The sequence below is a fragment of the Vibrio sp. 10N.239.312.D08 genome, assembly GCF_041466145.1.
GTDB lineage: Bacteria > Pseudomonadota > Gammaproteobacteria > Enterobacterales > Vibrionaceae > Vibrio > Vibrio crassostreae_C.
Map to the genome: position 1 here is coordinate 1 of NZ_JBFSSD010000012.1, position 57,671 is coordinate 57,671.

At 44.5% G+C, this 57,671-nt stretch carries 51 protein-coding genes and 1 pseudogene (1 of these 52 running past the window's edge); 29 read left to right on the forward strand and 23 right to left on the reverse strand.

All coding sequences use genetic code 11. The annotated features are described in order from the left end of the window. The first annotated feature begins 212 nt into the window (after positions 1-212). Positions 213-1,253, forward strand: a complete 1,041-nt coding sequence (locus AB6D58_RS08600; protein ID WP_372157011.1) for a lactonase family protein — start codon at positions 213-215, stop codon at positions 1,251-1,253. Between the two features lie 77 nt (positions 1,254-1,330). Here AB6D58_RS08600 and AB6D58_RS08605 read toward each other — a convergent pair whose 3' ends face one another. Further along, positions 1,331-2,506, reverse strand: a complete 1,176-nt coding sequence (locus AB6D58_RS08605) for a 2-octaprenyl-3-methyl-6-methoxy-1,4-benzoquinol hydroxylase (protein WP_372157013.1) — start codon at positions 2,504-2,506, stop codon at positions 1,331-1,333. A 308-nt stretch (positions 2,507-2,814) separates the two neighbouring features. Between AB6D58_RS08605 and miaB the strand changes: the two genes are divergently transcribed. The 5 genes from miaB (at position 2,815) to lnt (ending at position 8,547) form a co-directional block, all read left to right on the forward strand. Continuing rightward, positions 2,815-4,239 (forward strand): tRNA (N6-isopentenyl adenosine(37)-C2)-methylthiotransferase MiaB, encoded by a 1,425-nt coding sequence (miaB, locus tag AB6D58_RS08610; protein WP_065584439.1) that lies wholly within the window; start codon positions 2,815-2,817, stop codon positions 4,237-4,239. A gap of 163 nt (positions 4,240-4,402) precedes the next feature. Beyond that, positions 4,403-5,524 (forward strand): PhoH family protein, encoded by a 1,122-nt coding sequence (locus AB6D58_RS08615; protein WP_017062327.1) that lies wholly within the window; start codon positions 4,403-4,405, stop codon positions 5,522-5,524. Then, positions 5,525-5,986 (forward strand): rRNA maturation RNase YbeY, encoded by a 462-nt coding sequence (ybeY, locus tag AB6D58_RS08620; RefSeq protein WP_012603383.1) that lies wholly within the window; start codon positions 5,525-5,527, stop codon positions 5,984-5,986. 120 nt (positions 5,987-6,106) lie between these two features. Further along, positions 6,107-6,997: a CNNM family magnesium/cobalt transport protein CorC gene (gene corC, locus AB6D58_RS08625; protein WP_012603382.1), complete on the forward strand. Its 891-nt coding sequence runs from the start codon at positions 6,107-6,109 to the stop codon at positions 6,995-6,997. A gap of 32 nt (positions 6,998-7,029) precedes the next feature. Next, positions 7,030-8,547: an apolipoprotein N-acyltransferase gene (gene lnt, locus AB6D58_RS08630; RefSeq protein ID WP_136982348.1), complete on the forward strand. Its 1,518-nt coding sequence runs from the start codon at positions 7,030-7,032 to the stop codon at positions 8,545-8,547. A gap of 90 nt (positions 8,548-8,637) precedes the next feature. Here the strand turns inward: lnt and AB6D58_RS08635 are convergent, their stop codons facing one another. Further along, positions 8,638-9,108 carry a zinc ribbon-containing protein gene (locus AB6D58_RS08635; protein WP_017062329.1) on the reverse strand — a complete coding sequence of 157 codons (471 nt, stop codon included), beginning with the start codon at positions 9,106-9,108 and terminating at the stop codon, positions 8,638-8,640. Positions 9,109-9,371: 263 nt separating this feature from the next. On the opposite strand from AB6D58_RS08635, the gene leuS reads away from it, so the two are divergent. The 12 genes from leuS to lipA all read left to right on the forward strand — a co-directional run bounded on the left by leuS (position 9,372) and on the right by lipA (position 22,151). Next, positions 9,372-11,948, forward strand: a complete 2,577-nt coding sequence (leuS, locus tag AB6D58_RS08640; protein WP_061040426.1) for a leucine--tRNA ligase — start codon at positions 9,372-9,374, stop codon at positions 11,946-11,948. A 179-nt stretch (positions 11,949-12,127) separates the two neighbouring features. After that, positions 12,128-12,781, forward strand: a complete 654-nt coding sequence (gene lptE / locus AB6D58_RS08645) for an LPS assembly lipoprotein LptE (RefSeq protein ID WP_372136300.1) — start codon at positions 12,128-12,130, stop codon at positions 12,779-12,781. A 12-nt stretch (positions 12,782-12,793) separates the two neighbouring features. Further along, on the forward strand, positions 12,794-13,819 hold the full coding sequence (gene holA, locus AB6D58_RS08650) for a DNA polymerase III subunit delta (protein ID WP_372157016.1): 1,026 nt from the start codon (positions 12,794-12,796) through the stop codon (positions 13,817-13,819). 66 nt (positions 13,820-13,885) lie between these two features. Next, positions 13,886-14,203, forward strand: a complete 318-nt coding sequence (rsfS, locus tag AB6D58_RS08655) for a ribosome silencing factor (RefSeq protein ID WP_372157018.1) — start codon at positions 13,886-13,888, stop codon at positions 14,201-14,203. A 3-nt stretch (positions 14,204-14,206) separates the two neighbouring features. Further along, positions 14,207-14,677, forward strand: a complete 471-nt coding sequence (gene rlmH, locus AB6D58_RS08660) for a 23S rRNA (pseudouridine(1915)-N(3))-methyltransferase RlmH (RefSeq protein ID WP_017068506.1) — start codon at positions 14,207-14,209, stop codon at positions 14,675-14,677. Positions 14,678-14,683: 6 nt separating this feature from the next. After that, complete coding sequence (gene mrdA, locus AB6D58_RS08665; RefSeq protein ID WP_017068507.1) at positions 14,684-16,576, forward strand: penicillin-binding protein 2; 1,893 nt, start codon at positions 14,684-14,686, stop codon at positions 16,574-16,576. After that, on the forward strand, positions 16,576-17,697 hold the full coding sequence (rodA, locus tag AB6D58_RS08670; RefSeq protein WP_372136301.1) for a rod shape-determining protein RodA: 1,122 nt from the start codon (positions 16,576-16,578) through the stop codon (positions 17,695-17,697). The genes mrdA and rodA overlap by 1 nt, the downstream gene beginning before the upstream one ends. A 3-nt stretch (positions 17,698-17,700) precedes the next feature. Next, positions 17,701-18,540: a septal ring lytic transglycosylase RlpA family protein gene (locus AB6D58_RS08675; RefSeq protein WP_136974115.1), complete on the forward strand. Its 840-nt coding sequence runs from the start codon at positions 17,701-17,703 to the stop codon at positions 18,538-18,540. A 93-nt stretch (positions 18,541-18,633) separates the two neighbouring features. Further along, the gene (locus tag AB6D58_RS08680) at positions 18,634-19,815 is read left to right on the forward strand and encodes a serine hydrolase (protein ID WP_017068508.1); all 1,182 of its coding nucleotides are present in this window, start codon (positions 18,634-18,636) and stop codon (positions 19,813-19,815) included. A 232-nt stretch (positions 19,816-20,047) separates the two neighbouring features. Continuing rightward, positions 20,048-20,326: a DUF493 family protein YbeD gene (gene ybeD / locus AB6D58_RS08685; protein ID WP_026084358.1), complete on the forward strand. Its 279-nt coding sequence runs from the start codon at positions 20,048-20,050 to the stop codon at positions 20,324-20,326. A 195-nt stretch (positions 20,327-20,521) separates the two neighbouring features. Then, the gene (gene lipB, locus AB6D58_RS08690) at positions 20,522-21,181 is read left to right on the forward strand and encodes a lipoyl(octanoyl) transferase LipB (RefSeq protein ID WP_004737632.1); all 660 of its coding nucleotides are present in this window, start codon (positions 20,522-20,524) and stop codon (positions 21,179-21,181) included. A 4-nt stretch (positions 21,182-21,185) separates the two neighbouring features. Further along, positions 21,186-22,151 (forward strand): lipoyl synthase, encoded by a 966-nt coding sequence (gene lipA / locus AB6D58_RS08695; protein WP_017064177.1) that lies wholly within the window; start codon positions 21,186-21,188, stop codon positions 22,149-22,151. A gap of 172 nt (positions 22,152-22,323) precedes the next feature. Here the strand turns inward: lipA and AB6D58_RS08700 are convergent, their stop codons facing one another. The 3 genes from AB6D58_RS08700 to AB6D58_RS08710 form a co-directional block, all read right to left on the reverse strand. Continuing rightward, positions 22,324-23,685: a sodium-dependent transporter gene (locus AB6D58_RS08700; RefSeq protein ID WP_372132993.1), complete on the reverse strand. Its 1,362-nt coding sequence runs from the start codon at positions 23,683-23,685 to the stop codon at positions 22,324-22,326. A gap of 289 nt (positions 23,686-23,974) precedes the next feature. Next, entirely contained in the window at positions 23,975-24,751 is a 777-nt protein-coding gene (locus AB6D58_RS08705) for a YggN family protein (protein ID WP_372157020.1), read from the reverse strand. Between the two features lie 88 nt (positions 24,752-24,839). Continuing rightward, on the reverse strand, positions 24,840-25,313 hold the full coding sequence (locus AB6D58_RS08710; RefSeq protein WP_017059917.1) for a GreA/GreB family elongation factor: 474 nt from the start codon (positions 25,311-25,313) through the stop codon (positions 24,840-24,842). Positions 25,314-25,458: 145 nt separating this feature from the next. On the opposite strand from AB6D58_RS08710, the gene AB6D58_RS08715 reads away from it, so the two are divergent. After that, positions 25,459-27,393 (forward strand): ATP-dependent DNA helicase RecQ, encoded by a 1,935-nt coding sequence (locus AB6D58_RS08715; protein WP_372157022.1) that lies wholly within the window; start codon positions 25,459-25,461, stop codon positions 27,391-27,393. Positions 27,394-27,489: 96 nt separating this feature from the next. Here AB6D58_RS08715 and dinB read toward each other — a convergent pair whose 3' ends face one another. Beyond that, positions 27,490-28,566, reverse strand: a complete 1,077-nt coding sequence (gene dinB, locus AB6D58_RS08720) for a DNA polymerase IV (RefSeq protein ID WP_029235195.1) — start codon at positions 28,564-28,566, stop codon at positions 27,490-27,492. A gap of 163 nt (positions 28,567-28,729) precedes the next feature. Here dinB and AB6D58_RS08725 point away from each other — a divergent pair, with 163 nt between their 5' ends. After that, on the forward strand, positions 28,730-29,968 hold the full coding sequence (locus AB6D58_RS08725) for a response regulator (RefSeq protein ID WP_372157024.1): 1,239 nt from the start codon (positions 28,730-28,732) through the stop codon (positions 29,966-29,968). 135 nt (positions 29,969-30,103) lie between these two features. Here the strand turns inward: AB6D58_RS08725 and nqrM are convergent, their stop codons facing one another. The 9 genes from nqrM to bolA form a co-directional block, all read right to left on the reverse strand. After that, positions 30,104-30,358: a (Na+)-NQR maturation NqrM gene (gene nqrM, locus AB6D58_RS08730; protein ID WP_009848378.1), complete on the reverse strand. Its 255-nt coding sequence runs from the start codon at positions 30,356-30,358 to the stop codon at positions 30,104-30,106. Positions 30,359-30,374: 16 nt separating this feature from the next. Beyond that, positions 30,375-31,379, reverse strand: a complete 1,005-nt coding sequence (locus AB6D58_RS08735) for an FAD:protein FMN transferase (protein ID WP_017059913.1) — start codon at positions 31,377-31,379, stop codon at positions 30,375-30,377. A gap of 174 nt (positions 31,380-31,553) precedes the next feature. Further along, the gene (nqrF, locus tag AB6D58_RS08740; protein WP_008223085.1) at positions 31,554-32,780 is read right to left on the reverse strand and encodes an NADH:ubiquinone reductase (Na(+)-transporting) subunit F; all 1,227 of its coding nucleotides are present in this window, start codon (positions 32,778-32,780) and stop codon (positions 31,554-31,556) included. A 29-nt stretch (positions 32,781-32,809) separates the two neighbouring features. After that, on the reverse strand, positions 32,810-33,406 hold the full coding sequence (gene nqrE, locus AB6D58_RS08745; RefSeq protein ID WP_009848375.1) for an NADH:ubiquinone reductase (Na(+)-transporting) subunit E: 597 nt from the start codon (positions 33,404-33,406) through the stop codon (positions 32,810-32,812). A gap of 7 nt (positions 33,407-33,413) precedes the next feature. Continuing rightward, positions 33,414-34,046 carry an NADH:ubiquinone reductase (Na(+)-transporting) subunit D gene (locus AB6D58_RS08750; protein WP_008223083.1) on the reverse strand — a complete coding sequence of 211 codons (633 nt, stop codon included), beginning with the start codon at positions 34,044-34,046 and terminating at the stop codon, positions 33,414-33,416. Then, positions 34,046-34,813: a Na(+)-translocating NADH-quinone reductase subunit C gene (locus tag AB6D58_RS08755; RefSeq protein ID WP_372103918.1), complete on the reverse strand. Its 768-nt coding sequence runs from the start codon at positions 34,811-34,813 to the stop codon at positions 34,046-34,048. The genes AB6D58_RS08750 and AB6D58_RS08755 overlap by 1 nt, the downstream gene beginning before the upstream one ends. After that, positions 34,803-36,047 carry an NADH:ubiquinone reductase (Na(+)-transporting) subunit B gene (locus AB6D58_RS08760; RefSeq protein ID WP_076654630.1) on the reverse strand — a complete coding sequence of 415 codons (1,245 nt, stop codon included), beginning with the start codon at positions 36,045-36,047 and terminating at the stop codon, positions 34,803-34,805. The genes AB6D58_RS08755 and AB6D58_RS08760 overlap by 11 nt, the downstream gene beginning before the upstream one ends. Before the next feature lie 5 nt (positions 36,048-36,052). Continuing rightward, entirely contained in the window at positions 36,053-37,393 is a 1,341-nt protein-coding gene (locus AB6D58_RS08765; RefSeq protein ID WP_372157026.1) for a Na(+)-translocating NADH-quinone reductase subunit A, read from the reverse strand. Positions 37,394-37,911: 518 nt separating this feature from the next. Continuing rightward, a complete protein-coding gene (gene bolA / locus AB6D58_RS08770; RefSeq protein WP_017059909.1) occupies positions 37,912-38,220 on the reverse strand; it encodes a transcriptional regulator BolA in 309 nt (102 codons plus the stop codon). 174 nt (positions 38,221-38,394) lie between these two features. Here bolA and AB6D58_RS08775 point away from each other — a divergent pair, with 174 nt between their 5' ends. The 4 genes from AB6D58_RS08775 to AB6D58_RS08790 all read left to right on the forward strand — a co-directional run bounded on the left by AB6D58_RS08775 (position 38,395) and on the right by AB6D58_RS08790 (position 42,142). After that, positions 38,395-39,546: a methyltransferase gene (locus tag AB6D58_RS08775; protein ID WP_372157028.1), complete on the forward strand. Its 1,152-nt coding sequence runs from the start codon at positions 38,395-38,397 to the stop codon at positions 39,544-39,546. Between the two features lie 66 nt (positions 39,547-39,612). Next, positions 39,613-40,182, forward strand: coding sequence for a YajG family lipoprotein (locus tag AB6D58_RS08780; protein WP_017059907.1), 570 nt, complete (start codon positions 39,613-39,615; stop codon positions 40,180-40,182). After that, complete coding sequence (locus AB6D58_RS08785; RefSeq protein ID WP_136978992.1) at positions 40,182-40,730, forward strand: peptidylprolyl isomerase; 549 nt, start codon at positions 40,182-40,184, stop codon at positions 40,728-40,730. The genes AB6D58_RS08780 and AB6D58_RS08785 overlap by 1 nt, the downstream gene beginning before the upstream one ends. 53 nt (positions 40,731-40,783) lie before the next feature. After that, the gene (locus AB6D58_RS08790) at positions 40,784-42,142 is read left to right on the forward strand and encodes an AmpG family muropeptide MFS transporter (RefSeq protein WP_017059905.1); all 1,359 of its coding nucleotides are present in this window, start codon (positions 40,784-40,786) and stop codon (positions 42,140-42,142) included. 66 nt (positions 42,143-42,208) lie between these two features. Here AB6D58_RS08790 and AB6D58_RS08795 read toward each other — a convergent pair. After that, positions 42,209-42,428: pseudogene (locus AB6D58_RS08795) on the reverse strand (2-dehydropantoate 2-reductase); the annotation flags it as partial. 480 nt (positions 42,429-42,908) lie between these two features. On the opposite strand from AB6D58_RS08795, the gene AB6D58_RS08800 reads away from it, so the two are divergent. The 3 genes from AB6D58_RS08800 (at position 42,909) to csdA (ending at position 45,945) form a co-directional block, all read left to right on the forward strand. Continuing rightward, a complete protein-coding gene (locus AB6D58_RS08800) occupies positions 42,909-43,643 on the forward strand; it encodes an outer membrane protein OmpK (protein ID WP_372050946.1) in 735 nt (244 codons plus the stop codon). A 110-nt stretch (positions 43,644-43,753) separates the two neighbouring features. Beyond that, positions 43,754-44,647, forward strand: a complete 894-nt coding sequence (gene panE, locus AB6D58_RS08805; protein ID WP_136978988.1) for a 2-dehydropantoate 2-reductase — start codon at positions 43,754-43,756, stop codon at positions 44,645-44,647. A gap of 86 nt (positions 44,648-44,733) precedes the next feature. After that, positions 44,734-45,945, forward strand: a complete 1,212-nt coding sequence (csdA, locus tag AB6D58_RS08810; protein WP_136978986.1) for a cysteine desulfurase CsdA — start codon at positions 44,734-44,736, stop codon at positions 45,943-45,945. Between the two features lie 69 nt (positions 45,946-46,014). Here the strand turns inward: csdA and csdE are convergent, their stop codons facing one another. From csdE to AB6D58_RS08830, 4 genes are all read right to left on the reverse strand, one after another. Then, positions 46,015-46,443 (reverse strand): cysteine desulfurase sulfur acceptor subunit CsdE, encoded by a 429-nt coding sequence (csdE, locus tag AB6D58_RS08815; protein WP_017059900.1) that lies wholly within the window; start codon positions 46,441-46,443, stop codon positions 46,015-46,017. Between the two features lie 37 nt (positions 46,444-46,480). Beyond that, entirely contained in the window at positions 46,481-47,290 is an 810-nt protein-coding gene (gene tcdA / locus AB6D58_RS08820) for a tRNA cyclic N6-threonylcarbamoyladenosine(37) synthase TcdA (protein ID WP_017059899.1), read from the reverse strand. Between the two features lie 113 nt (positions 47,291-47,403). Beyond that, positions 47,404-48,516 (reverse strand): murein transglycosylase A, encoded by a 1,113-nt coding sequence (mltA, locus tag AB6D58_RS08825; protein ID WP_017064192.1) that lies wholly within the window; start codon positions 48,514-48,516, stop codon positions 47,404-47,406. An 81-nt stretch (positions 48,517-48,597) separates the two neighbouring features. After that, complete coding sequence (locus AB6D58_RS08830) at positions 48,598-49,071, reverse strand: DUF2850 domain-containing protein (protein ID WP_017064193.1); 474 nt, start codon at positions 49,069-49,071, stop codon at positions 48,598-48,600. A gap of 161 nt (positions 49,072-49,232) precedes the next feature. Between AB6D58_RS08830 and argA the strand changes: the two genes are divergently transcribed. Further along, complete coding sequence (gene argA, locus AB6D58_RS08835) at positions 49,233-50,570, forward strand: amino-acid N-acetyltransferase (protein ID WP_017064194.1); 1,338 nt, start codon at positions 49,233-49,235, stop codon at positions 50,568-50,570. A gap of 284 nt (positions 50,571-50,854) precedes the next feature. After that, a complete protein-coding gene (locus AB6D58_RS08840) occupies positions 50,855-51,046 on the forward strand; it encodes a hypothetical protein (RefSeq protein WP_004735192.1) in 192 nt (63 codons plus the stop codon). 81 nt (positions 51,047-51,127) lie between these two features. Here AB6D58_RS08840 and recD read toward each other — a convergent pair whose 3' ends face one another. The 3 genes from recD to recC all read right to left on the reverse strand — a co-directional run. Next, positions 51,128-53,353: an exodeoxyribonuclease V subunit alpha gene (gene recD / locus AB6D58_RS08845; protein WP_372157031.1), complete on the reverse strand. Its 2,226-nt coding sequence runs from the start codon at positions 53,351-53,353 to the stop codon at positions 51,128-51,130. After that, positions 53,353-57,027 (reverse strand): exodeoxyribonuclease V subunit beta, encoded by a 3,675-nt coding sequence (recB, locus tag AB6D58_RS08850; protein ID WP_372157033.1) that lies wholly within the window; start codon positions 57,025-57,027, stop codon positions 53,353-53,355. Before recB ends, recD begins: the two co-directional genes overlap by 1 nt. 428 nt (positions 57,028-57,455) lie before the next feature. Beyond that, positions 57,456-57,671: the 3' portion of an exodeoxyribonuclease V subunit gamma gene (gene recC, locus AB6D58_RS08855; protein WP_372157035.1), read on the reverse strand. The gene runs 3,261 nt beyond the window's last position; 216 of the gene's 3,477 nt are visible here — the last part of the coding sequence; its start codon lies off the right edge, out of view; its stop codon occupies positions 57,456-57,458.

The following is a 57,671-nucleotide window of genomic DNA, read 5'->3' on the forward strand; positions in this document are numbered from 1 at the left end:
ATTTAGGTTCTGGCGCCGAGAGGTGTGAGAGTTCAAGTCTCTCCGACCGCACCATCATTAAATAGAACCCAGCTTTTTAGCTGGGTTTTGTTTTATCTGGAATATGCAAATCTGCTAGCCAAGTCACCAAGTATTCTCTTCTGTAACCTCACTTTTAATACGATTTTATAAGACAATGTCAGCTCCATTTTCTAATTGAGTATGACTAGCCTATGAAAGCCCTCCCCTTAACGATCGGTTGCTACACAGATACGCCAAGTAAAAGCCAAGGTGTTTATCAAACTCAGTTAGATCTAGAAACAGGAAAACTATTACCTCTAGAGCTGATCATCAAATGTACTAACCCCTCTTTTGTTACTGTAACAAAAACTGGGATCTATACTGCATCGGAAGTTGACCAGCAAAAACAGCCCCAGCTCATTCATATACCTAATGTTGATTCACAGCTAACACCCAATGCGAGCCTCGTCTCGGGAGATCACCCTTGTCACGTCGCGATAGATCCACACAATAAGTTTGCTATCACGTCGCAATACTCATCAGGCACATTCGATATTTTTAGCTTAAGTATCAATGGCAGCATCGATAAGCGACTCAAAACAATCAAGATGGTTGGTTCCGGGCCAAACAAAGAGAGACAAACTAGCCCACACGCCCATCAATGTCTGTTCCTACAAAACTCACCACAGTTTGTGACCGTCGATCTCGGCACCGATCGCATCAACTTCTATTGCTTTGATGAAGAGCAAGAAGAGTTCCTTGATGAGCCAATGCAGTCTATTAAGGTGCCCGCCGGCAATGGACCTCGTCATTTAATCTTTAACAAAGCTGAAGACAGAGCCTATGTAGTCTGTGAACTCTCTGAAACGTTACTGTTTTTGAAAAAGGTTTTAGGCATTTGGAATGTAGTGGAAGAGATTGATGCATTGCCTAATATGGAGAAGGGAGAAGCCGCAGCTGCGATTAAGCTATCGCCTGATGAGCAATTCCTTTATGTGTCATGTCGACATCAATCAAGAATCAGCAGCTTCAAAATCGACTCTGAGAATCAAAAGCTGACTTTCATTGATAGCTACGACACTGCAGGTAAATTCCCAAGAGACTTCCATATAACTGACGATGGAAAATGGCTTATCGCAGCCAACCAGCACTCCAACAACATCACCTCATTCAAGCGAGATAATGAGGACGGGTCTTTAGTTTATACAGGGTACTCTTTAGAGATCGATGCACCAGTTTGCGTTACGCAGTAGTTATAGCATTCAACACCATACAAAAAAGGAGAGCATCTGCTCTCCTTTTCTGTATAAATAACCGGAACTAATGAAAATTAAAGACCCAAGGCGTATTTCAATACTTGAGTTTTAATCGGCCCAGAGTTCTCTGCTAGTTTTAGTGCGGCATTACGTACAAACTTAAGCGGACCAATGTCGTTGCTGAATGTCTTGTAGAAGAAATCCATGCCACTCTGCATCATTAGATTGTCGCCTCTTCTTATCACTTCATAGCGTCTTGCTACAGACTGGTTCAATTCACCCTTTTCTTTGGTGACATCCAGCAGTACTGATACATCTTTGAAGCCTAAGTTAACACCCTGCCCAGCCAAAGGGTTGATGGTATGCGCAGAGTCTCCGACTAAAATACAGTTATTCTTCGAGTATGATTGAGCATGACGTCGTGTCAGAGGAAAAGAACCCGAATTCAAGACTTTGATATCACCTAACTCTTTAGGAAAGTGAGTAAGTACTTCGTCACGTAGTTTTTCAGGAGTCATTGCTGATAGTTGCTTAATACGCAGTGGAGAATCATACCAAACTAACGAGCCCAGCCCGACTTCTTGACCGTCAGAGGTTAGAGAACACAAAGGCAAAAATGAACGAGGACCACTTGGTAGAAATTGCTGCCAAGTAATATCTTGCTGAGGTTGTTCTGTTTCTACATTGATAAGCATACAGTGTTGTCGATAATCCCAAGCCGTAATGCCAATTCCAGCTTGTTGACGAACGGCTGAATTCGCACCATCAGCACCAACCACCCACTTCGCAGATAACTCAACCCCAGATTGAAGCTTAACGATATTGGTTTCACCAAACTCAATCACATCGAGCTTTTCTGGACATAACAGTTCGAGATTGTCGTAGGCATCAAATTGAGACCATAAACCTAATTGAATGAGTCTGTTCTCAACGATATAGCCCAAACGAGGAAGGTCTAGTGATGCAGCATCAAATCGAGTACGACACTCTGGGTGCTCCCACGTCTCTAAACGTTTATAAGAACACACTCGCATTGCTGCAATACTTTGCCATGCACCAAGATCTTCAAGCAAATCGACCGATGCTTGAGAAATCGCTGACACACGAATGTCCATAGCTTGCGATTCATCAAAAGCTTGTGGGGCAAAACCTTCGATTACCGCAACACTCAGACCTTGCTTTGCAAAACCGATTGCTGTTGCTGCGCCAACCATGCCGCCACCGACTACTACAATATCGTAACTGTTCATATTTTGTACTTATCAGTTTGATTCTTTGACTGTTTTTGATTGTACTTTTTCATAACTAACTTGTAACCAAAAACCTTATTCGAAAAAAGGGTTATCCCTTATGGAATATGGCGTTAACGATAATAAAAACCACTACATAAGAGATTTGTTCAGACTACTAGTCAGTCGGTTTTGAAACCAGTACAATACGCCGCTTGCCGCTAGAGCCTGTCATAAAATTGAATACCGAATTATGACAAACGGGGCTAGCGGATGAATAATGGGCGATTTGCTCCCTTAAATTAAACTAACGATCGAGCGAACATATAATGAGTAAGAAACTGCTAATTAAAACTTGGGGCTGTCAGATGAATGAATATGATTCATCAAAAATGGCCGACCTGCTTAACGCTGCAAATGGCTATGAGCTAACTGAAGTACCTGAGGAAGCAGACGTACTACTATTGAATACTTGTTCTATCCGCGAAAAAGCGCAAGAAAAAGTATTCCACCAGCTTGGTCGTTGGAAAACGCTTAAAGATAAAAAAGAAGGTGTGGTGATCGGTGTGGGTGGCTGTGTAGCGACTCAAGAAGGTGATCACATTCGTCAACGTGCACCTTACGTAGACGTTATCTTTGGCCCACAAACATTACACCGTTTGCCAGAGATGATTAAATCATCACTGTCTAACGAAAAGCCAGTAATGGACATCTCTTTCCCAGAGATCGAAAAGTTCGATAACCTGCCAGAGCCAAAAGCTGAAGGCGCGACGGCGTTCGTTTCTATCATGGAAGGTTGTTCTAAATACTGTACTTACTGCGTTGTACCATACACACGTGGCGAAGAAGTTAGCCGTCCAATGGATGATGTACTTTTCGAAGTTGCTCAACTTGCAGAGCAAGGCGTACGTGAAGTTAACCTGCTAGGTCAAAACGTAAACGCATACCGCGGTCCAACACACGAAGGCGATATCTGTTCATTCGCAGAACTGCTTCGTCTTGTTGCTTCTATCGACGGTATCGACCGTATTCGTTTCACAACAAGCCACCCGCTTGAGTTTGGTGACGACATCATTGAAGTTTACAAAGACACACCAGAGCTAGTGAGCTTCCTTCACCTACCAGTACAAAGTGGTAGTGACCGTATTCTTACGATGATGAAGCGCCCACATACGGCTATCGAGTACAAATCTATTATCCGTAAACTGCGTAAAGCTCGCCCTGACATTCAAATCAGCTCTGACTTTATTGTTGGTTTCCCTGGTGAGTCTAAGCAAGACTTCCAAGATACAATGAAGCTAATTAAAGACGTTGATTTCGATATGAGCTTCAGCTTTGTTTTCTCTCCACGTCCAGGTACGCCAGCGGCAGATTACCCATGTGATGTACCAGCACAAGAGAAGAAAGATCGTCTGTACGAACTGCAGCAAACGGTAAACACACAAGCTATGCGTTTCTCTCGTCTAATGTTAGGCACAGAGCAACGTATCCTTGTTGAAGGCCCATCAAGAAAGAACCTAATGGAACTTCGCGGCCGTACAGAAAACAGCCGTGTTGTGAACTTCGAAGGTTCTGCAGACCTAATCGGTCAATTCGTAGATGTGAAGATCACTGAGGTTTACACCAACTCACTACGTGGTGAGCTAGTTCGCACAGAAAAAGACATGGGTCTACGCGTTGTTATGACTCCAGCAGAAATGATGGAAAAAACAAAACGTGAAGACGAGCTAGGTGTAGCGACATTTACGCCATAGGCAATACAACTGTTTGAGCACAAAGCGCAAACACAAAGCTTGAAATTACCTAACTAAGTGACCATCTTAGAAATAGGGATATCACCATCAGAAGCCCGGTCTAAATCGGGCTTTTTGCTCTTTGTTTTATTTAAGAGTGAGTGGCACAAAATGAGAGGCTAATTTGAGCAATAAAATCGTTACCTTAGAGATAAATCTAGAACCAGCAGACAACAAGCGCTTGGCAAGTTTATGCGGACCATTTGACGACAACATCAAGCATCTTGAGCGTCGTCTGGGCGTTGAGATTAATTACCGTAGCAACTTTTTCACCATTGTCGGTAAGCCTCACACTACAGCCGCAGCTTTAGACATCATCAAACACCTCTATGTTGAAACGGCTCCAGTTAAAGGCAACATAATCGATATCGAACCAGAGCAAATACATCTGGCGATCACCGAGTCAGGCATTTTGGAGCAACACGTCGAGTCTGAAATTGACTACGGCAAAGAAGTGACCATTAAGACTAAAAAAGGCGTCATCAAACCTCGAACGCCAAACCAAGCACAGTACCTAATGAACATGGTGACTCATGACATCACCTTTGGTATTGGGCCAGCAGGTACAGGTAAAACCTACTTAGCCGTTGCTGCAGCAGTTGATGCACTTGAACGCCAAGAGATTCGTCGCATTCTATTGACGCGCCCTGCTGTTGAAGCCGGTGAGAAGCTTGGTTTCCTACCGGGTGATTTAAGCCAAAAAGTAGACCCATATTTACGTCCACTTTACGATGCGCTGTTTGAGATGCTTGGCTTTGAGCGAGTTGAGAAGCTGATTGAACGTAACGTAATTGAAGTTGCGCCACTGGCTTACATGCGTGGTCGTACATTGAATGATGCGTTTATCATTCTTGATGAGAGCCAAAACACCACGGTAGAACAGATGAAGATGTTCTTAACCCGTATCGGTTTTAACTCACGCGCTGTGATCACAGGTGATATTACGCAAATCGATTTACCTCGTGGTGCAAAATCAGGCTTACGCCATGCGACTGAAGTGCTCAATGAAGTCGACGACATTAGCTTTAACTTCTTCATGTCTGAAGACGTCGTTCGTCACCCTGTAGTTGCTCGTATCGTCAACGCATACGAGAAGTGGGAAGCAAAAGACCAGAAAGAGCGCAAAGAGTTTGAAAAGCGTAAACGTGAAGAGCGTGAAGCCAAACTTCTTGAGGCTCAGCAGGTAGTTACGACACAATTAGCAACACAAAATAGCTCTGTAATTGCAGAACAAGGTGATAAATAGATGTCTATTGAACTAGACCTGCAATTAGCGGTCGAAAATGAGCAAGGTCTTCCAACTGAGCAAGATATTCAGCTTTGGTTGGACAAGACAATTCCTCAGTTTCAAGAGAACGCTGAGTTGACGGTTCGTATCGTTGATACACAAGAAAGCCACCAGCTCAATCATGAATATCGTGGCAAAGATAAGCCAACTAACGTGTTGTCTTTTCCATTCGAGGCTCCTCCAGGGATCGAGTTAGATCTACTGGGCGACCTCATTATCTGCCGCCAAGTTGTCGAAAAAGAAGCAGAAGAGCAAAGTAAGCCTCTGCTAGCACACTGGGCTCATATGGTTGTACATGGCAGTCTGCATCTGCTAGGTTATGATCATATCGAAGATGATGAAGCTGAAGAGATGGAGTCACTCGAGACAGAAATCATGCAATCTATGGGGTTTGAAGACCCTTACATTCTAGAAAAGTAAATTGATTCTAGTAAAGTAGGTTGCAGAGAAACAATAACTCATCGAACCTGTGATTTTCACAGGAATCTGAGTTGTAACGTGTGCTATCACACTTCTGATAGCGTTATTTTTTGAGAAATCATGAACGAAGGTAACCCCCCCACTTCTGAGGGAAGTAAAAAATCTGAAGGTCCGAGTAGAAAGTCCTTCTTTGAACGCCTAGGCCAACTATTTCAAGGTGAAGTAAAAGATCGCCAAGAGCTCGTAGATGTAATCCGCGACTCAGAAATTAATGACCTAATTGACCACGACACACGCGACATGCTCGAGGGTGTTATGGAAATTTCAGAGATGCGAGTACGCGATATCATGCTGCCTCGCTCTCAAATGGTTACAGTTGAACGCACAGATGATCTAGATACATTGATTGCGCTCATTACTGATGCTCAACACTCTCGCTACCCAGTGATCAGTGAAGATAAAGACCATGTTGAAGGCATTCTATTAGCGAAGGACCTACTTAAGTATTTGGGTTCAGAAAGTGCTCCATTTGATATCGAACAAGTGATTCGCCCTGTCGTGGTTGTTCCTGAAAGTAAGCGAGTTGATCGCCTGCTTAAGGAGTTCCAAGAAGAGCGTTACCACATGTCTATCGTTGTCGATGAGTTTGGTGGAGTTTCTGGCCTGGTAACCATTGAAGATATCCTCGAAGAAATCGTTGGTGAAATTGAAGACGAGTTCGACGATGAAGAAGAGCTAGATATTCGTAAGCTGAGTAAGCATACCTTCTCTGTAAAAGCTTTAACCACTATTGAAGAGTTCAACGATACGTTTAACACTGCCTTTAGTGACGACGAAGTGGATACGGTAGGCGGCATGGTTATGACAGCACTCGGCCACCTGCCGGTTCGTGGCGAAATTGTAGAAATCGAAAACTACCATTTCAAAATAACATCAGCAGATAACCGTCGTGTGATTCAGCTACAGGTAACCATTCCTGACGAACAGCCTCTTCCGACTATCGAAGAATAACAACTTCTCTCTAAAGAGATGACAGAAATTAGATGACTAATACCTTTATTCATCGCCTATTACGGCCGCTTGCGGCCGTTTTTGTTGGCGCTATAACCACCCTTTCATTCGCTCCATACTCTATATGGCCTCTTGCTATTCTCAGCCCAGCTTTGTTGCTGTTACTGATCCACAACCGCTCTCCTAAAAGTGCGCTTTGGATTGGCTACGCATGGGGTTTAGGTCAATTCACCACAGGTATCAGCTGGGTATACGTCAGCATTGATGGTTTTGGCGGCATGCCACTGGCAGCCAACCTATTTTTGATGGCATTGCTTGTTGGCTACCTAGCCGTTTATTCAGGGCTATTTACCTGGGGTTTGAATAAATTCTTCCCTGCCAATAACCTAAGCCGCTTTTTCCTTGCAGCTCCTGCATTCTGGCTAGTCTGTGATTGGCTGCGTGGCTGGGTAATGACGGGCTTCCCTTGGCTTTGGTTAGGCTACAGCCAAATCGATTCGCCATTGGGTTCATTTGCACCGATTGGCGGCGTAGAGCTAGTAACTTTAGCGATCATTGTTTCAGCCTCTGCATTCACTTATGCGATTGTTAACCGGGCTTGGAGCATCGCTCTCATTCCCGCCGTCGTATTTAGTGCAGGCTTTGGTATTCGCAACATCGACTGGGTCACGCCGAACCCTGAAAAAACCACGTCAGTCGTCTTGATACAAGGCAACGTCGATCAAGACAGTAAATGGCTACCGAGTCATCGCTGGCCAACCATGATGAAGTACACCGACCTAAGCAGAGAAAACTGGGGAGCGGATATCATCATCTGGCCTGAAGCGGCTATTCCAGCATTCGAAGTTGAGATCCCATCTTTCCTACGTAACTTGGATAGCGCAGCGAAGATGAACAACAGTTCGATCATTACCGGTGTGCTGAATCAGTCTGAAGATAAGAAATACTACAACAGTGTTCTTTCTCTCGGTGTGAATCCATACGGTGAGTACAGCTACGATCCAGACGAACGCTACCATAAACACCACCTGTTACCATTTGGTGAGTTTGTGCCGTTTGAAGATATCTTGCGTCCATTAGCACCTTTCTTTAACTTGCCAATGTCATCATTTAGCCGTGGCGACTTTGTTCAACCAAACATAGTGGCAAATGGTCGTCACTTAGCGCCTGCGTTGTGTTACGAGATCATCTTTAATGATCAAGTTAGGCAGAACGTAACCGACGAGACTGACTTTATTTTAACGCTCTCTAACGATGCGTGGTTTGGTCGTTCGATTGGCCCTCTGCAACATATGGAAATCGCACAGATGCGTGCTCTGGAGCTTGGTAAGCCAGTTATTCGCTCGACCAACAATGGTGTGACGGCAGTTACCGATTACAAAGGCAACATCCTCAAACAAGTACCTCAGTTTGAAACGGCAGTGTTAAAAGCTGAACTCATTTCAACGGATGGTCAAACGCCTTATCACACAGTAGGTACTTGGCCACTGTATATCTGGGCGATGCTCAGCTTGGTGATTGGTTGGGTAATTAGAAAGCCAAAAAGCTAGATTCGACGAAAAGTGATTTGAGGGTTGACTGATCGGGTCAACCCTTTTTCATTGCTGTGGTTTTGCGTTGATACGCTATGGTTCAGAAGCTTACGGTTTAAGGGCTTTACGACTAAACCCTTTAGAACCACATTTAATGCATGGAATGATATTGGTTGGGTGGTTATATTCGGTTTGGTGACCACACTCGTCACATACTAAGGTTCCCAAGCCAATGACTTCACCCGCTTGATACAAGCCTTGGTGTTCTAAGTCTTGGAACAGTTCAACCCATTCCACCTTAGTACGATCAGTAATATCCAACAGCCCTTGCCAAATAGAGTCCGCAATCATCAAATAGAATGGACCGCTTTTACTCTCTTCATAGCTTTCGGAAAACTCTTTTAAGTCCGACTTCACGTAGGCAGAGATCAATGAAAGCTCATCTTTAGTCATATCATTAGCTGCTTTCGCAAACTTGCCCGACGTTTCGATTTTGTTGTTGAGCTCTTCAGGGCTATGCTTCAGCGTTTCAATCACCTCTTCGACGACTTCTTCATAGAGCGCTTTTTTCTTCGGCATAACAACCTCCTTAAGATAACCAACCTTTTAGTGAGCAAACGGATGCGCTGCAATGCACTCCCGCTTACAAACAAATGCAATTCATACTCTTAAGTATAGTTGCCCTGCGAAATTCAGTGAAAATTACACAATCTACTAAGCGGCAACTGCAAGTATGAAGGGTATAACTATTGTTGTCCTCAGCTCCTTTAGGTATTCTATGACGATCTGTAAGATTCTGTTCTAACCGAACTCACAAATTCCAAGATAACCGGATACCATCGATGCAAGAACAATATAACCCGCAAGAGATTGAACAAAAGGTTCAACAACACTGGGATAACAGCGAGACTTTCGTTGTAAGTGAAGACCCAAACAAAGAAAAATTCTACTGTCTTTCTATGTTCCCTTACCCAAGTGGCCGACTGCACATGGGTCACGTGCGTAACTACACCATCGGTGATGTGGTATCTCGTTTCCAACGTCTACAAGGCAAAAACGTAATGCAGCCAATTGGTTGGGATGCATTCGGCCTACCTGCAGAAAACGCCGCTGTTAAAAACAATACAGCACCTGCACCATGGACTTACGAAAACATTGAGTACATGAAGAACCAGCTTAAGCTTCTAGGCTTTGGTTACGACTGGAACCGTGAATTCGCAACGTGTACTCCAGAGTACTACCGTTGGGAACAAGAGTTCTTCACTAAGCTTTACGAAAAAGGCCTGGTTTACAAGAAGACATCTTCAGTGAACTGGTGTCCAAACGACCAAACAGTACTGGCAAATGAGCAAGTAGAAGACGGTTGTTGCTGGCGTTGTGACACTCCAGTAGAGCAAAAGAAAATTCCACAGTGGTTTATTAAAATCACTGAGTACGCTCAAGAGCTACTAGACGATCTAGACAACCTTGAAGGTTGGCCTGAAATGGTTAAGACCATGCAGCGCAACTGGATCGGCCGCTCTGAAGGTGTTGAGCTATCTTTCGCTGTTAACGGCGAAGAAGCACCATTAGAAGTGTACACAACACGTCCAGATACACTAATGGGTGTTTCTTACGTTGGTATCGCTGCAGGTCACCCTCTTGCAGAGAAAGCATCGAAGAACAACCCAGAGCTTGCTGCATTCGTTGAAGAGTGTCGTAACACTAAAGTTGCTGAAGCTGAACTCGCAACGATGGAAAAGAAAGGTATGGATACTGGCCTAACGGCTATCCACCCTCTTAACGGTCGTGTTGTTCCTGTATACGTAGCAAACTTCGTACTTATGGATTACGGCACAGGTGCGGTAATGGCGGTTCCTGCTCACGATCAACGTGACTACGAGTTCGCAACTAAGTACGGCATCGATATCATCCCAGTAATCAAACCTGAAGATGGTTCTGAACTAGACGTGTCTGAAGCGGCTTACACTGAAAAAGGTGTACTGTTTGATTCTGGTGAATTCGATGGTCTTGCGTTCCAAGAAGCATTCGATGCAATTGCTGCGAAGCTTGAAGCTGAAGGCAAAGGTAAGAAGACAGTAAACTTCCGTCTACGTGACTGGGGTGTATCTCGTCAACGTTACTGGGGCGCTCCAATCCCAATGGTAACCACTGAAGACGGTGAAGTTCACCCAGTACCAGCAGACCAACTGCCAGTCATTCTTCCTGAAGATGTAGTAATGGATGGCGTAACGAGCCCAATCAAGGCTGACAAGTCTTGGGCTGAAACAACATTCAACGGCGAACCCGCTCTACGTGAGACTGACACGTTCGATACGTTTATGGAGTCTTCTTGGTACTACGCACGTTACTGTTCACCGCAAGCAGACGACATTCTAGATCCAGAGAAAGCAAACTACTGGCTACCAGTTGACCAATACGTTGGTGGTATCGAGCACGCTTGTATGCACCTGCTTTACTCTCGTTTCTTCCATAAGCTTCTACGTGATGCTGGCTACGTGACGTCTGATGAACCGTTCAAGCAACTACTATGTCAAGGCATGGTTCTGGCTGACGCGTTCTATCACGAAAACGAAAAAGGCACCAAAGAGTGGATTGCACCGACTGACGTAACGGTTGAACGTGACGGTAAAGGTCGCATCGAAAAAGCAGTCGACGATCAAGGTCGTGAAGTTGAACACTCAGGCATGATCAAAATGTCTAAGTCTAAGAACAACGGTATCGACCCACAAGAGATGGTAGACAAGTACGGCGCTGATACAGTACGTCTATTCATGATGTTTGCATCACCTGCAGACATGACGCTTGAGTGGCAAGAGTCTGGCGTTGAAGGTGCTAACCGCTTCCTTAAACGTGTTTGGAAACTGGTTCACACTCACTCTTCTAAGGGTGCTGCTGAATCTGTTGATGCTTCTGCGCTATCTGGCGACCAAAAAGCACTTCGTCGTGATATCCACAAGACTATCGCGAAAGTAACGGACGATATTGGCCGCCGCCAAACGTTCAACACGGCAATCGCTGCAATCATGGAACTGATGAACAAGCTAGCGAAAGCACCTCAAGAATCTGTACAAGATCGTGCAATCCTTGATGAAGCACTAAAAGCGGTAGTACGCATGCTTTACCCAATGACTCCGCACATCTCTTACGAAATGTGGATTGCACTTGGTGAATCAAACGTAGACTCAGCAACATGGCCAACTTTCGATGAGAAAGCGCTAGTTGAAGACGAGAAAACTATCGTTGTTATGATCAACGGTAAGCTACGTGCGAAACTAACCGTTGCTGCTGATGCAACAGAAGAGCAAGTTCGTGAGCTTGGTCTAAACGATGAGAACGCTAAGAAATTCCTAGATGGCTTAACTATCCGTAAAGTTATCTTCGTACCAGGTAAGCTTCTAAACATCGTTGCTAACTAATTTCGTTAGCACAATGCAATTGCTAAAGAATTAACGAACTTAATTCATCAAAAGCAGTCTGTAGACAGGGTAGCTAATTGCCCTGTCTACTTATTTAAGCGCTTTAGACTTGAGCCTAACCACTCAAACGAACTAAAGCCTTTAAATAAGTATTCTACCTTCATGAGAGCCATCAAATAATGCGCCTGATTTCACTATCTTCATTGAAAGTTACTGTTGTTGTTTTAACCGTCAGCCTATTAAGTGCGTGTGGTTTCCACCTACGTGGTGATTACTCCGTACCAGAAGAACTCAACAAGATCTCCGTAACCAGTTACGACCAATACAGTACGTTTACACGTATGATGAAAGGTCAACTGCGTATGAATGATGTAGAAATTGTGCTACCGGCTGAGAATACACCTAACCTGCATATTATTAGTGAGAGCGTAGGTGAGCGAACTCTGTCTCTATACCAAAACACTCGTGCAGCAGAGAAAGAACTGACATTCCGCGCTTCATACCGCGTAACTGTCCCGGATCTAGGCTCAAAGACATTCTCAACCAGCGTAACCCGTAGTTACCTAGATAACCCGCTAACTGCACTTGCGAAGTCGGTTGAGCGAGACATGATCGAAGATGAGATGCGTAAGTTGGCAACAAGCCAAATCCTTCGTCAGATGGCTCGACTAAAAGCGAACATTGCAGCTGATAGCATGGATCTAGATGCACTAGAACACGTTCAAGTGAAAGAGCTTGAAAAGCAATACAACATCAAGAATGTTGAAATTGACGACGTTGAGATCGTACCAGCTTCAGAAGAACAACCAACACTTAGCGATTCGGCTGAGTAATAGGTTTATTTGATGCGTATTTTTGCTGACCGCTTATCAGAGCAACTTATTAAACAGTTGAGTAATGTTTACCTAATTTTTGGTAACGAACCGCTACTGTTGCAAGAGAGCCGAGAAGCGATTCAAAAGGCTGCAAAACAGCAAGGCTTTGAAGAACGTCACCGCTTTGCGATTGATAGCAGTCTCGACTGGAATCAAGTCTACGACTGCACTCAAGCACTGAGCCTATTCTCTAGCCGTCAGGTCATCGAGCTTGAACTGCCAGAGTCAGGCGTCAATGCCGCAATAGCGAAAGAGCTACTCGCAATCTCCGAGCATATCCACAGTGATATCTTGTTAATCTTGGTGGGCACTAAGCTCACCAAAGCTCAAGAAAGCGCTAAGTGGTTTAAGGCTCTTTCGAATCAGGGTCACTGGGTCAGTTGCCTAACGCCAGATGTCAGTCGGTTACCTCAGTTTGTCCAAGCGCGTTGCCGTCAAATCGGTTTAACGCCAGACCCTGAAGCGATTCAAATGCTGGCGCAATGGCATGAGGGTAATCTATTTGCTCTCACCCAAAGCCTAGAAAAACTGGCTCTCCAATACCCAGATGGAAAACTCACGTTAGTACGCTTAGAAGAATCGCTGAGTCGACACAACCATTTTACTCCATTCCATTGGAGTGATGCGTTATTGGCAGGCAAAGGTAACCGAGCACAACGAATCCTGCGTCAGCTAGAAGCTGAAGGTGTCGAACCCGTCATTTTATTACGTAGCATACAACGAGAGCTTGCTCTGCTATTACAAATGCAGCAACAAATGAAACAGATGCCGATTGGTCAGGTCTTCGAAAAACACCGTATCTGGCAATCTAAAAAGCCTCTTTATAACGCCGCGCTAACAAGAGTTTCGATTTCTCAATTACACTCTTTGTTCGCGTTGCTCACTCAAGCTGAATTGATGACAAAAACTCAATATGAGCAGTCGCCTTGGCCACTAATTCATCAGTTAAGCGTAGAGTTTTATATCCCTTCAGCTTCAATACCATTCCACGCATAAAAGCGTGTTATATTCTAGGGTCAACAAGCCCTAAACAAAGCTAAATTCAGATTAAAGGAACACCCAGTGTTACGTGAAGAACTAAAAGATTTTCTTGCAGACAAAGCCGAAGACATGAAAGCAGAATCGATTGTAACTATCGATGTAGAAGGCAAATCAAGCGTTACTGATTACATGATTGTTTGTACTGGCACCTCTAAACGCCATGTTGCCTCTATTGCACAGCATGTTGCTGATGAAGTGCGTAAAGCGGGTATGCAACCTCTAGGTATGGACGGCCAGCAAGAAGGTGAATGGGTTGTTCTAGATATGGGCACAAGCATGCTTCACGTTATGCAAGAAGAGCATCGTGAGCTGTACCAACTAGAAAAACTTTGGGGCTAAGCTTTGAAGATCCAGTTAATCGCAGTTGGCACAAAAATGCCAAAGTGGGTTGAAGAAGGGTTTCAAGAATACAAACGCCGCTTCCCTCACGATATGCCATTAGAGCTCATTGAAATTACTGCAGGAAAGCGCGGTAAAAATGCAGATATTGCACGCATTCTTCAAAAAGAAGGTGAAGCGATGCTGGCTGCAGTTCCAAAAGGCAACCGTATTGTCACGCTCGATATCCCAGGTAGAAAGTGGGATACACCTCAACTTGCTGAGCAATTAGAAAGTTGGAAGCTGGATGGACGTGACGTATCTATCCTAATTGGCGGGCCTGAAGGATTAGCACCTGCATGTAAAGCGGCCGCAGACCAAAGTTGGTCTCTGTCTGCGCTTACTCTCCCTCACCCATTAGTACGCGTTATCATGGCTGAAAGCTTGTATCGAGCTTGGAGCATCACAGCTAACCACCCTTATCATCGAGAATAAGCGTTAATGTTACGTAAACGTAGCCAAATCCGCGATTACAAAGCAGAAGCACGACTATTTACTAGCCGTGCTTTTGTTGCGTTTGCGGGGATCATAGTCATGATGTCGATGTTGGTTGTTAACCTGTACAACATTCAGGTCAATCAATACCAAGACTATAAAACTCGTTCTAACGACAACCGTATCAAGGTCGTTCCGATCGCCCCTAACCGTGGTTTGATTTACGATCGCAACGGTATACTTCTTGCCGAAAACCGTCCTGTTTTCAATCTAGAAATCATACCCGAAAAAATTAAAGATATGGATGACACGCTTGCTCGTCTGCAAGCATTAATTGAGATCCCGCCAGAGCGTATCGAGCGCTTTAATCGTGATCGTCGTAATTCACGACGCTTTAAATCAGTACCTATTCTTAATCAACTGTCTGAAGAACAAGTTGCCGTCTTCTCTGTAAACCAACACAAATTCCCAGGTGTTGAAGTTACGGGAACTTTGAAGCGTTTCTACCCTTACGGTGATGTGCTCACTCACGTAATAGGCTATGTATCGCGCATCAATGACCGTGATATGCAGCGCTTGATGCGAGAAGAAAAAGACGCCAATTACCAAGCTACACGTGATATCGGTAAGTTGGGTATTGAGCGTTATTACGAAGATATGTTGCACGGTACAGCTGGCTACCAAGAAGTCGAAGTTAACAGTCGTGGACGAGTGATTCGTACCCTCAAATTTGTCCCTTCGGTTCCAGGCAAAGATATCGTACTTAACTTAGATATCAAGCTACAGCTATACGTACATAAGTTACTTGATGGCCGCCGTGGTTCAGCTATCGTTCTCGATCCGAAAGACAATGGCGTGTTAGCCATGGTATCGAGCCCAAGCTACGACCCAAACGCATTCGTGCATGGTATCTCGTCTAAAGGCTATAACGCGCTACTTCAAGACAAAAACCGCCCTTTGGTTAACCGTGCCACGCTAGGGATTTACCCACCAGCATCGACGATCAAACCCTTCATTGCTGTTGCTGCTCTGCAAGAAGGTGTTATTACACCAAACACTACGCGCAATGACCCAGGCTATTGGAAGATACCAAACTCAAAAACGAGACCATTCCGTGACTGGTTGCGTTGGGGACACGGTGTCGTGGATATAGAAAAAGCGATTGAAGAGTCGGTGGATACCTTCTTTTACCAAATTGCTTATGATCTCGGCATTGATCGCATATCCAAATGGATGATGATGTTCGGCTTTGGTGATTATACTGGCATCGATATTTATGAAGAAAGCAAAGCCAATATGCCAACTCGTGATTGGAAGATGGCAAGACACCGTGTGCCTTGGTACCAAGGTGACACCATCCCAGTTGGTATTGGCCAAGGCTACTGGACTGCAACACCCATGCAGATTGCAAAAGCCACATCAGTTTTGGTCAATGAAGGTGAAGTAACCGCACCTCACCTACTTCGTTCAACCATTGATAACGGTCGTCCATTCGATGAACAAATCATGTCGGACATTGAAACTTACCCACCGCTAACCGGGGTTAAGAAGAAGTATTGGGATATCGCTCAGGAAGGTATGAGGCTGGCTAACCACGGTAAGAAAGGTACGGCAAGACGTTCATTCCAGAAGATGTCTTACCAAACCGCTGGTAAATCGGGTACCGCACAGGTATTCGGCTTAAAAGAAGATGAAGAGTACAACGCGGATGAAATCGCAGAGCACTTACGCGATCACGCCCTCTTTACGGGTTACGCGCCTTTTGAAGATCCTGAAGCCGTCGTGACTATCGTTCTAGAGAACGCAGGTGGCGGTTCTTCTAACGGCGGCCCAGTAGTAAGAAGGATTTTAGACCATATTATCCTTGCAGAAGATTATCAAAGTGAGCCAATTAAATAATGAAACTTGATCCTTCAACTGGACGAAATAGAGCCCTATTCGAAAGGCTGCATATCGACCTGCCGCTTTTGCTTGGCATTCTGGTTTTAATGGGCTTTGCCCTGCTGATCATGTACAGCGCAAGCGGACAAAGCCTTGCGATGATGGACCGCCAGGCGATGCGCATGGCTCTGTCTTTAGGTGTGATGATCTTCCTAGCGCAAATCTCACCTCGTACTTATGAAACCTTGGCACCACTGCTATTTGTAGGTGGTGTCATCTTGCTATTGGGCGTGTTGTTCTTTGGTGAAGCCTCTAAAGGCGCCCAGCGTTGGTTAAACTTCGGCTTTGTTCGATTCCAACCGTCAGAGCTATTAAAGCTCGCGGTGCCTTTGATGCTGGCACGATTTATCGGTAAGCGCTCACTTCCACCAACATTCCAAACATTAGCGATCTCGCTAGTGATGGTGTTTGTACCGACGATTCTAATCGCAAAGCAGCCTGACCTAGGTACATCTATCCTTATCGCCGCATCTGGTATCTTCGTGATATTCCTGGCTGGTATCAGTTGGAAAATCATTGCTAGCGCCGCAATCGCATTAGGGGCATTTATCCCAATCCTATGGTTCTTCTTGATGCGTGAATATCAAAAAGTGCGTGTTAGAACCCTTTTTGATCCTGAATCAGATCCATTAGGTGCGGGTTACCACATCATTCAAAGTAAGATTGCGATAGGTTCGGGTGGTATATCAGGAAAAGGTTGGCTGCAAGGCACTCAATCTCAATTAGAATTCATTCCAGAGCGCCACACCGACTTCATTTTTGCGGTCATCGCCGAAGAGGGGGGCATGATTGGTATCTTGTTCTTGCTTGCTATCTACCTGTTTATTATTGGACGTGGCTTAGTGCTTGCGAGCCAAGCTCAAACCGCATTCGGTCGAATGATGGGCGGCAGTATTGTACTGAGCTTCTTCGTTTATATTTTTGTAAACATTGGCATGGTAAGTGGCATTCTACCTGTGGTTGGTGTTCCTCTTCCTTTAGTCAGTTATGGTGGTACTTCAATGGTTACCCTTATGGCTGGTTTTGGTATTTTAATGTCGATCCATACACACAGAAAAGCATTCTCAAAGGCGACCTAATCGATGTCTATTACAACGTTTCCAAAAAAAGCATCCTTGGTTGATGAGCTGCCAATCAAAAAAATAGCCTCTATCTTAGGGCTAGCGATTTTAATCAATGGTTGTTCTTCAAAGCAGCCAACAGGGCGCTACGATATTGATTCAGATATTGCACCAGACGCACCTATCTCAGTAGAGCATCTCGAGGATGCTCACCCTCAGTATGAACCTTATAGTTTAGGTGGTAACACGGATTACACTTTACGTGGCGAAGACTACAAGATCGTAAAGAAGACCGAAGGGTTTACTGAGAAAGGCAAAGCCTCTTGGTACGGTAAGAAATTTCATGGTCACTTAACGTCTAACGGCGAGATCTATGACATGTATTCGATGTCTGCGGCGCACAAAACATTGCCAATTCCAAGCTATGTAAAAGTGACGAATACCGACAATAACAAAACGACGATTGTTCGTATCAATGACCGCGGCCCATTCCATGAAGGCCGAATCATTGACCTTAGTTATGCGGCAGCTTACAAGCTCGATGTGTTGAGAACCGGCACGGCAAATGTTGAGATTGAAGTCATTACTGTGGCTATGCCAACCGACGCAAATAAAAAGGCTGCTTTACCGCAATTTATTATTCAAGTCGCAACATCTCCACATGAAGATAGAACAGAGAAGTTAGCGAAAGATCTAGCCGAAAAGCTAGAAGTAGCAACGTTCTTGCAGCCAAATGATGACAACTACCGTCTGATGATTGGGCCATTTCATGACTATGCTCTGACTCAAGAGAAATTAGAACAAGTTAAGTTAATGGGTTACCCGTCAGCTTATATAAAAAAACACACCCTAACTCGCTAATTAATCTAACAGTTACTTCTGGTAATCAGCGCTCTGGTGTGACAGAGTGATTCTGTTAATATATGAATAGTTCACCAAATAATTGCATTCAAAATGATTAAATCTAATAAACTTGTTAAATCGATTTTTGCTACTTCTGTTGCTCTTTCTGCAACGATAGCTACATCGTCATTCGCCGCTCCTATTGTTGTTCCTGATGCACCTCAAATCGCCGCTAAAGGTTTTGTTCTGATGGATTACCATTCAGGCAAAGTACTAGCAGAGAAAGAGATGAATACTCAGCTTTCTCCAGCAAGTTTAACCAAGATGATGACGAGCTACGTGATCGGCCAAGAGCTCGACCGTGGCAACATCAACCTAAACGACGATGTTGTAATCAGTGAAAATGCTTGGGCTAAAAACTTCCCAGATTCATCTAAGATGTTCGTTGAAGTAGGCACTACGGTTAAAGTTGAAGAATTAAACCGCGGTATCATCATTCAATCAGGTAACGACGCATGTGTTGCTATGGCTGAACACATCGCTGGCTCTGAAGATGCATTCGTTGACCTAATGAACGCTTGGGCAAGCTCTATCGGCATGAAAGACACGCACTTTGCTAACGTGCACGGTCTAGACAACCCGAACCTATACTCAACGCCTTACGATATGGCGCTACTTGGTCAGGCGCTGATTCGCGACGTACCAGACGAGTACCGTATCTACTCAGAGAAGAAATTCACATACAACGGCATCACCCAATACAACCGTAACGGTCTGTTATGGGATAAGAGCATGAACGTTGATGGCATCAAAACGGGCCACACAAGCAATGCAGGTTACAGCCTAGTAAGCTCAGCGACAGAAGGCAAAATGCGCCTAGTGGCTGTAGTTATGGGCACCAAGAATGCGAATGCTCGTAAAACAGAAAGCAAAAAACTGCTTAGCTACGGCTTCCGCTTCTTTGAAACAGTGGCACCACACACAGCCGGTGAAACCTTCGTAGAAGAGAAGATCTGGATGGGTAGCAAGGACACAGTTGCACTGGGTGTCGACGAAGATACTTTCGTAACGCTACCTCGTGGTCAAGCTAAGAACCTGAAGGCAAGCTTCGTTCTTGAGAAAGAACTAGAAGCGCCAATCAGCAAAGGCGATGTGGTTGGTAAACTATTCTACCAAGTAGACGGTGAAGACGTTGCTGAATACCCACTACTAGCACTTGAAGATGTAGACCAAGGCAGCCTATTCAGCCGTCTATGGGACTACCTAGTTCTTCTGTTCAAGGGTTTATTCTAAACAAGCCAAAGGTTTGTTCTAGGTAAAACCTAAGCTTGTTGTATAGTTAACCTAATGAGTAAGTTCATGATTTACTCATTAGCGAACCAAAAGCCGCCATGTGCGGCTTTTGTTGATCTTGAGTTCGGCGATATTTACACGTAATATTCCGCATTATTACTCGTGTCTGTTGACCGAACACGCTTTTTATCGACATTTCGCCAATTTGCGAGAGTCTAGCCTTTTGGAGCTAATCATGAACATCAATTCTGATGCAAAACTAAAAGACCTCTTAGAGTTCCCTTGTTCATTCACTTACAAAGTAATGGGCCACGCTAAGCCAGAACTGACTGAGCTAGTACTAGAAGTGATCCAGCGTCATGCTCCTGGTGACTACAGCCCAACGCTAAAACCAAGTGCGAAAGGTAACTACCACTCTGTTTCTATCAATATTACTGCGACTTCAATTGAGCAAGTAGAAACTCTTTATAAAGAACTGGGCGAGATCGAAATCGTTCGTATGGTTCTGTAATCTCCGATTACACATGAAAAACAGCGGCTTATTGCCGCTGTTTTTGTTTAAAGCACCCTATCTAGCTCAAATTCATTCAACTTAATTTTCAATAAATACAAAGAAAGTTGAAAAACCTTGCAGTCCGTCTGTAGTTAGAATCATGTTTCGCGTTTATAATGCGTTCACTTTATTAATCCTTGAGGGAGTGCAGCTTTGCAAAATAAGCTAATCGTAAAAAAATTAGGCCGTCAGGATTACGAACCTGTATGGAAAGCCATGCATAAGTTCACAGACGAACGCACGGAAGAAGACGTAGACCAAGTTTGGTTGGTTGAACACAACCCTGTCTTCACTCAAGGACAAGCAGGCAAAGCTGAGCATGTATTAAATGCTGGTGATATCCCTGTAATACAAAGCGATCGCGGTGGCCAAGTGACTTATCACGGCCCAGGCCAATTAGTGGCTTACTTTCTGATTAACATCCGCCGCAAGAAATTCGGAGTACGTGATTTGGTTACTCATATCGAGAACCTCGTAATCAATACTCTGAAAGCTTACAATATAGATTCAGCTGCCCGACCTGACGCTCCTGGTGTTTATGTCGATGGCAAGAAAATCTGTTCACTCGGATTACGTATTCGACGTGGCTGCTCGTTCCACGGGCTAGCACTCAACGTCGATATGGACCTGTCTCCATTCCTACGTATTAACCCATGTGGTTACCAAGGTATGGAAATGGCGCAGGTAAGCCAACTCGGCGGACCAAGTGAACTAGAAAACGTTGAGCAACAGTTAATACAAGAGCTCGTAGAGCTACTCGGCTATGACCAAGTAGACATTCAAGCCACCAGTAACATTACAGCAGAAGCATAAAATCATGAGCAAACCAATCCAAATGGAAAAAGGCGTTAAATATCGTGACGCTGACAAAATGGCATTAATTCCCGTAAAGAATATGCCTGCTGAACAGAAAGAAGTTCTACGTAAGCCTGAATGGATGAAGATTAAACTTCCTTCAGACAGCCATCGTATTCAAGAAATCAAATCAGCAATGCGTAAAAACAACCTGCACTCAGTTTGTGAAGAAGCGTCTTGCCCTAACCTAGCCGAGTGTTTCAACCACGGTACGGCAACGTTTATGATTCTTGGCGCTATCTGTACTCGTCGCTGCCCGTTCTGTGATGTTGCCCATGGTCGTCCTGTTGCTCCTGAAGCTGAAGAGCCGAAGAAACTGGCTAAAACAATTCAAGACATGAAACTGAAGTACGTTGTAATCACTTCAGTTGACCGTGATGACTTGCGTGACGGCGGTGCTCAGCACTTTGCTGACTGTAACCGTGAGATTCGCGAACTCAACCCAAATATTCGTATCGAAACACTGGTTCCAGACTTCCGCGGTCGCATGGACGTTGCGCTTGACCTAATGAAAGACAACCCGCCAGATGTTTTCAACCACAACCTAGAGACAGCGCCACGTCTATACCGTAAAGCGCGTCCAGGTGCGAACTACAAGTGGTCTCTTGATCTACTGAAGAAATTCAAAGAGCAGCACCCTGATATCCCAACAAAATCAGGTGTGATGATGGGTCTTGGCGAGACAAAAGAAGAGATCGTTCAAGTACTGAAAGACCTTCGCGAACATGGTGTGACTATGCTGACACTAGGTCAATACCTAGCACCAAGCCGTCACCACTTACCAGTAGAACGCTACGTGCCGCCTTCTGAGTTCGATGAGCTGAAAGAAATTGCTCTAGAACTAGGCTTCACTCACGCAGCTTGTGGCCCGTTTGTACGTTCTTCTTACCATGCAGACTTACAAGCACAAGGTATGGAAATTAAGTAGTCACGATTACTTAACTAAAAATACAAAGGCGCTGACTATTATGTTCAGCGCCTTTTTTCTATCTTGCAAATTCAGCTATACCTTCATATCGAAACAACAAAGCCACTCCCTATGAGTGGCTTTGTGCTTAACATTTCAAGTTCTGAGTGTTTAGGTTCAGATGAGCTCTGCGTTAACCAAATGAAGCCCAGATAACCGTCGCCACTAAGATTGGGCACACGAACTTCACATACATTGGCCAAACCTTACCAAACCAACCCAATTGGAAGTCAGGGCAACCTTGCTCAAGCTCTTTCACTTTTGAAGCTCGGCTCCATACCCAACCACCAAATAGGCAAAACATCAGTGCAGCAACCGGTTGAAGGTACTGAGTCGCTATCATCGCAACCATTCCAAACATCGCGGCAAAGTTGTAAACAATCACCACACTGAACAGTGCAATAACACCACCAATCACCCAACTCGTTGGTGTTCGTCTGGTATTGAAACGCTCACTCACTAGCGCTACAGGCCCTTCCAGCATCGAAATCGATGAAGTCAGCGCGGCAATCGTTAGCAACAAAAAGAAGACAATCGCGAAGATCTGACCAAGTACGCCTAAACTGTCAAACATCAAAGGCAGAACCGTGAATACTAGCGTATCAGAGCTTAATAATGAGCCATCTTCAGCGTAGATTTGAACACCTTTTTGCATCGCAACAAACATTGCTGGCATCACAACTAAACCCGCAATAAAAGCAACAGCTGTATCAACTAAAGTAACGTTCATTGCCATTTTTGGTAGGTTCTCTTTCTTGCTTAAGTAAGAGCCATAAACCAACATCGAGCAACCGCCAATAGTGAGTGAGAAGAACCCCTGTCCCATTGCCGCCAGAATCAGTTTTCTATCCCACACTTTCTCAAAGTCTGGAATAAGGTAATGTTTTAGGCCTTCCATCGCGCCAGATTGCGTCATGATGTAAACAAACAATAAGCCAAATAAAACAAACAGCGCAGGCATCAAACGAGTCGACCATTTCTCGATGCCTTGCTTAACACCGCCCTGCACAATCAAGATAGTCAGTACATAGAACGCGACGGTACCAAATACGTTGCGCTCAACACTGAAGCCCTTAAACCAATCAGCAATCGCTTCTAGGCCGATAAGATCCGCGACCGCACCAATTAGGAAACAGATCAACCAGCCACCAACAATACTGTAAAACGCCAACACTGCGCTTGGTACACTCAGTCCAACCCAACCGACAAACTCACCGACTTTCTTACCCAAAGGGTTTGTCGTCAAAGATCGCATGCTATCAACTGGGTTTGCTTGGCCGTGACGGCCTATAGCCATCTCAACCACCAGCATAGGGAAAGCAACCACGAAGATCATGATCAAATAGACCAAAAGGAAAGCACCGCCACCGTTGCTGGCAACTTGAGTCGGGAAACCCCAAATATTACCCAAGCCAACCGCTGCACCAGCCGCTGCTAAAATAAAGCCTAAACGAGAGCTAAAGTGCTCTCTTGAAGAGGAAGATTGTTGGTCCATATCGCCCGCATTAAAAATCAGTGAACTAGTTGAGAAGTACAGTAATAAAAAGCAATGATAGGCACAACCAATAAATGAACAATTCTCTGATTTTTACAATCAATGCGCTATTTAGAACAACAAAATTAACAAAAAACCAGTCTTATCGTTCAATTATAAGCAACAAAGCGAAGCAGTAGGCTTAAGAAGGAAATGGATTGAATTGAGATAAATACTCGCCGTGTGGTTCCATTTATACAAACAAAAAGAGCACCGACCGGTGCTCTTACTATTCATCACTAGACTCGAATTAAATTGTGAAGACTTGGTAATCTTTTAAGTTCGGAATGATTTCATGCAGTTCTTGCTCTTGTTCTGCCATCTCATCAAGTGAATCACAGAACTCATTCGCTTCCTCCTGTACTTGTTGAGAGTGTTCTTTCATTCGCTCTTCAACTTTCAGCTTTAATTCAGCCATACTGTCAGCCAGTTCAGTCAGGTTTAGGCCACCGTCTTGTTTCATTTTTTCTGACATCGCATTAAAAGCGCTAGAGATAAATTCTTGGTTAAAGATTTCTTTCGCCTTCTCGAAATCTTCAGACCAGCCATTGACCATCGAATCAAAGCTTTCTGCAGGCAACACTAATTCGCCATCTTTGTAATAACGCGCTTCCAGTTCTGCAAAGTAGGTTTTCATTGATTCTTTTACATTATCAAATGACTCAGGTGAATCCAGGCTAGCCGCGATATCATCAATCACGTCATTGGCTAACGCTAAGCTATCGTTGGCCATTTGTTTCGCACGAGGTAAGTACTCACTCATGTTTTCGCGATATTTCTCAATCGCCGCTTGTTGGTCGGCATCAAGCTCAACCTTCTCACCATGAATATAGAGGTCGTTGTTATCATCAAAAACGGCCGTATCACCATTCACTTGATGGATTTCGACTTTTTGGTCATCAATTCGTAGTTCATTCTTCAAATCAACTCGACACTGAGCAGCAAACGTAGGCAGGCTCACAACTGCCATCGCCGCAGTTAACGATGCAATTAATACACTGTTTTTCATAAATACATAGCTTTTCATAACATCCTCTCATCAATCTGACAGATTACTATACCCTTGGTATATGCTCCTTTGTCAGAGAAACGTTTTATATCTATTAGTCAGTTAGTTAGTCGATAGAGATAACTTCGTAGCAAAACTGTTTATCTGCGACCTTAAACTCAATCTCATCACCAACTTCTTTACCCATTAGAGCCTGGCCAAACGGCGCGTTCGCGGTCACGATGGCAATCTCATTCTCATTCCACGTGACAGAAAGTCCGCCGACTCTCGGCCCCATAAAAAAGTGTTTATATTGATCATGCTCGTCAATGACCACAACGTAACTGCTCACCGTAACCTTCTCACTATCACGCAACACTAAGTTACGATAACACTGAATATCGTCTTCACACTCTTGTACCCTCACCGCTTGACCATGGGCGAGATACGAAGCTTCTAATGCCAATGTATCGTACTTATGTTCAGGCACTGTCTCTTCATCTGTCGCAGCATCAATAGCGCGTTGAGTAGCAGATTGTGCGATACGTAATCGGGATTCAAGTTGCTCTATGATTATTTGGCGAAGCTCAGACTTATTCATACTATTGGGGTGCTTTTCTATAGGAGCTACAGAATAGAATTAGGTACAATCAGGTGCAAGACAATTGATTCATCAAGCGACGCTATCATGAATGGGCGCCCGCTTTAGCATCAATACGACACTTAATAACTCAGGTAGAACATAAATGATTGAGCAGAAGCTAAAACAAGTATTCGGATTCGACTCACTGCGCAATGGGCAAAAGCAAGTCATTGATAACGTTCTATCTGGTCACTCGACTGCCGCGATATTCCCGACAGGCTCAGGTAAATCGCTGTGCTATCAATTACCAGCATTAGAGTTACCGCACTTAACCTTGGTGATATCGCCACTGTTAGCCTTGATGAAAGACCAACTCGCTTTCCTGCACAGTAAAGGCATTAGCGCAGCGGCAATCGAATCAAGCCAAGACCGACAAACCACACAACAGGTTATGCAGTCAGTGCGTAACGGTGACACCAAGATCCTCATGATCTCCGTCGAGCGCTTGAAGAACGAACGCTTTCGTCAGTTTATCTCCCAAGTGTCGATCTCACTGCTTGTGGTCGATGAAGCGCACTGTATTTCAGAATGGGGACACAACTTCAGACCCGACTACCTGAAGCTTCCTCAATACCAAAAACAGCTCAATATTCCTCAGGTTCTACTACTGACAGCCACTGCGACTACAGCGGTTATCCAAGATATGAAGTCAAAGTTTGAAATTGATGAGGAGCGCGTTGTGGTTACGGGTTTCTATCGTCAAAATCTCGATCTGTCGATTCAACCTTGTGAACAAACCAGTAAGCTAGAAACCTTGTGCAATGTGGTTAACCAAGCTTCTCTCGCTCCGACTATTGTTTATGTCACCCTTCAACAAACGGCAGAGATGGTGGCTCAGCAGCTTCGCAATGCTGGCGTTAATGCAGTGGCTTACCATGCGGGTCTTAAGCCTGAAAATAGAGATGCTATTCAACACCAATTCATGAATGATGACGTGAGCTGTATCGTCGCAACTATCGCGTTTGGTATGGGCGTGGATAAGTCCAACATTCGCCGAGTGATTCACTTTGACTTACCAAAATCGATCGAAAACTACTCACAAGAGATCGGCAGAGCTGGTCGAGATGGGCAAGCGTCTGAATGTATTTTACTGGCTAACAAACACGGTTTAAGCACACTCGAGAACTTCGTTTTTGGTGATACGCCAGACAACATATCGATCCAAGCGGTATTAAAAGAGATCTACGAAAATCAAAACATTGGCGCTTCTGGCTCGAATCAATGGGAGATCATGCTTAATCAACTATCACGTGAATCCAACATTCGTCAGTTACCGCTAAAAACACTACTGGTGTATCTCGAAATTGAAGGTGTGATTGAGCCCAAGTACAGCTACTTCGCAGACTACAAATTTAAGTTCATTCGTCCGAAACAGCAGATCACAGAGCAATTTCAAAGTGAACGTCGTCAATTTGTCGAAGCGATTTTCCAATGCTCTCCTCAAGCAAGAGTGTGGTGCCAAGTCGACTTCGATGCGCTTTGGACACACTTCCAAGCCGATCGTCAGCGTGTGATTGCGGCTATCGACTACTTCAATGAACAAGGTTGGATTGAACTAGAAAGCAAGCAGATCACCGATGTCTACGCGATCCACAATATTTCTGAAGATATGATGCAACTGTCAGAGCGTCTAACTGAGTTGTTTAAAGCAAAAGAAAACAGCGAGATAAACCGCCTTAACCAAATGCTGAATTTCTTTGAGGCGGATACTTGCCTAAGCTCACGCCTTGCGAGTTATTTTGCCGATGATAAAGCACCAACAAACTGCGGTCACTGCTCTGTATGTAGAGGAGAAGTGGCAATCTTACCAACCGTTGATGTTGAACCTGTCGATGATGAGACGGTGATGACATGGATACATGAGTTTATTTCTGCTAGCCAACAATTGATTACCGACGAAGCTATTACTCGCTTCTTATGCGGAATCGCCACCCCACTTTCAACCAAGCTTAAAGCCAGTAAAATGGTTGGTTACGGTAAGCTAGAGCAGCAACCATTCAGTGATACCTTAGCGCGAGTTAAGCAACTTCCTAGATAAGCTAATTTCCTTGATTAGAAAAAACCGACTAGGTTATCAAACCTAGTCGGCATTCAAATACCAACACTTCTAAATCTATACTCCCAACGCCTTACCCTAAAAGAAACTCAACTGGCGCATTTGATCTTTGGGTTGCAGCATCACACTTAAACCAAGCAGGCGTATTTCTCGCCCCTGTTGTCTTTTCAATATTTCACTTAACAGTTCTTTGAAGTGTTCACGATCTAAAGAGGCGTGGATGTGCTCAATAGTAGTTTGTTGAAAGTCGGCAAACTTGAGCTTAATGCCCTGTTTGATGATCGCTTTGCTTGGGCTAGCCTTTTCTAAGCGAGTCTCGAGTTCAGGAAATAGCTTATCTTCGATTACCTGCCAACATTCTGCGTAGCTTGAAATGTTTTGGGTAAAGGTGCGCTCTACACCTACCGATTTTCGCTCGCGCTCGATGATAACTTCTCGATCATCAATGCCATGACTGCGCTTCCAGAGTGATGCACCTTGACGGCCAAACTTGAGTAGCAGGTCTCGATAGTCAGACTCTTTGATATCCTTACAAGTAAAGAAACCCGCTTGGTGCAGCTTTTCTATGCTCACTTTGCCGACACCGGGAATCTTTTCAAGTGGTAGCTCATCGATCACTGATTGCACGTCTTGTGGAGGGATAACAAACTGACCATTGGGCTTATTCAGATCTGAGGCCACTTTCGCCAAGAATTTAATCGGTGCAATTCCTGCAGAAGCTGTCAGGTTCAGTTCGTTCCAAATATCACGGCGAATAGACTCGGCAATAAGTGTTGCTGAACCGTGACACCGCTTAGAATCGGTGACATCAAGGAAAGCTTCATCCAAGGAAAGTGGTTCAATGATTGATGTGTATCGAGAGAAGATTTCACGGATCTTTTTAGATATCTCGACATAGACCGACATTCTTCCCGGCACAACCAATAGATTAGGACAAAGCTGTAGGGCCTTTCCGGTAGGCATTGCAGAGCGAACACCAAACTTGCGGGCTTCATAATTACAGGTGCTCAAAACGCCGCGTTGCTTTTCATGCCCACCAACAGCTAACGGGCGATTTCGGTAAGCAGGGTTATCACGCATTTCTACAGCCGCGTAAAAACAATCCATATCGACATGGATTATTTTTCTGACTTTCTCTTGGTCCGAACTGCACATTTGGAAATAACTCAACCTTACAACTGTATCTATGAACAGTATAATCAATTATTCTCAGATTTAAAATGATCTGGAGTCCAGCTAAAGAGGTTTCTCTTCAATAGCCATGAGCTCTTCTGATACTATTGTTAACGAGTATTTAGTCTATAAGTAGGGATCGCTTGTGAGTGAAAAAATACTAGTAGTGGAAGATAGCCGAGCATTTCGCAACTACCTGTACCAACAGCTGAAAAATAGCGGTTATGAGGTAGCAGTTGCTGAATCGATTGCAGAAGCAAAAAACATCTTGGAACAAGAGACGGATTTCTTGTGTGCCGTATTAGATTACTGCTTACCTGACGGGCAAGACGGTGAGATCATTGATCTCGTCTTAGGCTATCAACAGAAAATCATTGTCCTGACCGGGATGTTCGACAATCAACTGCGAGAGCAAGTCCTAGCCAAAGGCGTTATCGATTACATACTTAAAGACAGTATGTCATCAGTAAGCTACCTACTTCCCCTGGTTCAAAGAATTTCGAATAATCGCCATCACAAAGCATTGGTTGTCGATGATTCAGCGGTCGTTCGCCGTTACATAGTTCAACTTCTAGAACACCAATATATCCAAACTATCCAAGCCGAAGATGGCGAACAAGCATTAAAGCTCCTTCATAACGATCCCGATATTACGTTCGTTGTTACAGACCATGATATGCCGAAGAAAGACGGTATAGCGATGATCCGTGAGATACGACGCGATCACGACAGAAACCAGTTGGCTATTCTAGGGTTATCAGGCAGCGATGATCGCACCATGACAGCTCGATTCCTTAAAGCGGGGGCTAACGACTTCCTTTACAAGCCTTTTAACCAAGAAGAATTTTTTTGCCGTATCCATCAACTGCTTGATATGAAAGAAGCGGCCAACGAGCTATTTCGACATGCCAACGAGGATGCTCTTACTGGCTTATGGAACCGTCGTTACCTGTTCAATCAAACATGTAAAGGTTGTGAGCAGCGCAGTATAGCCATGATGGATATCGACTTCTTCAAGAAAGTGAACGACACCTACGGTCACGATGGTGGTGATGCAGTCCTCGTGGAAGTCGGCAAGATCATCAAAGACCATTTTAAAGATGATGTTGCTGTACGCTTCGGTGGCGAAGAATTTTGTATTCAGTCGTGTGGTTCGTTTGAGAGCTTTGTTGACAACTTAGAGTCCATGAGAGAAGCCATTGAAAGCCATGTTGTTGAGCATGACTCTCAAAGAATCAAGGTCAGTATCAGTATCGGCGTAACCGATTTAGACGCGAAGCTAGATGAGCAGATCAAAGCCGCTGATGAGCTTCTTTATACGGCAAAAGAGCAAGGTAGAAACCAACTAGTGTTTGCGCGTAACAGCATGCAAATCGAACAATAGTCATTCGCCTCTGTTTCCATTTTTGGTATACCAAGATTAATTGCTAGACCTCAAAACTAAAAAAGCTCAAGACGATAATCTTGAGCTTTTCAATTTGAGGGCATAGATAACTCTATCCCCTATGACTGTCACCAATTAAGCGATACGGTCTTTACTCCAAGCCGCTTCTTTTTGTTGACGCTCAGCCAGCTTCTCTTCACGGTAAGCTTCACGTGCTTCACGCTTCTTACGCGCGTCACAAGGTTCAGGGCAGTTACATACTTTATCAATACCAACAGCACCTAAACCGCCACAGCTACCTTTCACAACTTTCTTTTGGATAATGTAGCCAATTGACATCGCTGCGATTACTGCAAGAAAAACACCAAATGTAATCAGAAATGTATTCATAATTATCTCGCTTACCTTATTTACCTAAGTATGGCTTAAATGCTTCAGAAGCAATTTCTTTAAAGCCATCTGCTGTTTTTACCACCATGAACACTGGGATGTTATGTTGGTTTGCGACTTCCATTCCTTTTTCCTCACCTAAGACCATAAGGCCCGTAGATAAGCCGTCTGCAGTCATTGAAGACGGGTTTAAAACAGTCACAGAAACCACTTTATGGTGAAGAGGCTTTCCTGTTTCAGGGTTGATGATGTGTGAGTAACGAACACCATCACGTTCAAAATAGTTACGGTAATCACCAGAGGTTGCGATAGCCATATCACCCGGCTCGATGATCTCTTGGATATTACGCTCATCAACGCTTGGTTTCTCAATCGCGATACGCCAGCCCACGTTCTCACGGTTTAAACCTTTCAGACGAATTTCGCCACCAACTTCAACCATGTAGTTGTGAATACCGATAGAATCAAGGTAGTCAGCGACGACGTCAACACCCCAACCTTTTGCAATCGTGGATAGATCGACATACAGGTTAGGTAGGTCTTTCTTCAACATGTTGCCTTCAACACTAAGATGATGGATACCAATCTTAGCCTTGCGAGCCGCCAGCTCTTCATCTGATGGCACAACTTCAGGACGAGCTTCAGGACCAAAACCCCATAAGTTAACTAACGGACCAACCGTTACATCCAGAGCTCCTTCAGTAAGACCGTTCAAACGAATCGCTTCTTTCACAACCGTCGCTGTTTGCTCAGATACTTCGAACGCATCCGCACCTTTATGCTGGTTGAAACGGCTTAATTCGGAATCTTCACGGTAAGTCGACATCTGGTCGTTTACTTCTTCAAGTAGACGATCGATCTCTGTATGAACTTCATTAGACTCAGGAAATTCATCACCATTGATGTATTTAATATTGTAACTCGTGCCCATCGTTGGGCCACTCAAATGCACTTGCTCTCTTGACTGCTCACAGCCCGCAAGAAAAATCAAAGAAGTTAATGCAACAAGCCAAATTCTCACTTGCTTACTCCTGTCTAATGTTGAGGATTTATATAAGGAAAAATAAGAGTAAAAAATAGGTATTTTGAATGCCTTACTCTTTCTTATATAAGCCAGTATGTTGTCAAAAGCTGTCTTAGAAAAACAAATGGCTGACTCGTAGGAGTCAGCCATAATATCAATCACTTAAGTGGATTAACCACCGAAGTCATCTAGTAGGATGTTTTCATCTTCTACACCAAGATCTTTCAGCATGCCGATAACAGCAGCGTTCATCATCGGTGGACCACACATGTAGTACTCACAATCTTCAGGAGCTTCGTGATCCTTCAGGTAGTTTTCGTACAGTACATTGTGGATGAAACCAGTGTAACCGTCCCAGTTGTCCTCTGGTTGAGGATCAGACAGTGCACAGTGCCACACGAAGTTTTCGTTTGCAGCCGCTAAGCCATCGAAATCTTCAATGTAGAACATCTCACGCTTAGAACGTGCGCCATACCAGTAAGACATCTTACGAGTAGACTTAAGACGCTTAAGTTGGTCGAAGATATGAGAACGCATAGGCGCCATACCTGCACCACCACCGATGAATACCATTTCATTGTCTGTGTCTTTAGCAAAGAACTCACCAAATGGACCAGAAATAGTACACTTGTCGCCTTCTTTAAGAGACCAGATGTATGAAGACATCACACCAGGAGCAACATCAGGGTTGTTTGGCGGCGGAGTCGCGATACGAACGTTCAACTTGATGATACCTTTCTCTTCTGGGTATGAAGCCATTGAGTAAGCACGGATTGAATGTTCTTTAACGATAGACTCGTAACGGAATAGGTTGAACTTATCCCAGTCACCACGGTATTCCTCAGGAATATCGTAATCTGCGTATTTCACGTGATGTGGTTCAGCTTCAATCTGAATGTAACCACCCGCGCGGAACGGTACTTCTTCACCTTCAGGGATTGCTAGCGCAAGTTCTTTGATGAAAGTAGCTTCATTGTTATTCGAGATAACAGTACATTCCCACTTTTTAACACCAAAGATATCTTCGTCTAGTTCAATCTCCATGTCAGTTTTCATAGCAACTTGACATGCAAGACGTTCGCCTTCGCGAGCTTCGCCTTTAGTGATGTGATCAAGTTCAGTTGGAAGGATGTCGCCACCGCCAGACTTAACTTTTACACGACACTGACCACAAGAGCCACCGCCACCACAAGCAGAAGATACGAAAATACCAGCGCCAGCTAGGGCGCCAAGTAGCTTGCTACCAGGTTGAGTAACGATCGCCTTTTCAGGGTCGCCGTTTACTGAAATAGTGATGTCACCTGATGGTACCAGCTTAGACTTAGCGAAAAGAATCACTAGTACTAGAGCCAATACAATAATGGTAAACATCGCTACGCCAAGAATAATGCTTTGCATTTGTTATTCCTTATTACTGGGTGCTTACCCTACAGTTGAACACCAGAGAAAGACATAAAGCCTAACGCCATCAGACCAACAGTAATGAACGTGATTCCAAGGCCACGTAGACCTGGAGGTACGTCAGAGTACTTCATCTTCTCACGGATACCCGCAAGAGCAACGATAGCTAACATCCAACCCACACCAGAACCGAAGCCGTAAACAACAGATTCAGCAAAGTTGTAGTCACGAGTTACCATGAAAGATACACCACCAAAGATTGCACAGTTAACTGTGATCAGTGGAAGGAAGATACCTAGTGCGTTGTACAAAGGTGGGAAGAAACGGTCTAGAACCATCTCTAGGATTTGTACAAGTGCCGCGATAACACCGATGAATGCGATGAAGTTAAGGAAACTTAAATCGACACCTTCAACAAGCGCGTTTTCTTTCAGGATGTGTGTGTAAACAAGGTTGTTTACAGGAACAGCGATTGTAAGTACTACAACTACCGCAACACCAAGACCAAAAGAAGTTTTAACTTTCTTAGATACCGCTAGGAATGTACACATACCTAGGAAGAAAGAAAGCGCCATGTTTTCGATGAAAATCGATTTAACTAGCAGACTAATATAATGTTCCATGACTACCTTACCCCTTCGCTTCTACTTGTTCTGGTTTGAACACACGAATTGCCCAAATCAAGAAACCAATTAGGAAGAATGCAGAAGGTGCTAGAAGCATCAAGCCGTTTGGCTGATACCAACCACCGTTGCTCACTAGAGGTAGTACTTCCATACCAAATAGTTTGCCAGAGCCTAGAAGCTCACGGAAGAAACCAACAGTGATAAGAACGAAACCGTAACCAAGACCGTTACCAAGACCATCGATTAGAGATGGGATTGGCGCAGACTTCATTGCGAATGCTTCAGCACGACCCATTACAATACAGTTAGTAATGATTAGGCCTACGAATACAGATAGCTGCTTAGAGATATCGTATAGGTATGCTTTAAGCACTTGGTCTACCACGATTACTAGTGATGCGATAATTGCCATCTGAACGATGATACGCACACTGTTAGGAATGTGGTTACGGATCAAAGAAACGAAGAAGTTAGACAGAGCAGTAACGAACATTACCGCGATAGTCATAACAAATGCTGTTTCTAGCTTAGTGGTTACCGCAAGAGCAGAACACACACCAAGAACCTGTAGCGCGATTGGGTTGTTGTCCAACACCGGCGCTAAGATGCTCTTTTTAATTTCTTTTGCACTAGACATTAGTTCAGACCTCCGTCACGAACTTTTGCTAGGAACGGACCAAAGCCCATATCACCTAACCAGAAGTCAAATGTATGTTGAACACCAACGCTAGTCAGTGTTGCACCAGAAAGGCCATCTACACCGTGCTCAGAACCTTGAGGAGCGCCACCTTTAACAACCTCAATAGCAGGTTTGTGGTTTTCGTCGAATAATTTCTTACCAACGAATTGAGCGCGCCAAGATGGGTTCTCAACTTCACCACCAAGTCCAGGAGTTTCACCTTGCTCGTAGTAAGTGATACCAGAAACTGTGTTGCCATCAGTTTCTACCGCAACGAATGCGTACATCATTGACCATAGACCGTTACCGTGAACAGGGATGATAACTTTAGAAGTTTCAGCGCCATCTTTCACAAGGTATACAGTACCCGTGTTAGCACGACGAAGGATCTTAGCGATGTCATCTTCAGCTGAAAGCTTGATTGACTGAGCTGGATCTTTTGCCGCTTTACGTTGGTCGTATGCAGCAGCGTCGCCGTCAACGAAATCGCCAGTAGCGAAATCAACTAGACGAGGTTCAATGTTCTCTGCGTACAGTTCAGGGATATTACCCGCAAGTTCAATGCCCGCAACTTCAAGGATCTTGGTTTGCTGATCCAGAACCGCGTTAGCTTGTTGCTTAGGTTTAAGAACAACTGCAGCTGTTGAAACGATGATTGAGCACACTAAGCTCAATGCGATAACAACAAACAGCGTCTTTTTAATGCTATCGTTATTACTTGCCATAGCGCGCTAGTCTCCGCTTAATGTTCTTCTCGATTACAACGTGGTCAAACAGAGGAGCAAATAGGTTTGCGAATAGGATCGCAAGCATCATGCCTTCTGGGTATGCAGGGTTAACTACACGAATCATTACACACATTGCGCCGATTAGGATGCCGTACCACCACTTACCACCATTGGTAAATGACGCTGATACAGGGTCTGTTGCCATGAAGAACATACCAAATGCGAAGCCACCTAGAACTAGGTGCCAGTGCCAAGGCATGCTGAACATTGCGTTAGTGTCAGAACCGATCACATTAAACAATGTTGATACAGCAATCATACCGATCATTACACCCGCAATGATGCGCCATGAAGCAATGCCCATGTAAACAATCATTGCTGCACCAATCATAAGTGCAAGCGTTGAAACTTCACCGATAGAACCTGGAATGTTACCAATGAATGCGTCCATCCAAGTGATTGCTTCACCTGATGTTACGTTCATTAGTGCACTACCGCCGCCTTGAGCCCATTGGCTAAGAGCAGTTGCACCAGAGAAGCCATCTGCAGCAGTCCAAACTACGTCACCTGAAATCTGTGCAGGGTATGCAAAGAACAGGAACGCACGACCAGCAAGAGCAGGGTTCAAGAAGTTACGACCCGTACCACCGAAGATCTCTTTCGCAACAACAACACCAAAGGTAATACCTAGTGCTGCTTGCCATAGAGGAAGCGTTGGCGGAACAATAAGCGCGAACAAGATAGAAGTAACAAAGAAACCTTCGTTAACTTCGTGCTTACGCACCATACAGAACAGTACTTCCCAGAAACCACCAACGATAAAGACCGTCGCGTAGATAGGTAAGAAGTAAGTCGCACCCAAGAGCATCTTACTGCCCCAACCTGCATCGGCCCCTAAGGAGGCTCCAAGCATTTCGGTTAGCCAGTAGTGCCAGTTACCATCAATGATAGAAACTAGTTCTGCACCTGAATACATGTGGTTTAGTGCTGCGATAGCCTGACCACCTGCGTTGTACATACCCCAGAACATTGCTGGGAATACCGCAAGCCAAACCATGATCATGATACGTTTTAAGTCAACGCTATCACGGACATGCGAGCTTTTCTTTGTAACTGTACCTGGTGTGTAGAAAAGTGTTGCTGCAGCTTCGTAAAGCGCAAACCACGTTTCGTGTTTACCACCTGGTTCAAAATGATGCTCGATGTCTTCAATAAACTTTTTAAGGCCCATGAAAATTACCCTTCCTTCACAATTGTATCTAGGCATTCACGAAGTAACTGACCGTACTCGTACTTACCAGGACATACAAAGGTACACAGTGCTAAATCTTCTTCATCTAGCTCTAGCGCACCAAGTGCTTGTGCACTATCAACGTCGCCAGCACATAGATCGCGAAGCAGCAAAGTAGGCTCCATATCTAATGGCATTACTTTCTCGTAGTTACCAATTGGAACCATAGAGCGATCACTACCGTTTGTTGTCGTTGTCATGTTGAACAACTGACCTTTAAACACGTGACCAAGGAATGAACGAGTAACAGAGAACTTGTTCTTACCAGGCATAGCCCAGCCAAATAGCTCTTTATCACGACCTTCACGAAGAACCGAAACCTGTTGATGGTAACGGCCAAGGTAAGCATGTGGACCTGAAGCGTGAACACCAGATAATACTGAACCTGAGATCAGGCGAACTTCACCTGGCATCAACTCGCTGTCCGTCAACTCTTCAAGGCTAGCACCAATTTGAGTACGAACTAGGCGTGGGTTATTAACTACTGGACCAGCCAGAGAAACAACACGCTCAGAGTAAATCTCACCAGTAAGGAACAACTTACCGAATGCGATAACGTCTTGGTAGTTAATGCTCCACGCTACATTTTGTGCATTTACCGGATATAGGTAATGCATATGCGTGCCTGCAAGACCTGCAGGGTGTGGGCCATCAAAAACATGTTCTTCAACGTTAGACTGAGCTGAACGAGGTAAGCTAGTACCTTTTTTACAAACGTACACTTTACCGTTAGTCAGAGTTGAAAGAAGATCTAAACCAGCAACGAAAGCATCAGACTGCTCGTTAATGATTAATTCTGGCTCAGCTGCTAGCGGATTAGTATCCATAGCAGTAACGAAAATAGCCTGAGTTTCAGAATCAATGGCTGGAACCTTGCTGAACGGACGAGTTCGCAAAGCGGTCCATGCGCCAGACTCAACTAACTGAGATTTAACCGTTTCACGGTCAAGACCTGCTAGTTGGCTAGCTTCATAGCTATTGAACGTGATTTGCTCATTGCCTGCTACTTCAATCACTACTGATTGAAGAACACGCTTAGCACCACGGTTCACTTCAATAACTTTACCGCTTGCTGGAGAAGTAAATACAACACCTGGGTTCTTTTTATCTGCAAAAAGAACTTGGCCTTTCTTCACTTCATCACCAACGCGAGCATGCATCGTAGGACGCATACCAACGTACTCTTCGCCAAGCAAGGCGACTTTAGTGATGGACTTACCATCATTAATCACCTGGGATGGAGTTCCTGCGATAGGAAGATCCAAACCCTTATTTATTGTAATCATACGCACTTGCACTACTTTATCGGGAAAAAGATTCTTTTAATTGCGTAAATTCAGGACGTTTTAAACTCGCCCTTAGACACGACATTACAGTGTCCGGTTTTGGTAAATTTGAGATACCAAAATCGCAACATTTTCATAATAAAATCACCACACGAATCATGTGAGATTTATCAGGTGCGATATTCTAGCATTTTTTGACAACTCGATGCCATGACCAATAACTTGAATACAGCCTTTATTTGGTGAGATTTGAAGCATATGGCCTCTCAAATATGTATAAATTTGACGAGCCGCACAGATAAAATGGCTTTTGAATCGTGTTTTAAACAAGAGATTAATACTCTGTCACAAACTAATATTTTACTAGTTATGTTGAAACACTGTTAATAAAAACATTACTCATTGTAGGTATTTGAGCCCGTTCAATTTGACATCAGTTTGGGTGATATAAGAACGAAAATACATAAGTTTGACGACAAAAAAAGCGCCATGGCGCTTTTCTCTGTATATAGGCCTTCTTACTTTCCGCCACCCATACACATTGGACTGTCTGGCACGCTATCTAGCTGCTTCATCCATTCATCTTTTGTATAAGTGTGAATAGACAGTGCGTGGATATTATTGGCTAACTCTTCTGAAAGTGCCTTATTTACCGCTCGATGACGAGCAATAAGACGCAAACCTTCAAACACATCGCTGACAACAATCACTTTGAAATGACTCTCAGAACCAGCCGGAACATTGTGCATATAGCTCTCATTGACCACGTTTAAATGACTTGGTGAAAACTCATTGTGCAATTTTGTTTCGATAACTTCTTGGATCATTGTGATTCCTTAATAACGTATTGGCATTATCCGTGGGCTGAGTATAAACCCTAACAGGTCGAGTGTCTGAGTATTTCATAGCAAATGGCATAGGTTTGGTTGAGTTTTTTCTATCTTGTTCAGCCTGCATTTGAGACAATATCTTTGTTATTTCTTACATAAGTATCTCAAGCAATGAAAACCGAACTTACCCTTCACGATAGAACTTTAACCTTACATCGTTTCCCGAAACGTTCAAATGAAACCCTTCAAGCTTGGGATGCGGGCGACGAATACATTATTAGCCATGTTGAAGAGATGAACCTTGAACCTGGTAAACACATCCTGATCATGAACGACAGCTTCGGTGCCCTATCCGCTTGGTTCTCGAAAGATCATGATGTCACTATGATGAGCGACTCATTTATCTCTCACCGTGGTGCCCTGAAAAACTTGCAGCGCAATCAAAGTAACCGAGTGAACTTCTTGAACACGATGGATGATATCCCACACGGTATCGATCTTGTGATCATGCAGCTGCCAAAAACAAATCGTCACCTAATCTGGCAATTGAGTCAGCTACGCCAAGCATTGCCTGAAGGCTGCCAAGTGATCGGCGTCAACAAGGTAAAAGAGATTCACACCTCTACGCTTAACCTGTTCGAAAAATACCTAGGCGAAACCAAAACATCACTAGCGAAGAAAAAACACCGCTTAGTCTTCTCATCTCCAAACTGCCAGCCAATTCAAACGGTAGAGCCTTTTGTTGAATGGGATGTAGACGGTGAAGATATCCGCCTGAAAAATTTACCAAATGTTTACTCAGGGGAAGCACTCGATCAAGGCGCTCGCTATATGCTAGAGCACATTCCTCAAGATCCTGAGCTACGTCATATCATCGATCTTGGTTGTGGCAACGGTGTATTGAGTGTAAAAGCAGGGCAATTGAACCCACAAGCCCGTATCACCTGTGTGGATGAAAGCTTTATGGCGGTGGGATCGGCGCGCCAAAACGTCAAAGATAACCTTGGTGAAGAAGGCAACTTCCAGTTCATCGCCAACAACTGTTTAGATGGCTTCAAGAAAAACAGCACCTACTTAGTGATGTGTAATCCTCCATTCCATCAGCAACAAGCGATTACGGATCACATTGCGTGGCAAATGTTCTGTGATGCAAAGCATGTTCTAAGCAATGGAGGCAAATTAATTGTTATTGGCAACCGACACCTCGGATACGATGTCAAACTAGCAAGACTATTTGGTGAAGCTAACGTTGAAACGCTTGAACTAAACCAAAAATTTGAGATATTACAAGCAACAAGAGAACCTGCGAATTTTAATAAATAAGCAGAAACGACTTCACAAGAATTTAAGATACCGAGCTTCTGGTGTGAATTTAGAAAGGATAAAGGAATGAAAAAACTGATTTTGGCTGCTTCTATTATGGCTTTGACAGCATGTTCAGCCCCTCAGCAAGAACAGATCAATGTAATGCCAGAAGCTTCACTAAGCTCAAGCAACCTTGTACAAGGCAAAACATACACACTAACCAGTAAAGATGTTCGTGCCGCTCAATATGTTGCATTGGTTGATAGTGGCCGTTCAAACATTCAGCCAATTCACGCTAAGCAAAACATGCGTATCTCTCTAGAAAATGCTGTTGCACAGCAGTTAGAGTCTCAAGGTTTTCGTGCAAGCGTAAACAGTGAAAACTCAATTGTTTTGGAGATTCAAGAAGCGCTTGTTACCGTAGAACACACCATTATGGAAAACAAAATGGACGGTAAAGTAACGCTTGAAGTTACGGCTGAAACGCCTGAAGGCAAACTAGTTAAAACATTCAACGGCACTGCAACACGCACTGGTGCATTGAGTGCATCTAACGACGACATCTCTATGGTTCTTAATGACGTGATCAACTTGGTTCTTACTGAGATCGCTAACGACCAAGAGCTACAAACTTACATGAAGGAACGTTTCTAATGGGTCGTATTTTATCTTCTATCGCATTAATGCTAGTGAGCGTAAGCGTTTGGGCTGGTCCTAAAGTAAACGTGGAAACAACATTAGGCGACTTCACAATTGAGCTAAACCAAGAACAAGCACCGGTTAGCGCGGAGAACTTCCTAAAATACGTTGCAGACGGCAGCTACGAAGGCACTATCTTCCACCGTGTTATTCCTGGCTTTATGGCTCAAGGTGGCGGCTTCGATCAAGAGATGAATCAACAAGCGACTTATGCTCCTATCAAGAATGAAGGCAGCAACGGCCTGAAGAACGATACAGCAACAATCGCTATGGCTCGTACTAATGTGCCAGATTCTGCAACTCGCCAGTTCTTCATTAACTTCTCTGATAATGATTTCTTGAACGCAAAAGGTGGTAACCCAGGCTACGCTGTATTTGGCAAAGTAACTGAAGGTTTTGATGTTGTTCAAAAGATGGCAACGATTCCAACCAAGCGAATGGGCCGCATGTCAGACATCCCAGTCGACCCAATCGTCATCACTAAAGTGACCCTTCTTAAGTAATCCAATGTAACGCCCTTATTTCTTAAGGGCGTTTTTCTATACAAGGACGCCCTATGTCATCAGGCACTCCCTCTCTTTCTTGGATGCAGACTTTTCGCAGCTACCTAGATAAACGTCTACTTTGGGTGTTTATGCTCGGCTGTTCGAGTGGCTTCCCATGGGTTCTTATTGGATCCAATATGTCTGGTTGGCTAAAAGATGCAGGTTTAACGCGTGCTGCCATCGGCTACTTTGGCAGTGTGTTTGCCGTGTATGCGATTAACTTTCTATGGGCACCATTGGTAGACCGAGTAAAACTGCCGGTGCTTCACGCAATACTCGGCCAGCGACGCAGTTGGATCTTTTTCTGCCAATCCATTGTTTTAATCGGTACCTTATTCATCGCAGGCGTCAATCCCGCAGAGAACTTGGCGTTTACTTCAATGTTGGCGCTCGCTATTGCCATTGCCTCAGCCACGCAAGACATCGCGATTGATGCATTTCGTATTGATACCTTCCCAAAATCCGAAGCATCAAAACTGCCGCAAGCTTCTGCAATGGCCGTAATTGGTTGGTGGACGGGGTATTCTCTACCAGGCTACCTTGCCTTTATTAACGCAGACTCAATCGGTTGGAATGGCGTGTATTACGGAATGGCAGGCGTCGTTGTCGTACTAATGCTGTTTACTCTTTTTGTCGGAGAGCCAAATACACAACGCGAAGCCCTGCAAGAACAGGCTCAGCAACGCCACAATAAGGTTGTCGGTTCGAAAGTCGTGGCTTGGTTCAGTGTTACCGTGTTAGAACCGTTTTATGACTTCTTCAAACGAAACGGAGTTCAAGTTGCCATCACCCTACTGCTGTTCGTATTCCTATTTAAGATAGGTGAAGCCTTCCTAGGTCGCATGTCGATCACCTTCTATAAAGAGATAGGTTTCAGTAACGAACAGATCGGCCACTATTCGAAGTTAATTGGTTGGGGCGCAACCATATTCTTCACTTTGGTAGGCAGCGTCTTCAATGTAAAATTCGGCATTGTACGCGGACTGATGATTGGCGGTGTTGCCATGGCAGCCAGTAATCTAATGTTTGCATGGATCGCTCAAGCAGGCCCAAGTGAAACACTGTTCTTGGCAACGATTATTGTCGATAACTTCACGACCGCCTTTTCAACAGTAGCTTTTGTCTCTTTCTTAACGTTATTAACTGGGCAGGCTTTCTCTGCAACCCAATATGCATTACTCGCATCCTTGGGTAACTTCGGTCGAACAACACTGGCTTCATTTAGTGGTGAATTGGTCGATTACCTCAATGATTGGTCAACCTTCTTTATACTGACCGCACTTATGGTGATTCCAAGTTTGATCATGCTCTACTCGTTACGCCACTTTTTCACGGATTTATTAGAGAAAGCCAAAACTAACCAAGAATAGAGTCAAAGAAAACAAATAAGAAGAGGGTAGCATTGATCTACCCTCTTCTACGTTCTGTCTTCAGATCTAGTCTGTTGTGTCGCTCACGATAAGATTAAAACCTGTTCCCATCGAATCATCAATCGCCACAACCAAAGGCTGACCCGCTACAGTAATCGTCACAAAGTAAGACCCCGCCGCAACATAAATGCCATTTGCATAATCTTTGAATTTCACATCACTTAGCGCCGGAGTGCTGCCAGCAATACCCACCGTTTTCGGTCAAAGATAGATCAAAGACTGGATTGTAAGACGGGTTGAATTGTCATTTTTTAAGAGAAAACGCTTAGAAACGAATACTGTTGATTTTGATATGCATATCACTCTATTTAGTATAATCGTTTGCTTAGAGCATCAATTCACCAATTTATCTACAAAATAATCAGATTTCACAAAATCAATAGAATCCAAGGTGCATCAAGATGCATTACCACCTTAAAGTTCCATCATTTAGATCATTAGTGTGATCAACTTCAAATTAATAATTGTAGTTTTCACTCGGTCTCACTTTTATTTGAGAGCGAAATCGCTATTATGCTCTGCATTCGGACGACGTAAATACTTACCAGTTTTCGGGTCACTTATTTTAAACATAGAGAGTTCCATTATGCGTAAATCACTTTTAACTCTTGGCCTACTTGCAGCAGCATCTGCTCCAGTAATGGCAGCTGACTATACTGACGGCGATACTCACAAGAACGATTACAAATGGATGCAGTTCAACCTAATGGGCGCATTCGACGAGCTACCAGGTGAATCTTCACACGACTACATTGAAATGGAGTTTGGTGGCCGTTCAGGAATTTGGGAATTATATGGTTACGTTGATTTCTTTAATGTTCTAAATAATGACAGCAGTGACAAAGCTGGTTCTGACCGTATCTTTGCAAAATTTGCACCTCGTATGTCTCTAGATGGCCTTACAGGTAAAGACCTGTCTTTTGGCCCAGTAAAAGAGCTATACATCGCGAACCAAACTGTAATCAATGGCGGCGCTGAGTACTCTTTCGAGACTACTGAATTAGACCAAGATGGTAATCCTGTAGTTAAGTCCAATGAGCCTCTATACCAAACATTCATTGGTCTTGGTTCTGATGTAGAAGTGCCATGGTTAGGTAAAGTTGGTCTAAACCTATACGGTATGTACGATCTAAACGCTAAAGACTGGAATGGTTACCAAATTTCAGCTAACTGGTTCAAACCATTCTACTTCTTCGAAAATGGTTCATTTGTATCTTACCAAGGTTACATTGATTACCAATTTGGTGTTAACGATGATTTCGCTGCATTGAACTCTTCTCATGGTGGTCAAATGTACAACGGTCTTTACTGGCATAGCGATCGTTTTGCTCTAGGTTACGGTCTAAAAGCTTACAACGACGTATACGGCCTTAAAGATGGCGGTTTAGCTGGCAAAACTTCTGGCTTTGCTCATTACGTAGCAGCTACTTACAAGTTCTAATTGAACTTCTAAGAAAGTTTCCTAAATGGCACCCTCGGGTGCCATTTTTTATTGCTTTCATTTAATGCCTCGCTATCCTTGCAGCATCACTTTCTTATCTCGGTATTGCTGTGAACATCACTATTGTTGGGCCAGGGGCCATCGGCTCTTTATGGGCAATAAAACTACTTCAAGCTGGTCATAATGTGTCTTTGTGGAGTCGTTCCACTGATAACTCAATTGACTTATCACTTGATGGACAAGCTTCCCTTTCCTTCAGTAACAACAATATCGAAAAGCTATCAGCGAGTGACTTGGTTATTTTCACGGTCAAAGCTTGGCAAGTAGCAGAAGCCACGACTCCGTTACTTCAACATCTCGATCCCGACACCATTCTTATGTTCATGCATAACGGAATGGGCGCGGTTGATGAGATAGCCACTCAAATTGATGCTTACCCAATAATATTGGCGACGACTACTCAAGCTGCATTCAAACCCGACCGCAACAATGTGTCTCATACTGGATTGGGCCAAACTCAATTGGGTGCTTTCAACCAAACTGGCCAACAGTGTACGTTTTTAGTTGATGTCTTAGATGATGCTCTCCCTGCTGTGCGTTGGAACCCACAAATAGAAACCGCGCTTTGGACTAAGCTCGCCATCAATTGTGCGATCAACCCGCTCACGGGCCTTGAACAGATCAAGAATGGCGAACTCGCAGATAAAAGGTTTGAGGATATTTTGAGTTCTATCGTTAAAGAGCTCACGCAGGTTATGCAAGCCGAAAGGATCGTTTGTTCATTCGATGAATTGGAAGCAAGCGTCAAACAGGTTATCCAAGCAACGGCACAGAACAATTCATCTATGAAGCAAGATATGTTTTACCAACGTAAGACAGAGATCGACTTCATTAACGGCTACCTTATTAAGACTGCACTCAAGCATCATATAGACGTTCCCGTTAACCAAAGACTGTTCGCTCAAGTCAAAGAGCAAGAAAATCGCTGGAATCATCAAGATTAGTCAGCAACGGTCAACAAGTCGCGATAAAATAACAATACCGCTAAGCATAACGCTGGCACCCACTTTCAAGATTTAGGTAAGAACAGATGTTTGATATCAATCACATCCGAGAGCAGTTTCCTGCGCTATCACAAACCATCAATCAACAACCATTGATTTACTTAGACAGCGCGGCAACAACACAAAAACCTCAGGTAGTTATTGATGCCATTAGCCAATATTACTCCAAACAAAATGCTAATGTTCACCGTGGCAGTCATAGCTTAACAGCGAACGCGACCAGTCAATTTGAATCGGCTAGAGATAAGGTCGCTCAGTTTATCGGTGCAAGCTCTTCAAAAGAGATCATCTGGACTCGCGGTGCAACCGAAGCGCTCAACCTAATTGCTCAAACGTATGCAAGAAGTACCCTTCAGCCTGGCGATGAGATCTTAGTGAGTGAAATGGAGCATCACGCTAACATAGTTCCTTGGCAAATTGTGGCAGAACAAACCGGGGCTAAAGTCGTTAAAGTACCGATGACACCGGATTGCGAATTTGACCTAGTCGCGTTTGATACGCTTTTAAATGAACGAACCAAGATTGTTGCATTAGCTCAGGTAACCAACGTAACGGGTTCTCGTCAGCCAATTGAAGCTGTCATAGAAAAAGCACACAAGATGAATGCGATTGTTGTGGTCGATGGCGCGCAAGGCATCGTCCATGAGCCTATTGATGTTGCAGCTTTAGGTGCGGATTTCTACGTATTCTCTGGACACAAGCTCTATGCCCCTGCGGGCATCGGTGTGCTTTACGGCAAGCTTGAATTGTTAGAAGCGATGCCACCTTGGCATGGTGGTGGCAAAATGGTCGAGCGCGTCTCTTTCTCTGGCACTACTTTTTCAGAACTGCCAGGCAAATTCGAAGCGGGCACGCCAAATGTGGCAGGAGCCATAGCACTAAGCACCGCAATAGAATGGTTAAGTGGTTTTGTACAACAAGATGTCGAAAATCATATCCACCAACTACAACACGAGACTTATCTTGCTCTCAGTAAACTGGATGACATTCAGATTTTAGGGTATCAACCTAACGCAAGTGTGATTACTTTTGTGATGGATGGTGTTCACCATCAAGATATAGCGACTCTACTGGATCAGCAAGGTATCGCAGTACGTGCAGGACATCATTGTGCTCACCCATTAATGGATGCACTTAATGTGAAAGGAACGGTGCGAATTTCATTTGGTATTTACAACACCATGGAGGATGTTGAAAAACTCATCGCGGCAATAGAAAAAGCCGTTGATATGCTTTAGGGAGTAGCGAAATTACTTAGGGTTGGCGTTTAACGTCAACCCTTTTTGCTTCTGTGTATCAAGGAGATATTAAGCACTTAGCTCTTGGATTTGAGCAACAATCGCTTTTAATCCATTACCGCGAGATGGGCTAAGGTGGGTAATTAGGCCGATTTGTTCAAAGTAACCATCAATATCGAACGCTTGAACCTGCTCTGATGTTTTTCCATCATACGCAGCCATTACTAATGCAATCAGACCGCGAACGATACGCGCATCAGAATCAGCACAAAAGTGCCAAACACCATCGATATTCTGAGAAACCAACCACACTTGGCTTTCACAGCCAGAGACAATCACCTGCTCACTTTTCAGTTCATCAGGCATCGTTGGCAGTTTCTTACCCCATTGAATCACTTGGCGATAACGGTCTTCCCAGCCGCTGAATGTCTGCATTTTCGCGACAATATCATCACTGGTAATTTCAGTGCCGAATGGAGAGCTTGGGAATGTGGTCATTTTAATATCCAGTCGATTGTTAATTGAGTAGAAGACGTTACTTAGCGTGCTTTTGAATCAGCTTTTCGACGATACGTGAAACAGCCACAAAGCCAAACGTCGCTGTTACAACCGTTGCCGCACCAAAACCCGTCGCACAATCCATGCGTTTTGGACCTTCTGCTGTCGCTTTCGCAGCACATACACTGCCGTCAGCTTGAGGGTATTTCAGCTGTTCAGTTGAGAACACACAATCGATACCAAACTTACGTGCTGGATTCTTAGGGAAATTATGATGACGACGAAGGGTATCTTTTAGCTTCTTCGCGAGCGGATCTTGAATCGTCTTCGTCAGATCAGCCACTTTGATTTGAGTGGGATCGATTTGACCACCCGCACCACCGGTAGTGATCACCTTGATTTTGTTGCTACGACAATAAGCCAACAGTGAAGCCTTAGCTTTCATGCTGTCAATCGCATCTAATACAAAGTCGAACTCTTTCGATAGGTATTCAGCCTGATTATCAGGGCCGATAAAGTCGTCAATCAGGTTAACTTTACACTCAGGGTTAATCAGCTTAACGCGCTCTGCCATCACTTCAATTTTGCTTTTACCAACGGTACCCGACATTGCGTGGATCTGACGGTTGATGTTGGTCACACACACATCATCCATATCGATCAAAGTCAGCTCACCTAAACCAGTACGAGCAAGCGCTTCAACCGCCCATGAACCTACACCGCCAATACCGATCACACACACGTGTGCTGCTCTAAGTATGTCGACTTCACTATTGCCATATAGGCGACGGGTGCCACCAAATCGTTGGTCATAGTTTTCTGAAGCTGGAGTGGTCAATTCACGCATTGTTGCCGCCAATTTATTTCTGAGAAAAAGAAAAGAGTGCGTTTTATACGCACTCTTGAATAAAAAGTCTAGGGGATTAGCGATTCGCTTTCAATGCCCTATTTTATTGTAGCTTACTCAACCTTTTCAGGAGGCAAAGCCCAAGGCGCTTCAGTTGCGCTGCCATCTAAACCGAGCTTCCACACACGACCAAAATGCTTGTAATGGCCCGCTTCTGTACCCGCTCGAGGGCCCATGCCGTGGTAAAGGTCCAAATGGTTTTGCTTAACCGCGCCGCCCGTATCCAAAACCAATAGCAGTCTTAGTTGATGAGCGCCGCTCCAAGTACCATCAGCATTCAGTAGTGGAACCTCAGCAAGAATCGGTGTTCCCATAGGTAAGATAGAGCGATCGCCCGCTACCGCCGCCATCGGTAATAGAGGAATGCCCGCGCTGCCCATTACCGATAGGTCGTCTCTCGCTTCAAAGAAAACGAAAGAAGGGTTTTGCTCAAGCAGCTCTTTGACCACTTCAGGATCGTTTGCCAATACCCACTCTTTGATTGCTTTTAGCGACATTTTTTCGCGTGGAACTAAGCCTCGTTCAATCAGAACACGGCCAATGCTCACATAAGCTTTATTGTTCTTACCCGCGTAGGCGAAATACTGCAGCGTGTCATCATCACCGAAGTGTACAAATCCACTGCCCTGTACTTCCATCATAAATGGGTCGATACGGTTTGCTGAGTAACCTAACTCAAGGCCCTGACCTTCTAGTGCGCCGTTGTAAATCTCTTGGCGTGTTGGACACTCTTTACCACACTCAGGAAGCCCGTAAACAGGGTAACGATATTCTTCATTCGCTTCGTGGCGCAGCTCCATCACAGGAGAAAAGTAGCCCGTGAACAAAACATTGCCTTGTTTATCACCACCACCTAGTTGAGCGGTTTGAACGCCAAAATTCGCTAGCTCGCTTGGATCTCCACTCAGCATCGCCCACTCATTGAGTTGTTGATAAAGCGGCTCATAGATTTTAGCCATCGAAGGGGATTTAGAAACCACCATCTCAGCTTGTTCTGCAAATGCGGTGTAGTCTCTTGGTTTATTGGATTCAACCTGATCGACCTTATTCAAGGTGCGAGGAAATTCGTCATCAAGGTGTTGCTGAGCAAGATCAGTGGGTTGAGCACAGCCAAATAACAAAGAGGCAGCGACAAGGGGAAGCCATTTTTTAATCACAAGAGTCATCCTAAAAATTCTATGCATCGAGGATGACAAAAACAGTCAGATAACACAATCTTAGATTGTAAGAGTTTACAAGAAGATAACCTATCGGACGGAGTTATCGATATGGCCCTTAAGGCGGAAGATGGGATTGTAGTGACTGTCAGAATCGAGCACCATTTCTGTATTGTCAGAATTGGTCATGCGGAAGCGATAGGTTTTATCACCCGCCTTGTATTCAAAGTAGTTTCCATCAAAGTCAAAGCTCGTCGAAACAACAGACCCACGAACTGACACACCATTAGCATTCAGAACAAACTCATCGGTCGCATAATGTGCAACATCTTGCTCTATCCAAGTGCCGTATATCAGATTGTCGGGCGTCGCCGCATTTTGCACTCGGGAAAGCACATCGCCGAACAAAGAAACCACCGCAAACGAACCCACTAAGGCTAGAACCATTAAACAGCGTTCAATGATCTTACGCTTCAACTTAGATTGATTGCGCTGATCAGCTTCGCTGTAGAGACCTTTGGTTATCTCATCGATTTTGTTCTTTGTTGCTGGAGCTTGTTGCATTCGGTGACTACTCATAAGGATGCTATGCGCATTCTACACTGAGACAGTTTATATATTGAAGCCTAGATAAGAATAGTTTGCGCTTTATTCCAAAAAGGTGTTGTTTACATTTGAATTTAAATGCTAAATTATCGAATAAATAAACAAAATGGACTTGTTCTGTGAAATTAAGAAGTACAGCGCTAGTAAAAGGTTTCAGACAATCAACCCCTTACGTAAATGCTCACCGTGGCAAAACCATGGTCATTATGCTGGGAGGCGAAGCCGTTGCCGACAGGAACTTTGGTAACATTATTAGTGATATAGCCTTGCTCCACAGCCTTGGAGTAAAGATTGTTCTCGTTCACGGGGCAAGACCGCAGATCAACCAATTGCTCGCCAAGCAAGATTGCCATACGCCTTATCACAAGAATATTAGGGTCACTGATGAATATTCTTTGGGCGTTGCTATGCAGGCTGCTGGACAGCTTCAACTTGCCATCACCGCACGCCTCTCAATGAGCTTAAACAACACGCCGATGGCAGGCACTCAACTCAATGTTATGAGTGGTAACTTCATTACGGCTCAACCGCTTGGCGTGGATGACGGTACGGATTATTGCCATAGCGGGCGTATTCGTCGAATCGATATCGAAGGGATCAATCGCACGCTTGACCAAGGTTCAATTGTACTGCTTGGCCCTATTGCCAGCTCCGTGACAGGCGAAAGCTTTAACCTACTTTCTGAAGAGGTCGCTACCCAAGTTGCTATTCGTCTAAAGGCCGACAAGCTGATTGGCTTCTGCTCCGAACAAGGGGTAACAGATGAACGCGGTAACGTGCTCGCCGAACTCTTCCCTAAAGATGCCAAGCAAATTCTAGAACGATTAACGGAATCTCAAAATCCTGCCGAAGACATGAGCACAGGAACACTGCGCTTCTTGAAAGGAGCGATCTCCGCTTGTCGAGCTGGTGTGCCTCGTTGTCATCTAATCAGCTACAAGGTAGATGGCGCATTAATCCAAGAGTTGTTCTCTTTTGACGGTATTGGAACCCAAGTGGTCATGGCTAGTGCCGAGCAAGTAAGACAAGCTCAGATTGACGATATTGGTGGCATATTTGACCTTATTCGTCCTTTGGAAGAACAAGGCATTCTCGTTCGTCGCTCAAGAGAACAATTGGAACAAGAGATTCACCGCTTTACGATTATCGAAAAAGACGGACTGATTATTGGTTGCGCTGCACTATATGCGTATCCGGAAGATCATATGGCGGAGATGGCTTGTGTGGCTATTCATCCTGATTATCGTGATGGCAACCGCGGGCAAATATTACTGGACTACATGCGTCATCAATCGAAGTCTCGTGATATCGACCAAATTTTCGTTTTAACCACACATAGCCTGCATTGGTTCCGTGAACAAGGGTTTTACGAGATCGGAGTTGATGAACTACCGATGGAAAAACAGGGGTTATACAACTATCAGAGAAACTCAAAGATCTTGGCGCTCAACGTATAAATAAAGTTTTGGAGCACAATCTCACTTCGACAGAAAAATAATTGCAAATGTAATCGTTTTCTATATGAGATTTATTAACTATGCACTTTCACTCACACGTATAATTGTATAGAATTTAGACGCTTTAATAATCTTAACAAATGTTTTTATTGGAATTGCCATCTCGATAGTCATATCGAACTCATTGAGATGGTCACTGCACGGATTGCTATACCCGTTGACGGTCAGCATACTAACCATTAGCTCTGCTCGTTAATATAAACAGCAAAAAGAGCAACATTGATATGAGAACCATTGTTTGTAACTCGCTGCAAAGTTTTTGGGATATGGCTGATAACCAATTCTTAGAAGGGCTAGACGTACACTGCGTGTTCCCTGTTAGCGAGAATCTAAAAGAGTTTATTTTGAATTGCCAAGCAAAGTACAAGATAAACCATATATCGTTTACTCGAGCGTTTTTAAGCAAAGAGTCTTAATAACGTTCAAAGCAACCAGGGATGGTTGCTTTGTGTTTATCTAGCTCTAAGTTCAAGCCCTTTTCTAGCGGCCATTGACGACTAATTCGTTAAGCGACTGCCTAAACCACTCACTCGCTCTGTTTTCACCTTAATCCCACGCTTCAACACGTTGGTATCGCTGAACATCATCAGTCGTTTCTTCGCACGTGTAATACCAGTATAGATAAGCTCCCGCGTTAAAATAGGGCTGAAATCAGGTGGCAAGATCATTAAGGTCAGATCAAACTCACTGCCTTGAGATTTGTGTATGGTCATCGCATAAGCGGTCTCATGATCGGGTACTCGGCTTGGTAGTACGGCTTTCACGCTGCCATCTGGCAACTCAAAATACACCTTCAGTCTAGGTGTGGAATTCGCACTATTTGACTCTAAAGTCGTTGAATCGGCTTCGAGCATACAGATACCAATATCACCATTGTACAAACCTAAACCATGATCATTACGCGTCACCATGACTGGTCGCCCGTGATACCACAATTCATCGTTGTGCGGATTCACCAAACGTCTTGCGGCAAGCGCCCTTTCGATTCTGTGGTTGAGGCCTTTAACACCAAAATCCCCTTCACGAATAGAACACAATAGTCGACATTGACTGAACAAATCGAGCACCGACTTCGCTCGCGCTTCTTGGGTTTCTAGCTCTTCAAGCGGCACATTCATTCGGTTGAGATACGCACCATACTCGTTAACCAAGGTACGCAGCATCAAATTATAGCTGTCACTCGACAGGGGATGATTTTCGATATCGCCAAATCCTTTAGCAAAGACTTGATCCACCTGACTCGCAGAACCATTATTGATTGCTTTAGCCAGTTGGCCGATACCTGAACGCGCGTCGAAGCGGTAACTCTTCTGCAGCATACACAAGCTATCTGCAATCGCAGGCGGATTCACCGATCCAGCTTTGTCTTGTCTTGGTTTAGCTATCGCATCAAAGCCTGTCATCTCCGCAATCAAGTTGCCTTGCGCACTGCTGTAACCAACAGAGTTGAATGAACAGATATCACCGAGCACAGCACCTGCCTCTACTGAAGCAAGTTGGTCTTTATCACCCAATAAGATGAGCCTTGCATGCTCAGGAAGTGCATCCACCAGCTTATACATCATCGACAGATCAACCATCGATGCTTCATCCACCACCAAAATATCAAGATGAAGTGGATTGCGTCGGTTGTGTCTAAACTCTGCACGATTAGGAATCGCGCCGAGCAATCTGTGCAAGGTACTGGATTCAGTCGGTATGTTGTACTTCACTTCAGGTACTAAAGGCAGTTGTTCTATCGCTTTACCAATCGACTCAGTTAAACGCGCCGCCGCTTTACCTGTCGGAGCCACTAGCTTGATCGTCGGTGTTTTACCTTGGCTGAGCGATTGCTCGACCATAGCCGAAAGCAACTTAGTTACCGTGGTCGTTTTACCGGTGCCCGGTCCGCCAGAAATAACCGCAAAACGTCGACTTAACGCCACCGCTGCCGCGACTTTTTGCCAATTCAAACATACCGATAGCGGTACCAAGCTGTCTAGAAAATCTAAGTCTGTTACCTGTTTGGCTTGAACAATCGCTTGGTCAATTGCGCCCCAATTCAAAGATTGCTCATCGACAATATCAAGATGATCACACACCAGCTGTTGGCGCAGTACTTGAGACGTCTGCTGATTTGCTTCAGCCTTGGCTAAGGCGTTAAACAGAAAGAGATAACTACGTGCGAAGAGCTGATTGAGTGTTTCCGTCAGCGCCTTTTTCTGTTCAATATTGAACTCTACCGGCTTACTTAAACGATTTAAGGTGTCAGCCAGCACAACCTCATAGTTCCAGTAACGCTGTAAGTAGACACGCTGCCCATCAAACATCAGCGGCTTAACACAGTCATTGGTTGTTCCCACTAAGTTTGATGATTGAAGCACAGCCACCCAATCAATACCCAACAGTTTTTGGTTCAATTGCAGTGCAGTTTCACCGTATAACCCAAGTAACTGAGCAAGATCTGCCGCTAGTTCAGGGCCTGTCGTATGCTGCTGTATAAGCTGAGTACAAATGTGTCCTTTGCCTAATTCATGGCTCACTACCCCCGCGAGAAAGCCGATCTCTTGAGGGTAGCTCGTGGCTTGCTGAGCAAGAAAACGGGCAAATTGATAATCCAACTGACGAATAGAACCCTTATCCGCAAGAAACTGGAGTACATCCATCAGTTGCTCAGGAATAAGTGAAACTGGCTTTGCTGTGTTCGCAGTATCTATGCCGGTATTAGTGGTCGTTGTTGTCATTATAAAAGCCCCATCTGTCCAGTTTCATCGTCATTCAATTGTGCCGAACGTCTGTCTATCACTTTACCGTCAATCAATTGATCCATTTCATCAAGTAAAGCCAGTGTTGGTTTCGCCGAGAAAATACCTTGCTGAGATTGGCCGTCCATTCCTCGTAAGAACAAGTAGTACACGCCACCAAAATGTTGTTCGTAGCTGTAATTGGCAACGCGGCTGCGTAAGAAACGGTGCAACGCCAATGCATAGATTTGATATTGCAAATCATAGCGATGGTCGGCCATCGCCGATTTCAATGCCTCGCCATGGTAGACAGCAACATCATCTCCTAAGTGATTCGATTTCCAGTCGAGTACATAGTATTTACCTTGGTGCTCAAACACCAAATCGATGAAGCCTTTCAACATACCTTGCACGGTTTGGAAACCTAGATCGCCCGCTTTGGCTGACAATGGATCGTGATATTGAATGGTTTGATTCAGTTCAGATGCAGCCAATACTTCGATCGGCAGTAAGAATTCCATCTCAACTAAACGTTGCGTCGAGTCTTTCTCGCTTAGCTTTAAGTTCTTGCCGTCTAATGCGGTGTTCAGCACTGTATCGACCAGTTGCTGAAGCACAGGTAGCCACTCTAATTCATATTGCTCTGATTCTAATAAGTGAGTGATTACTTGCGTGTTATGTTCACTGGTTGCTGGCTCGGTAAATTCAACCTCCTCAAACAAGGTGTGTAAGAAAGTACCTGGGCGAGCACCACGAGGGAACGTAAAGATAGAGCGTTCAGGCTCAATCAACTCAGACTCATCCTGCTCATCAGCCGAGTCAATATCAAAACCAGACACCTCAATGGTCGCGTCATGACTCGCACCGTGACTGCCCTGTTTGACAAGCCCCGAGTAACTGGTGATACGCCAAGCTCGGTCAATTGAAGCCTTAAGTTCACTGGCCTGTAAGTCGTCACTCACTTGCTCTGTTTGCACAAAAATTTGTTCGTGAGCGGTAGGTGTTTCGGCTAACAGCACACTGGAATTCTTACCCTCAATAGCCGATAGAGCTTGATGCAACTCGGCGATGCCTTGCTCTTGTCCGTTTTGAACCAAATAGCCCATGGCACTCAAGTGAACGCCGGTCGGCTCTTTGGTTGAACGCCCTTTACGTAGCGGTGCCATGCCAATAAAACATCCATAAACAGCACGAGTCAGCGCCACGTAAATCAAACGTAAGTCTTCCGCCAATCGCTCTTTGTCGGCTTGAGCTAAGGCACTATCGCTACCCGTAATATCAAGTACCGTGGTATCTGAGTCATGGTCGTAGAACTTACCTTCACTCGCTTCACGATAGCTTGCAACGAACGGCAAAAATACTAAGTCATATTCCAAGCCTTTCGATTTATGAATGGTAACGATTTGAACCAAGTTTCTTTCTGATTCAAGGCGTTGAATGTCGTCGTCACTGCCACCTAAACCATTTTGTGCATCTGAGATTGCTTCAGCCAGCCAACGCAACAAGCCATAGTCACTGTCGAGTTCTTGTCTTGCTTGTTGCAACAATTCGCCAATGTGCATTAAATCAGTGAGTGAGCGCTCACCATTTTCTTCTTCCAGTAAGCGTTCCGCGAGATGTCGTTTACTGATCACGCTGCGAAGCATTGGCAACACGCCGCGCTGAAGCCACAACTTACGATATTCTCTAAACTCGTTAACGACGTTTTCCCACACCACTTCATCGTTGTTGAGTTCATCCAATGATGCGGCATCCAGAGCAAACAACTCCGACGCTAAACTGGCGCGTAATGCTCGGTCATTTTCAGGTGTCAGCACCGCCTGCAACAAACGTTGAATATCTTGTGCGACCAAGCTGGTGAACACACTGTCTCGGTTGGATAAATACACGCTCGCAATGCCTTGTTCCGACAACGCGTTCTTAATCAGACGACCTTCACTGCCGGTTCGAACCAAGACTGCAATATCACCCGCATTCACAGCATGTTGTTTTTTGCCGTTATCAAAATAGGCTTGTTGATTTTGAGAAGCGGTCAGAATGGTTTGAATTTGACTCGCCGTCGCCTCAGCCATGGCTTTGTGATATTCGCCTTTCGGTAATGGCTTATCTTCCGCCTCTTGCAGCCAAAAGGTAAGTGCGTGCTGAGTTTCTCCGTTCATCACCCATTGGCGTTTGTCGGCTGATGGACTGGCAGCAACGGGCAAAAATGGAATGTCTTGATCGTAGATAAACGGGCTGTCCGAATTCATAAACACTTGGTTTACTGCACTGACCATATCGGCACTTGAGCGCCAGTTAGTGCCTAAGGTGTAGTGAGCACTAACTTGGTTTCTCGCCTTGATATAGGTAAAGATATCTGCGCCACGGAAGCCATAAATCGCCTGCTTTGGGTCACCGATCATAAACAAGCCGCACTGCGGATTATCAAGATAGATTCGGCTAAAAATACTGTATTGCAGTGGGTCGGTATCCTGAAATTCATCGATCATCGCCACCGGGTAGAGCGTGCGAATCCTTTCCACCAGCAGTGACTGCTCATCGACATCGATCGACGCAGATAACTGGGTCAGTAGGTCATCAAACGACAACCACTGCTTTTGCTGTTTCGCCTTGGCGAGCATAGTTCGACAATGAGTAATCGCATGCGCCAATAACGGAGCTTTCAAATCAGCTGGGTGATTTAAGAAATCCTCAATCGCTCCGAAAACTGCATGCTGAGGTGCAGTGCCTTTCGGTGTTTTTTCAATGAGAGTCGCTTGCGAGAACTTCTCTAACTTATCTGGATATTGATAATCATGAGTGTCGCTTTGCGCCCATGCCGTCACCGCCTCTAGCCATGTCGGCAGAGACTTCTTGGTGTAGCTACGTTTGTTCACATCCGAACCAGAGATCAAAGCTAAAAAATCCGCTTCAGACTCACACCACAGTGCTTTAAGCTGCTTCACTTTGTCTAGGTTCTGATTGTGTAGAGTTTGCAAATCACCCGACATCGCGTCGACGGTTAGCTTCAATGGAGAACCCGTCAGATAACGATTGACGTCTGCTAACAATGCAGCCGGTGAACCCCAGATATTACGCACCTCACCTGCTAGCTGAATAGGTAGCGGGTAAAACTGTTTACGCCAATAGTCAGCAACTACTTGTGCTTTTAGGTGGCTTTCATCGGTCACAAATTCGTTATCAAAGCGGCTTCCAGACTCAAAAGCATTTTGAGTCAACATTCGCTGACAGAAACCGTGAATGGTGTATACCGCAGCCTCATCCATTTGTCTTTCAGCGTTAAGCAGAGTTTTAGCCGCGCCAGCATGATCATCGATGGCTTGTAACAAAGGCGCAATCACTGGGTCGTCACTTTGCCCACGTGCAAACGCAATGCGTGCATCATGAATACGAGCACGAATACGATCTCGCAGCTCAGCCGTAGCTGCTTCAGTAAAGGTCACCACCAGAATTTGGTCTACGGTTAGCGGCTCATGGTGTCGAGTGGCTTCAGTCAGATCACCTTGTGGAGCGGCCGTGCCATGCCCGAGCAGTAGGCGTAAGTACAAGCCAGCGATGGTAAATGTTTTACCTGTACCCGCTGATGCTTCAATTAAACGCGCGCCATGAAGTGGAAACGTCATGGTATTGAGTGTCTGTGGAGCAATTACCTGAACACTGCTTGTGGTCGTCATGCCTTACTGCCTTTTGATAGATGAGTCTGTTAAAAATGTGACTATTGTTACAAATGTGACCTAGCGTGGAAAACGTCATTCAATTTACGTCCTACGCTGATTTGTTAATAGTTAGTGCGATCTCTCTCACGGATCAATTCGGATCGCCTCGCTACTATGCGCCCACGAGTTCAGGAGCGCGTACGAGTTTTGTACTTTACGGCGTTACTTTGAACCACAGAATAATGGTCCCTCTGACCTGTGGCCGTACAGCGAACGCCCTACACTAATAATGATTTACTGGCGGCCACTTTATTTCCTGTACCTTGCTTCTATTCACCTTGATTCCCTTCATCTTGAAAGCAAGCGTACCAAACGCTTACCAGCGACTCTCTTTTGTCTTTCATTAATTCAACGCACTCGCTATTGATCTTGTCGATCACAGCCACCTACTCCTGATCTTCCAGATCGGCAGCAGCCAACCTTGCCGCCTGTAGCACAAGCGTTGAATACATACGCGACTCAGTAGCCAATTCATCGTCCCATTTAGACCAGATTCGTGAGATGTAGGTATCTCTACCCTCGCCCGTGAAGGCGAAGCTGTCATTAAAGGTATCGGCCATTTTCTTGAGTGACTTTTCTTCATCATCGACCCACTTACCACG

What these genes read in the sequence shown, in the direction of transcription:
- AB6D58_RS08755 (WP_372103918.1), bottom strand. Translation starts at nt 34,813, where the DNA reads ATGGCAAGTAATAACGATAGCATTAAAAAGACGCTGTTTGTTGTTATC.
- AB6D58_RS08705 (WP_372157020.1), bottom strand. Translation starts at nt 24,751, where the DNA reads ATGAAAAGCTATGTATTTATGAAAAACAGTGTATTAATTGCATCGTTA.
- AB6D58_RS08800 (WP_372050946.1), top strand. Translation starts at nt 42,909, where the DNA reads ATGGGCGCATTCGACGAGCTACCAGGTGAATCTTCACACGACTACATT.
- AB6D58_RS08790 (WP_017059905.1), top strand. Translation starts at nt 40,784, where the DNA reads ATGTCATCAGGCACTCCCTCTCTTTCTTGGATGCAGACTTTTCGCAGC.
- lipA (WP_017064177.1), top strand. Translation starts at nt 21,186, where the DNA reads ATGAGCAAACCAATCCAAATGGAAAAAGGCGTTAAATATCGTGACGCT.
- AB6D58_RS08605 (WP_372157013.1), bottom strand. Translation starts at nt 2,506, where the DNA reads ATGAACAGTTACGATATTGTAGTAGTCGGTGGCGGCATGGTTGGCGCA.
- csdA (WP_136978986.1), top strand. Translation starts at nt 44,734, where the DNA reads ATGTTTGATATCAATCACATCCGAGAGCAGTTTCCTGCGCTATCACAA.
- tcdA (WP_017059899.1), bottom strand. Translation starts at nt 47,290, where the DNA reads ATGCGTGAATTGACCACTCCAGCTTCAGAAAACTATGACCAACGATTT.
- csdE (WP_017059900.1), bottom strand. Translation starts at nt 46,443, where the DNA reads ATGACCACATTCCCAAGCTCTCCATTCGGCACTGAAATTACCAGTGAT.
- AB6D58_RS08840 (WP_004735192.1), top strand. Translation starts at nt 50,855, where the DNA reads ATGAGAACCATTGTTTGTAACTCGCTGCAAAGTTTTTGGGATATGGCT.
- AB6D58_RS08775 (WP_372157028.1), top strand. Translation starts at nt 38,395, where the DNA reads ATGAAAACCGAACTTACCCTTCACGATAGAACTTTAACCTTACATCGT.
- AB6D58_RS08600 (WP_372157011.1), top strand. Translation starts at nt 213, where the DNA reads ATGAAAGCCCTCCCCTTAACGATCGGTTGCTACACAGATACGCCAAGT.
- recD (WP_372157031.1), bottom strand. Translation starts at nt 53,353, where the DNA reads ATGACAACAACGACCACTAATACCGGCATAGATACTGCGAACACAGCA.
- dinB (WP_029235195.1), bottom strand. Translation starts at nt 28,566, where the DNA reads ATGTGCAGTTCGGACCAAGAGAAAGTCAGAAAAATAATCCATGTCGAT.
- lptE (WP_372136300.1), top strand. Translation starts at nt 12,128, where the DNA reads ATGCGCCTGATTTCACTATCTTCATTGAAAGTTACTGTTGTTGTTTTA.
- AB6D58_RS08700 (WP_372132993.1), bottom strand. Translation starts at nt 23,685, where the DNA reads ATGGACCAACAATCTTCCTCTTCAAGAGAGCACTTTAGCTCTCGTTTA.
- miaB (WP_065584439.1), top strand. Translation starts at nt 2,815, where the DNA reads ATGAGTAAGAAACTGCTAATTAAAACTTGGGGCTGTCAGATGAATGAA.
- nqrM (WP_009848378.1), bottom strand. Translation starts at nt 30,358, where the DNA reads ATGAATACATTTCTGATTACATTTGGTGTTTTTCTTGCAGTAATCGCA.
- AB6D58_RS08715 (WP_372157022.1), top strand. Translation starts at nt 25,459, where the DNA reads ATGATTGAGCAGAAGCTAAAACAAGTATTCGGATTCGACTCACTGCGC.
- AB6D58_RS08635 (WP_017062329.1), bottom strand. Translation starts at nt 9,108, where the DNA reads ATGCCGAAGAAAAAAGCGCTCTATGAAGAAGTCGTCGAAGAGGTGATT.
- AB6D58_RS08680 (WP_017068508.1), top strand. Translation starts at nt 18,634, where the DNA reads ATGATTAAATCTAATAAACTTGTTAAATCGATTTTTGCTACTTCTGTT.
- AB6D58_RS08710 (WP_017059917.1), bottom strand. Translation starts at nt 25,313, where the DNA reads ATGAATAAGTCTGAGCTTCGCCAAATAATCATAGAGCAACTTGAATCC.
- AB6D58_RS08750 (WP_008223083.1), bottom strand. Translation starts at nt 34,046, where the DNA reads ATGTCTAGTGCAAAAGAAATTAAAAAGAGCATCTTAGCGCCGGTGTTG.
- AB6D58_RS08780 (WP_017059907.1), top strand. Translation starts at nt 39,613, where the DNA reads ATGAAAAAACTGATTTTGGCTGCTTCTATTATGGCTTTGACAGCATGT.
- leuS (WP_061040426.1), top strand. Translation starts at nt 9,372, where the DNA reads ATGCAAGAACAATATAACCCGCAAGAGATTGAACAAAAGGTTCAACAA.
- bolA (WP_017059909.1), bottom strand. Translation starts at nt 38,220, where the DNA reads ATGATCCAAGAAGTTATCGAAACAAAATTGCACAATGAGTTTTCACCA.
- nqrE (WP_009848375.1), bottom strand. Translation starts at nt 33,406, where the DNA reads ATGGAACATTATATTAGTCTGCTAGTTAAATCGATTTTCATCGAAAAC.
- AB6D58_RS08765 (WP_372157026.1), bottom strand. Translation starts at nt 37,393, where the DNA reads ATGATTACAATAAATAAGGGTTTGGATCTTCCTATCGCAGGAACTCCA.
- ybeY (WP_012603383.1), top strand. Translation starts at nt 5,525, where the DNA reads ATGTCTATTGAACTAGACCTGCAATTAGCGGTCGAAAATGAGCAAGGT.
- lnt (WP_136982348.1), top strand. Translation starts at nt 7,030, where the DNA reads ATGACTAATACCTTTATTCATCGCCTATTACGGCCGCTTGCGGCCGTT.
- rodA (WP_372136301.1), top strand. Translation starts at nt 16,576, where the DNA reads ATGAAACTTGATCCTTCAACTGGACGAAATAGAGCCCTATTCGAAAGG.
- AB6D58_RS08785 (WP_136978992.1), top strand. Translation starts at nt 40,182, where the DNA reads ATGGGTCGTATTTTATCTTCTATCGCATTAATGCTAGTGAGCGTAAGC.
- mrdA (WP_017068507.1), top strand. Translation starts at nt 14,684, where the DNA reads ATGTTACGTAAACGTAGCCAAATCCGCGATTACAAAGCAGAAGCACGA.
- corC (WP_012603382.1), top strand. Translation starts at nt 6,107, where the DNA reads ATGAACGAAGGTAACCCCCCCACTTCTGAGGGAAGTAAAAAATCTGAA.
- mltA (WP_017064192.1), bottom strand. Translation starts at nt 48,516, where the DNA reads ATGACTCTTGTGATTAAAAAATGGCTTCCCCTTGTCGCTGCCTCTTTG.
- recB (WP_372157033.1), bottom strand. Translation starts at nt 57,027, where the DNA reads ATGACGACCACAAGCAGTGTTCAGGTAATTGCTCCACAGACACTCAAT.
- holA (WP_372157016.1), top strand. Translation starts at nt 12,794, where the DNA reads ATGCGTATTTTTGCTGACCGCTTATCAGAGCAACTTATTAAACAGTTG.
- AB6D58_RS08675 (WP_136974115.1), top strand. Translation starts at nt 17,701, where the DNA reads ATGTCTATTACAACGTTTCCAAAAAAAGCATCCTTGGTTGATGAGCTG.
- AB6D58_RS08760 (WP_076654630.1), bottom strand. Translation starts at nt 36,047, where the DNA reads ATGGGCCTTAAAAAGTTTATTGAAGACATCGAGCATCATTTTGAACCA.
- nqrF (WP_008223085.1), bottom strand. Translation starts at nt 32,780, where the DNA reads ATGCAAAGCATTATTCTTGGCGTAGCGATGTTTACCATTATTGTATTG.
- AB6D58_RS08830 (WP_017064193.1), bottom strand. Translation starts at nt 49,071, where the DNA reads ATGCAACAAGCTCCAGCAACAAAGAACAAAATCGATGAGATAACCAAA.